The following is a 42,079-nucleotide window of genomic DNA, read 5'->3' as shown; positions in this document are numbered from 1 at the left end:
CCGTAACGCCAATCCGCTCGCCCAAGGCTGCCTCCAAAAGACAGCCTTGAATCAACGCCCGAGCCAACAGTCAAGCTTTGTCCACGAAACCTAGACGCCGATCACCCCGCTAACGGGGTCCCTTTTGCACGCCGGTCCCCATTTACCTTCTCACGTGACGGATCAAGACCGGAGTGGAGCTGCTCACGCGCCTTGTCGCGGCGGCGGCGTGCTTCGCTCAGGCTGATCTCGGGGTAGGTGCCAATTGCCAGCTTCTTCTCCTTGCCCAGCATGCGGTATTTGAGCCGCCACAGCTTGCTGCCGTTGGGCTGGACCTCGAGATAGAAGCCCGGAAAAACCCGCGATCTTGTAAGGCTTCTCGCGCGGCTTGGTATTGCGCACCGCGGCTTCGGAAAGCGGCATCGTGTCATCCTCGAATCAAGGAGCCCCCAGCGCATGGGGGCCTCACAACGGCGCCAGGGGCTCTGTCACTGCCAAGGCCCCAAAAGGTCCGGATTAAGGCAGATATGAGTGGCACCGAGCGGCCTGGTAAGGCGGAAAATATCCCGGATTTCTGCGCGTTACAACGATCTCGGTGGATGCCGGTGGACGGCCATGTGGAGCGGGTAGCGGGAATCGAACCCGCATAACTAGCTTGGAAGGCTAGGGCTTTACCACTAAGCTATACCCGCTTGCGCCGCGGGGCGTTTGCCCCATTCGCGTGGTGCCGTGCGCTTGCCACGCGATAGGCTGCTTCGTCAACCTTGCAGTTTCAACACCGGATGCATGCCTGTTGACACTCATGCAATAAGATATATCGTAGATGCAATAGAAATATCTCGAAAGGGTTCCAATGCCTTCCAGTCGTGCGATCGTGCCCACTGCTCATGCCAGCCGCTATCTCCAGCAGTTGTGCAAGCATTGGGGACACAAGTTTGCGGTCGAGTTTGATTCCGCCAGTGGCCGGGTCGCATTGCCGTTTGGCCCGCTAGACCTGAAAGCCACGGGAGAGGCGCTCGAACTGACTTGCCGGATCGAGGGCGAAGGCGATCTGGCGCGGATGCAGCAGGTCGTGGCCGACCATCTCAATCGCTTTGCCCATCGCGAAGGGGAGCTGCGCTTTGACTGGCACACCCTCGACTGAGTTTTCATTCATAGAATGAATGCCTGCCAATCAAAACCAGTTCTTTGCCGCAGGGTTCAGGCAAGGCTAAGCCGCGCAGACGCAATGCGCGGCAAACGGATGGGAGAAACAAATGCGGCTGGCAACATTGAACGATGGTTCGCGTGACGGGCGTCTGGTGGTGGTGGCCCCCGATGGGGCCACATGCGCAGGCGCTCCCTTCGCAACGCTCCAGCAGGCCATCGAGCAGTGGGAGACCGCCGCGCCCGCGCTTGCCGCCATCGATCACTTTCCCGAACCGCTTGACCCTGCGCAAGTTCTCGCGCCGCTTCCGCGTGCATGGCAATGGCTGGATGGCTCTGCATTCCAGAGCCACGGCGACCTGATGGATGCGGTGATCGGCATTGCCAAGCCGAAGGTTGATTTTCCCCTGATGTATCAGGGCATGTCGGACACCTTTCTTGCCCCGCTTGCTGATGCACGGTTCCCGTCTGAGGATCTGGGGATCGATTTCGAAGGCGAGTTCGGCGTGATCGTCGATGCCGTGCCGATGGGCACGAGCGCGGCCGATGCCTTGGCGCACATCAGGTTGATCGTACAGATCAACGACTGGTCGCTGCGCGCGCTTGCCGGGCCGGAGATGAAAACCGGGTTCGGCTGGGTAGGGGCAAAGCCTGCAAGTGCGATGGCGCCTTTTGCGGTGACGCCCGATGAACTGGGCGACGCCTGGGCTGACGGCCGGGTTTGCCTCGATCTGCTGGTCGACTGGAACGGCAAGCGGTTTGGCGCGGCCAATGGCCGGGCAATGGGCTATGGCTTCCATGAGCTGGTCGCCCATGCCGCCCGCACGCGCGATCTGGTTGCGGGAACGGTGATCGGTTCGGGCACCGTATCCAATGCGAACTTCCGCGAGATCGGTTCATCCTGCATTGCCGAGCGGCGGGGCATCGAAGTGCTGGACGAGGGCGAGGCGAAGACCGCCTTCATGGCATTTGGCGATACCGTGCGGATGGAAGCCGTCGATGCGAAGGGGAGGGCACCGTTTGGTGTCCTGAACCAACGGGTGGTGCGCGCCTGAAAGGGCATCCGGGCTTGCCGATCTTTCGATAATTGTTATAGCGCATAGCGAAATCGGAGGATCTCATGGCCGTTGAAACGAGTCTGCCGCAATCCACTCTGGCCCACACCGCGCTCGACCGGTTCCTGCGCCCGCAATCGGTCGCCGTGGTTGGCGCATCGGACAAACCCGGCGCTTTGGGGGCCACGATCCTCACCAATCTTGATCGCAACGGCTATGCCGGCGCGGTTTATCCGGTCAATCCGAAGCGCGACGAGATCATGGGGCGGCGGTGCCATGCCTCGGTCGATGACCTGCCCGAAGGGGTGGACGTGGCGGTTCTGGCTATCCCGCGCGGCGGCGTGCTTGATGCGGTAAAGGGGCTGGCAGCGCGCAAGTGCGGCGGCGTGGTGATCTTCTCGGCCGGGTTTGCAGAAGGCGGCGAGGATGGCCTTGCCGAACAGCGCGAAATCGCCCGCATCGCGCAGGAAGCGGGCATGGTGGTCGAAGGGCCGAACTGTCTGGGCCTTGTGAACTATGTCGATCGCATTCCGCTGACCTTTGTGGAAACGAATGCCGTGCCGCCGGGCGACCGGCGCGCCATCGGCATCGTCTCGCAATCGGGCGCAATGGCAGCCGTCCTCGGCACCATGCTGCTCAGCCGAGATTGCGGCGTCTCCTATTCCGTCTCCACCGGAAACGAGGCGGCGAGCGGCGTGGAAGACTATGTCGACTGGCTGGTTGATCAGGACGATACCCACGTCATAGCGATGATCGTGGAGCAGTTCCGCAAGCCGCAGGCATTTCTGGCTGCGGCGCGCCGTGCCCGCGCGGCGGGCAAGCCCGTCGTGCTGCTGCATCCCGGCAAGTCGAGTGCGGCACGCGAATCGGCGGCAACGCATACCGGTGCCATGGCGGGCGATTACAAGCTCATGCGCGCGATGGTGGCGCGTGCGGGTGTCATCTTTGCCGAGACGCTGGAAGAACTGGGCGACATCGCGGAAATCGCGGTGCGCTGTCCGGTGCTGCCGTCGGGCAGGACTGCGGTTCTGGGCGAATCGGGCGCTTTCAAGGCGTTGACGCTGGATCTGGCGGAGGAACTGGATCTGCCGCTGGCCGATCTGCGTGATGCCGATTCGCCGCTGCTGCGCGCGGCCTTGCCGCCGTTCGTGCCGGTTTCCAATCCGCTCGACATTACCGCGCAGGGCCTGTCCGAGCCTGCGATCTATACCCGCTGCATCGAAGCCCTGCTGGGGGATGACCGCGTGGGCACCGTGCTGGCCGGGATCATTCAGGCAGAGCCGATCACTTGCGCGATCAAGTTCCCGGCCATCCTTGCCGCAGTGGAAGGGAAAACATTGCCCAAGCCGGTGATCTTCGCCGGGCTTGATGAAGGCGCCGATGTTCCGGCTGAACGCATCGCTGCCCTGCGGGCGGCAGGCGTGCCGTGGTTCCCCACGACCGAACGCGCATTGCGCGCCATCACGCGGCTGACACACTGGGCGGCACAGGATCTTTCCGCCAATGATCTGCTACCCACGCCCCTGCCGGGACTGGCGCAGGTGCACGGGGTTATTCCCGAATACCGGGCGAAGGATCTGCTGGGGCCGCTTGGCGTGAACTTCCCCAAGGGCCGATTCGCTGCCAGCGCGGATGCTGCGGTCGCGGCGGCCGATGCCGTGGGCTACCCGGTGGCGATGAAGGCGCAGGCTGCTGCCCTCGGTCACAAAAGCGATGCGGGCGGGGTGATCCTGAACCTTGCCGATGCCGAGGCCGTGCGTGCCGCATGGGTGCGCATTCACGAGAGCGTTGCGGCCTATTCTGCCTCCATCCGGCTCGACGGCGTGCTGATCGAGGCGATGGGAAAGCGCGGTATGGAGATGATCGTCGGCGCCAAAAACGATCCCGAATGGGGGCCGGTGGTGCTCGCAGGCTTTGGCGGCGTGACGGCCGAAGTCCTTCAGGATGTGCGGCTGCTGACGGCTGACCTCACGCAGGCGGCGGTAGAGGCGGAACTGTTGAAGCTGAAAAGCGCCGCTTTGCTCACCGGCTATCGCGGCGCGCCCGCGCTCGATGTTCCGGCGCTTGCCGCGTTGATCGTCAAGGTCGGACAGGTCCTGCGCGCCGAACCTTCGATCCGTGAGATTGACCTCAACCCCGTGATCCTTCACCCCATGGGCGAAGGCGTTGTGGCGCTGGATGCGCTGATGCTGGTGGATTGACCAAGTCCGCCGGGACGCACTGAACCGGCGGCGACCGGTCGGGTCGGTCCTGAGTGCGTCAGTGCCCCGGAAAATCCATAAGCGAATCGACCGCAAGACCTGCATCACGCAGGCGCGCCGCACCATGCAGGTCGGGCAGATCAATCACGAACAGCGCATGAGTCACGCTGGCCCCTGCGCTGCGCAGGAGTTCTGTTGCGGCAAGCGCCGTCCCGCCCGTTGCAATCAGGTCATCGACGATCACGATGCGCTGGCCGGGATGAAGGGCGGACGGGTCGATCTCCAGCCGGTCGCGTCCGTATTCCAGTGCATAGTCGATGCCCAAGGTCGGCACGGGCAATTTGCCCGGTTTGCGCACCGGGATGAAGCCAAGCCCCATCCGGGCTGCCACTGCCGCACCGAAAATGAATCCGCGCGCCTCCATGCCCGCAATGGCCTGTGCGCCCGCACCGCTCGCTCTGTCGGCCAGATGGCCGATCGTGGCGGCAAGCCCTTCACCGTGCGCGATCAGCGTGGTGATATCGCGGAAAAGGATGCCGGGGGCGGGAAAGTCCGGCACGGTGCGGACAAGCTGCTTGAGATCATCGGGCGTCATGGCAGATGGGATGCTATCGCCGGATGCGAAAAAGGCCACCGTTTCCGGTGGCCTTTGTTCGTTTTGCCATTCTGGCGAAAGATGCCTCAGGCAGCCTTCTTGTCGGCCCAGACATTCTTCTTGGCAAGATAGGCCAGAACGGTTGCCGCCAGGAGGAAGCCCAGCACGGCCCAGCCGGTCTGCTTGCGCTTGTCCTGCTTGGGCTCTGCCGCCCAGATGAGGAACGCAGCCACGTCCTTCGACATCTGATCCACCGTTGCCTTGGTGCCATCGGCATAGGCGACCTGATCGTCGCTGGCGATGGGCTGCGGCATGGCAAGGTTCAGGTTGGCGAAGTAGGGGTTGTAGTAGAGGCCGTCGGGAGTCTTGGCGTCCGGGAACTTCTTCAGAAGTTCGGCGGGCTGCTCCTGATAGCCGGTCAGCAGCGAATAGACATAGGCACCGCCGTTGTGGCGCGCCTTGGTGATGAGCGAGAGATCCGGCGGCACACCCTGACCGGCGTAATAGACGACCGGGATGTAGTCGGACGGGATGTTGTCACGCTCGCCGCGCTCGCCGGTCTTCTCGTCGAAGGTCGGCTGCTTGGTGCCCCACTGCTTGGCAATGGCCTTCACTTCGGCCTCTGAATAGCCAAGCTCGGCAAGATCGCGGAAGGCCACGTGGCGCATCGAGTGGCAGGTGGAGCAGACTTCCTTGTAGACCTGGAAGCCGCGCTGGAGCTGCTGCTTGTCGAACTTGCCGAAGGGACCGTCGCTGGCGAACTTCACGTCCTTGGGGTGGAGGTGAAATTCGTGCTCGGCGGTCGCCGGGGCAGGTTCCTTGATCGCGGTGTAGGCGCCGTTGCCGAACGACCAGAGCAGCGCGACGGCGAAGAAAAGGCCGACAAGGGGGCCAAAAAGACGGACCATGAGGGTTCTCTTTCTCTTACGCTTCGTGGCTGTCAGGCAGCTGCAGGGTTGGCGTTGAGCACGGCGCTCTCGTCCTTGCCGAGGACGGCTTCGGTGATCGAGAACGGAAGCGGTTCCGGCTTCTCGATCGACGAGACGATCGGCAGGATGATGAGGAAGTGCGCGAAGTAATAGAGCGAGGCAAGCTGGCTCAGCATCACGTAGGGCTCCTGAGCCGGCGCGCCGCCGCAGTAGAACAGCACGGCCATCGCAGGGATCAGACCGAACCAGAAGAACTTGCGGAACAGCGGACGGTAGTGGCCCGAACGCACCGGCGAGGTATCCAGCCAGGGCAGGAAGAACCACACCAGGATCGCGCCGAACATGGCCAGCACGCCCATCAGCTTGGCGGGGATGAAGAAGAAGTCATACGTGAAGGCGCGCAGGATCGCGTAGAACGGCCAGAAATACCATTCCGGAACGATGTGCGCAGGCGTCGAAAGCGGGTTGGCCGGGATGTAATTGTCCGGATGACCCAGCGCGTTGGGCGCAAAGAACAGCACCGCGCAATAGATCAGCAGGAACACGCCGAGGCCGAAACCGTCCTTTGCGGTGTAGTAGGGATGGAACGGAACCGTGTCTGATTCCTGCTTCACTTCCACGCCGGTCGGGTTCGACGAGCCGGGAATGTGAAGCGCCCAGATGTGCAGGATGATGACACCCGCAATCACGAAGGGCAGGAGGAAGTGCAGGCTGAAGAAGCGGTTCAGCGCGGCGTTATCGGGCGCGAAGCCGCCCAGCAGCCACACCTGAAGCGGTTCGCCCACAACCGGGATCGCGCCGAACAGGCCGGTGATGACCTTGGCACCCCAGAACGACATCTGGCCCCAGGGCAGCACATAGCCCATGAAGGCGGTTGCCATCATCAGCAGGAAGATGACCACGCCCAGCAGCCAGATCATTTCGCGTGGCGCCTTGTACGAGGAGTAGAAGAAGCCGCGGAAGATGTGGAGATAGACGACCACGAAGAAGGCCGAAGCGCCGTTGGCATGCGCATAGCGCAGCATCCAGCCCCAGTTCACGTCGCGCATGATATGCTCGGTCGAATCGAAGGCCACCAGAGCATTGGGCGCATAGTGCATGGCCAGGATGACGCCGGTGACGATCTGGAGCACGAGGCAGAACCCGGCGAGCACGCCGAAGTTCCACATGTAGTTCAGATTGCGGGGAACCGGATAGCCGGCACCCACGGCATTGTAGACGAAACGGGGCAGGGGCAGCTTCTCGTCAAGCCACTGCATCAGGCCGTTCGACGGCTTGTATTCGTTTGCCCAGGCAAAGCTCATGTTTCCTGTCCTCAGCCGATCTTCACGACAGTGTCGGAAATGAATGCATATTCGGGCACCTCAAGGTTCTTGGGTGCCGGACCCTTGCGGATGCGGGCGGCGGTATCATAGTGCGAACCGTGGCAGGGGCAGAAATATCCGCCGAACTCGCCCTTCACTTCGCCTTCGCCCGCGCCCAGCGGCACACAGCCGAGGTGGGTGCACACGCCCATGGTGATGAGCCAGTTGGTCTTGCCGGCCTTGGTCCGCTCTTCCAGCGTCTGCGGATCGCGCAGCGAGGCAACATCGACCTTTTCGGCCGAGGCGATTTCTTCCGGCGTCAGGTTGCGGATGAACACCGGCTGCTTGCGGAACACTGCCTTGATCGCCTGGCCCGGCTGGATGGCCGAGATGTCGATTTCGGTCGAGCTCTGCGCCAGCACGTCTGCCGATGGCGCCATTTGACTCACCAGCGGGACCAGGACAGCAAGGCCGCCCACGCCCGCAAAACTCACCGCCGCGATATTGATGAAATCGCGTCGGCGCACGCCCTCTCCGGTCATGTCCGGAGTGTTGATGCTCGCCTGATCAGCCATTGATATTCCCTGCCTGATGCCGCCGCACACGCGGATCGCGCGCGGTCCGACTTGCCCTTTTTCGGTAATGCAAAGGATCGTATCAGCCGGTCCTTGCATCACCCCGGAGCCAGACACGCGCGCCTGCGCGGCACCAGCCCCCACTCGGCGCGCCTGATAGACGCAAAGCCACGGCTTTGCCAACAGGCATTTTGGTGTGGGAAACACCCCTTGTTTGCGCCTCTTTCAGCCCCGGTGGCGCAGATCGTCACGATCGGGACATGCCCTCGAAACCCGCGCCGTCGGGCCAGTCAGGTCCGGCGATTCCCATGACCTTGAACAGGGCGCCCATCTGTCCCTCGCCGGTCAGGCGTTCATGCGCCGCCGCGATGGCAGCGGCCTGATCGGGTGCATGTGCGCACAGTGCCCTTGCCCGCGCATCGATGCCCAGTGCCTTCAGCCAGCGTCCCTGCTCGACCGTCCCCAGCGAGTGCGCACCGCGGGCGCGGGCAATGGGCGCCAGCGCCGAAAAATCGACATGCGCGGTAAGGTCTGCTTCGCCCGGACTGGAAAAGACATCGACCTTGCGATGGGCGCGCACGGCCTGAAGGCTTGAGCCGAGACGCGGCTCGGCATGGCCATAGTCGATGAAAAGTGCCGCGCCGCCCTGCCGCGCCAGTCTGCCCGCCACTTCATTGACGACCGCTGCCGATGCAGGCGATGTTTCGATGATGGCGCCTTCTGGCGCCGTGGCAAGGCTGGCGGGCACGGCGGCTTCCATTGGCGCGGTTCCGGCAACGGCGGCGAGCCTGCCCTGATGGATTCCCACCATGCGTTCGCGCCAGCCGTGTGCGGTGCGGACGAGCTGGCGCACCGGCAGGGCATCGAGGAACTCGTTGGCCACGAGCAGGATCGGGCCATCGGTCGGCAGGGTCGAGAGATCATCATGCCAGACCGCATCGGGATGCCGTTCCAGTTGCAGCGCCTTCAGTGCCGTGCTGGTTTCGACAAAATGGGGCCGGGGATTGAGACCGTAGCGGCCTGCGGCGCGCAGTGCGTCCCGCGCGAGAGTTCCTCGGCCCGGCCCCAGTTCCACGTAATGCACACGCTCGTCCCGTCCGGCGCGGGTCCAGATGTCAGCCATCCACAGGCCGATCAGTTCGCCGAACATCTGGCTGATTTCAGGCGCGGTGATGAAATCGCCGGTCACGCCGAAAGGATCGCGGCTGGCGTAATAATGGGCGTTCGATTCCGCCATGTAGTGGGCAATGCTGATAGGGCCGGTATTGGCGATCAGCCGGAGGAAGGTATCGAGCAGCGGCGGCTTCACGCGGCGGCTGATCCTTGCGCGGAGAGCGGCTTGCGCAGCAGGGCGCGCAGCAGGAAGAACAGCCCCACCGCCATCATCGGCACGGTCAGCCACTGGCCCATGGAAAACCCCGTGCGCATGGCGAAATCGAGGAGCTGCGCGTCTGGTTCGCGGTAGAACTCCACCGTGAAGCGGGCCAGCGCATAGCCAAAGGTGAAGGTGCCCACCAGCAGCCCCGGCCGCCAGCGGGCCTTGGTTTTCCAGAACAGGAACAGCAGCACGATGAGCAGGACAAGCCCTTCGAGCGCGGCTTCATAAAGCTGGCTGGGATGGCGGGCGACCGGGCCGCCGCCGGGGAAGATCATGGCCCAGGGAACGCCCGACCCTGCCTCGCGCCCCCACAACTCGCCGTTCATGAAATTGGCCAGTCGCCCGAAAAGCAGGCCAGCGGGCACGCAGACCGCGATGTAATCGCACACCCGCACGAAATCGAGCCGCGCCCGCCACGAGACCCAGGCGATGGCCACCACCGTCCCGATCAGGCCGCCGTGGAAACTCATGCCGCCCTCCCACAGCTTCACGAGGTTCTGCGGCTCGGTCAGCAGTTCGGGGGCATAGAACACCGCATAGCCCAGTCGTCCGCCCAGAATGATGCCCAGCGTGGCGTAGAAGAACAGGTCGTCGGCGTGGCGCTGGGCCATGGGGGCGCCGGGTGCGCGCAACATTCTGGACAAATGCCAGTAACCCAGCACGATCCCCGCCAGATAGGCCAGTGAATACCACTTCAGAGCGAAGAAGCCGAGATCGAGCGCAATCGGTGAAACGCCCAGATCCACCCAGCGAATCGGGCCAGATGCCGCTGCCGATGCAGTGGACGTTACGGCAAGCGCGGTTGCCGTTGACACTAGTGACAGCAAGCGGTGAACTCCCTACAACTTCCTGAACGGACCCGTTTTCGTGCAGCCCTGCGGGCACTTTGCGCTATCGTAATGGCACGGGAAAAGGGACACAGGCAAACCCGAAAAGGCGCGCGTCACGATGTGCCTGCGGGTGAGGAGAAATGAAAGGGCAACATGAAGACCGAACTGGACCTTGCCATGGACAGCGCATTCAATGCGCTCACTGCCGAAGGCGCCATGTTCCACACGGTTCCGATCCACCGGTTCGGCCGGGATCTGCCGATGATCGCTGCCGCGCCGCCGCACCTGCCTGCCTATTTCGCCTATTTCTGCGCCACGCATGGCGACAAGACCTTCATCGTCGATGGCGACATACGCCTGAGCTTTGCCGACATCTACAAGGCGGCAAGGCATGTCGCGGGCGGACTGGTGGAAGGGCTTGCCCTGAACAAGGGCGACCGCGTGGGCATTGCCGCGCGCAATTCGTCGAACTGGGTCATTGCCTACATGGCCGTGCTGATGGCCGGAGGCTGCGCCACGCTCCTCAACGGCTGGTGGCAGGGCGAGGAACTGGCGGCAGGCATCGATCTGGTGGAATGCCGCTATGTCATTGCCGATGCGGCGCGCGCGGCGCGCCTTGAGGGCCATGCCCATGGCGCGCAGGTTCTGCCGATGCAGCACGACTGCGCATATACCGAAGGGCTTGCCGCACTTCTGGCCGGGGGCGGCGGCATGACCACGATCCTGCCCGAACTGACGGGGGATGATCTGGCCACGGTGCTCTTTACCTCAGGGTCCACCGGCATGGCCAAGGGCGCCTATTCCGACCATCGCGCAGTGGTTCAGGGCACGATGAACTACGTTGCGCAATCGGCCGCGATGCTGGCGATCCTGACCGCGCGGGGCGAGGCACCCGCACCGGATGTCCAGCCTACCACGCTGGTCAACGTGCCGCTGTTCCACGTGACCGGCGAAGTGCCGGTGTTCCTCCAGTCGTTCGCGCTGGGGCGCAAGCTGGTGCTCATGCCCAAGTGGGATGCGGTGGAGGCCATGCGCCTGATCGAGCGCGAGAAAGTGACCTACTTCGTCGGCGTGCCGCTGATGAGCTTCGAGATCGCTACCCATCCCGACCGGGACAAGTATGACCTTTCCACCTGCGTATCGTTTGCCGCTGGCGGCGCGCCGCGCCCGGTGGAGCACGTCGACCGCATCCGCAAGGCCCTGCCCCATGCCTTCCCGCTGCTGGGCTATGGCCTGACCGAGACGAACGGCGTGGGCTGCGGCAACCTCAACGAGAACTATCTGGCCAAGCCCGGAAGCACCGGCACCGCATCGCGGCCGCTGGTCGATCTGGCGATCCTTGATGATGCGGGCAATCCGCTGCCGCAGGGCGAGGTGGGCGAAGTCTCGATCCGGTCGATCGCCAATTTTCTGGGTTACTGGAACAACGAGAAGGCCACGCGCGAGGCGATCATGCCCGATGGCTACTTCCGCACGGGCGATCTGGGCTATCTTGACGCCGAAGGCTATCTGTTCATCGTCGATCGCAAGAAGGACATCATCATCCGCGGCGGCGAGAACATTTCCTGCATCGAGGTGGAAAGCGCGATCTACGCCCACCCCGCCATTGCCGAGGCCAGCGTGTTCGGCCTTCCCGACGAGAAGCTGGGCGAGGTGCCGGCCGCGGTCTATCTCGTCAAGGAAGGGCAGAGCGTGACGCCCGACGAGCTGACCGCCTTTCTCAAGGAGCACATCGCGCCGTTCAAGGTGCCGGTGCGGTTCTGGCAGGTGGACGAGGCCCTGCCGCGCCTTGGCACCGAAAAGGTGGACAAGCGCACCCTGCGCGATCGCTATACCAGGGAATGGCTGGCCGCCTGACCGGGCCTTGCCCCGAAGGTAATCTTGTTGGACGGCGCGAATGCAGGCTTTAAAGGGGGAGCATGATGCTCCCCCGGATTGCCAATCAGCGCGCCATAATCGATCGGCGCGCCCTTGCCGATGCAGTGGCCGCCGCCTTTGCCGAACAGGGCGAGAAATCCCGCTCCGCCGTCGTCGAACTGCTGCGCGAGGCGCTTGAGGCGGGGCGGACGGAAATTGCCCGCAGGCTTGAGGCAAGGCCTTCGGCGGGGACGGAATGCGCGCAGGCGCAGGCATTTCTGGTCGATCAGCTGGTGCGCGTGATCTACGATCATGTCGTTACCCGGCTCTACCGTGCCAGCAACCGTTCGATGGGCGAGCGGATCGCCGTGATTGCCGTCGGCGGCTACGGGCGCGGCGAGATGGCCCCGCATTCGGATGTGGACATTGCCTTTGTCACGCCGATCAAGCCCACCTCATGGTGCGAGCAGGTCATCGAGGCGGTTCTCTATTTTCTTTGGGATCTGGGCCTGAAGGTCGGCCATTCCAGCCGCTCGCTCGACGAGGTGGTGCGCATGGCGCGCAGCGACCTGACGATCCGCACCGCCATGCTCGAAGGTCGCTATGTCTGGGGCGACCGCGAGCTTTACGATATGGCGGCCGCGCGCTTCTGGGCCGAAGTGGTCAACGGCACCGAAAAGCAGTTCGTGGCCGAAAAGCTGCAGGAGCGCAACGAACGCCACAAGCGGCTGGGCGACAGCCGTTATGTGGTCGAACCGAACGTGAAGGAAGGCAAGGGCGGCCTGCGCGATCTGCACACGCTCTACTGGATCGGCAAGTACATCCACAAGGTGCGCGACGCCTCGGAACTGGTGGATGTCGGCCTGCTGACCGCGGAGGAATACCGCGCCTTCCGCAAGGCCGAGAACTTCTTCTGGGCCGTGCGCTGCCACCTTCACATGCTGACGAAGCGGGCTGAAGACCGCCTGACCTTCGATCTCCAGCGCGAGGTGGCCATGCGCATGAACTTTGCCGACCGCCCCGGCAAGAGCGCGGTCGAGCGGTTCATGCAGTATTTCTTCCTCCAGGCCAAACAGGTCGGTTCGCTGACCGGGGTGTTTCTTGCGCAGCTTGATGGCCAGTTTGCGAGGCAGAAGCGCGGGTTCTTTGCAGCCCTTCGCGCGCGTCCGCGCAGGATCGGGGCCTTCGTGCTGGAAGGCGGCAAGCTGGGCGTGCCCAACGACAGCGTGTTCCAGCAAGACCCGGTGCGCCTGCTGGAGATGTTCGCCATCGCCGCCGAGCAGAAGGTGGAGATCCATCCCGAAGCCATGCGCATCGCGCGCCGCGATGCCGGGCTGATCGACGCCGCCGTGCGCAAGGATCCCAAAGCCAACGCCCTGTTCATGGAAGTTCTCACCAGCCGCAACGATCCCGAAACGGTTCTGCGCTGGATGAACGAGGCAGGAGTGTTCGGGCGCTTCATTCCCGACTTCGGTCGGGTCGTCGCGCAGATGCAGTTCGACATGTATCATCACTACACGGTCGACGAGCATACGATCCGCGCCATCGGCCTGCTCGCCCGGATCGAGAAGGGCGAGGCGCGCGAAGATCATCCGCTGGCGAGCGAAGTGGTGGGCAAGGTCGCCTCGCGCCGGGTGCTCTATCTGGCAACGCTGCTCCACGACATCGCCAAGGGCCGCAAGGGCGATCATTCGGTCCTGGGCGCGGAAGTTGCGCTCAAGCTCTGCCCGCGCCTTGGCCTTTCGCCGGCCGAGACCGAGCTTGTGGCATGGTTGGTGCGCTGGCACCTGCTGATGAGCGCGACCGCCTTCAAGCGCGATCTGGCCGATTACAAGACCATCGCCGACTTCGTGAATCTGGTGCAGAGCCAGGAGCGCCTGCGCCTGCTGCTGGTGCTGACCGTGGTCGACATCCGCGCGGTGGGGCCGGGGGTCTGGAACTCGTGGAAGCGCCAGCTTCTCAGCGATCTGTTCATTTCCGCCGAAGAAATGCTGCGGCTGGGCCACAAGCAGCACGGCCGCGCCGAGCGCATCGCTGCCAAGAAGAAGGCCGTGGCCGCGCTTCTGAAGGAACGCGACGCGCTGATCGGCACGGTCGGCAAGCAGTTGGGCGATGCCTACTGGATTGCCGAGCCGGAAGACATCATCGCGCTCAACCTCCAGCAGATGGATGCGGCGCTGGGCGAGCCGCTCTCGGTCGAGGCTCACTGGTATCCGGCGCGGGGGGCAACGCTTGTCACCGTGCTGGCGGCGGACCATCCGGGGCTGTTCTATCGCATTGCGGGGGGCATACACCTTGCCGGCGGCAACATCATCGACGCACGAATCCATACCGCACGCAATGGCACGGCGGTCGACAACTTCCTTGTGCAGGATCCGCTGGGGCGCCCGCTCAACGAGGCCAGCCAGATCGCCCGGCTCAAGAATGCCATTGCCGATGCGCTGGCCAACCGCGTGAAGCTGGTGCCGCAGCTTGCGGCCCGCCCGCTCGCGCGGCCGCGCGCCGATGCGTTCGACGTGCGCCCCATCGTCATCTTCGACAACAAGGCTTCGAACCGCTTTACCGTGATCGAGGTCGGTGCGCGCGACCGGCCCGCGCTGCTCAACCGGCTGGCGCGGGCGCTGTTCGAGACGCGGCTGATCGTGCATTCGGCCCACATCGCCACCTACGGCGAGCGCGCGGTGGACACGTTCTACGTCACCGATGTGCTGGGCGAGAAGATCACCGAGACCAACCGGATGAAGACGATCGAGAAGAAGCTGCTGGAGGCCGCCGAGGACCGCAAGGTCAAGGCTGCGGCCTGATCAGGCGCCGGGTTGCCCTTGCTGCAATCCGGCGAACTGGTCGTAGGCCTCGACCGCCTGCGCCGCATACATGAGGCTTGGCCCGGCCCCCATGTAGAGCGCCATGCCCATGGTTTCCATCACTTCATCGCGTGATGCGCCCTGATCGAGCGCGGCCTTGGCGTGAAAGGCAATGCACCCATCGCAGCGGATGGCCACCGCAATCGCCAGCGCGATGAGTTCCTTGGTTCGGCCGTCCAGCGCGCCGGGCCTTGTTGCTGCCTGCGCCATGCTGGAAAAAGCCTTCATCACATCCGGAGAGCCGAGGCGCACCTGCTTGATGGCGCCCGAAAGCTCGGCTGCCATCTGCGGCCAGTCCTTGTGATGGTTTGCAGGGTGATTTGCAGCAGGCATCGCAGGGGTGTCCTTCAGGTCTTGAGGTGGGTGATCTGCCGCGCCACAAGCCAGCTTACCGGAAAGGCGAGCAGGAAGCCCGCAGCGGCGGCAAGCGCGATGGGCTGCATCCCGTCCAGTCCTGCGGCCAGCACGGCAGTGATGCCGGCCCCCATGAGCGTGGTGGCAATGACGGTGTGCAGGATCATCATCAGGCGAAACATGGCGCAGTCTTCCTTGCATGGAGCAGGGATCACGAGACCCTCTATAAAAGCATGTGCTAATATGAATTGACCCACGTCAATCGAGGCGAAGCTGGAACGCGCAAGCGCAGGATCCGCAAGGACGGGACTCGCAAGGATGGTGCGCAATCCCTATTTGACGGTGGATGCAGGATGCGGAGTATCTTTCGGGGCGGCTGCTGCTGGCGATGCCGGGCATGGCCGATGAGCGATTCGATCATGCGGTGATCGCGATGTGCGTGCACGACGAGCATGGCGCGCTGGGCATCGGCATAGGCCGGGTGCGCGACGGTCTGACGCTGCATGGCTTGCTTGAGGACGTGGGGATCGATCCGGGGCAGGCCCCCGATGTGCCGGTGCTCGATGGCGGGCCGGTGGAGACTGCGCGCGGGTTCGTGCTGCATACCGGAGACTGGGGCGGCGAAGGGACTGTCGTCGTCAATCCGCTGTGCAGCCTTTCGGCCTCGCTCGATGTGCTGCGGGCCATCGCCGAGGGGCGCGGGCCGAGCCGGTTCATCGTTGCGCTGGGCTATGCCGGCTGGGGCGCGGGCCAGCTTGAAGGGGAAATGCGCCAGCACGGCTGGTATGCGGCCAAGGGCGATCCCGAAATCCTATTCGCCACGCCCACCGGGCGGCGCTGGACGCAGACATGGAAGCGCGAGGGAATAGACCCCGCGCACCTTGCGGCGCAGACCGGAAGCGCCTGAGCGCGTGGCTGTTTGCAGGCTGCGGTTGTCCTGCCTCTTTCTGTATCCGGCAGGTCTGGCCGCCCCGTTGCAAACATGCCGCGCGCGTTCTAAATGAAAGGCAACATCGAGAGTTGGGGTGACGCTCCAACGCCAACCTGCCGATCCGGGCAAGGTGGCACCCGCTTCAGGACACTGGAAAGGGGATGTGGCCGATCCGGCAACCAAACGGACACGGACACTGCGGCAGCGTCATCTCTCTCAGCTTGAAAGAGAGACGCCAAGACAGTGCCGATCAGGATTGCCGACAATCTGCCTGCCCGCCGCACCCTCGAAGCCGAGGGCGTGATCGTGATGGCTGAAACCGAGGCCGCCCGGCAGGACATCCGCCCGATGCGGATCGCTCTGCTCAATCTCATGCCCGACAAGATCACCACTGAAACCCAGATCGCAAGGCTGCTGGGCGCAACGCCCTTGCAGGTGGAACTGGAACTGGTGCGTATCTCCGATCATGTCAGCAAGAACACCTCTGCCGGGCACATCTCCGCGTTCTACCGGCCGTGGGAGGAAGTGCGGCAGGAAAAGTTCGATGGGCTGATCGTTACCGGCGCACCGGTCGAGACGATCCCTTTCGAGGAGGTGAGCTACTGGGACGAGCTGCGCCGCATCTTCGACTGGTCGCAGACCCATGTGCATCGCACGCTTTCCATCTGCTGGGGCGCAATGGCCGCACTGCATCATTTTCATGGCGTGGAGAAGCACGCGCTGGAGGCCAAGGCATCGGGCGTTTTCCGCCATGTCAACCGTGCGCCGGCCAGCCCGTGGATGCGGGGCCTGCCCGACGCCTTCGATGTCCCCGTATCACGCTGGAGCGAAGTGCGCCGCGAGGACTTGCCGGAGGGACATGGCCTTGCGGTGCTGGCCGACAGCGAGGAAACCGGGCTGTGCCTCATTGATGATCCGGCCATGCGCACCCTGCACATGTTCAATCATCTGGAATACGATACGCTGACCCTTGCAGGCGAATATGCGCGCGACGAGGGGCGCTATCTGCCCCGGCACTATTTCCCCGGTGATGATCCGCATGCCCGCCCGGTCAATTCGTGGCGCGGCCATGGCCATCTGCTCTACGGCAACTGGGTGAACGAGACCTATCAGACCACGCCCTATGATTTGGCCGACATAGGGCGCTGATCGGGGCAACAGAAAGGGGGCTGGCGGGCGGCGCTGCCGTGCACCCTTGCCTTTGTGCGCCGCTTCGCCTAACGGCCCCAGCTTCAACCGACACGGATTCGATGATCGGCCTGGCCACAAGGGCTGCCAAGGCAGATCGGACGCGTCGCATTACAGGAGACGAAAATGCCCAAGCTCAAGACCAAGAGCGGCGTGAAGAAGCGCTTCAAGCTCACGGCCTCCGGCAAGGTGAAGCACGGCGTTGCCGGAAAGCGCCACCGCCTGATCAGCCACAACGCCAAGTATATCCGTCAGAACCGCGGCACTGAAGTGATCTCCGACGCCGATGCGAAGGTGATCAAGAAGTGGGCGCCCTACGGGCTGAACTGAGGAGCGCTGACCAATGAGCCGTATCAAGCGTGGTGTAACCACCCGTGCAAAGCACAAGCGGATTCTGGAACAGGCGAAGGGCTTCCGCGGCCGTCGCAAGAATACCATCCGCGTTGCCCGTCAGGCCGTCGAAAAGGCCGGCCAGTATGCCTATCGTGACCGCAAGGTTAAGAAGCGCAACTTCCGCGCCCTGTGGATCCAGCGCATCAACGCCGCCGTGCGCGCCGAAGGGCTGACCTACTCGCAGTTCATCCACGGCGCGAAGCTCGCCGGGATCGAACTCGATCGCAAGGCCATGGCCGATCTGGCCATGAATGAAGGCGCGATCTTCAACGCGGTCATCGCACAGGCCAAGGCGGCGCTGCCCGCCTGAGGCGACGGCGCGCTTTGCACCTGTTGAAAGGGGCGGATTTCTTCGGAAGTCCGCCCTTTTTCGTTGCGGATCGCGCGGCCGCGATGCAAGCTGGCCTGAAGCAGCAAGCACAACGGGACGGGGCGCACACTTCTTGACAGCGAGGGACTGTTCTGTCCGGGTTCGCTTCCACCGGCCTCCCGCGCCGCTCGCCCGCTATTTCACAACCTTCTATTTGACCGAAATCCATGTCGGGTCCGGCGGGCGCGTCACGGACCATCTTCACCCGGAATGGGCCAGTCTGCGCGTCTTTCAGGGCGACTTTCCCGATTCCCGGCTGCCGGGGCAGCCCCTGCTTGCCGGGGCCGGCGCCAATTTCACCGGTCCGACGAGCACGACCCTGAGGTTCACGATCGGCACGGCGCGTTCATGGGGCATCGGGTTTCTGCCCCTGGGCTGGGCGCGGTTCATCGGGCAACCGGCCAGCCTTCATGCCGACCGCGTCTATAACCTCAAGGACCAGCCTTTCCTTCAGGCCTTCGTGCCGCTTGCAGAAGCACTGTTCGGCACGGATGCGGATGAGGACGCCGAACTGGCGCGGATCAGTGCCTTCTTCACACAGGCCCTCGCGGCGGGCGAACATGAGGACGATCCGCGCATAATGGCCTGCCATGCCGCGCTGGTCGATCCGGAAATAGCCACAGTGGGCGCCATGGCCGAGGCTGCGTGCCTGCCAGCGCACACGCTGGAGCGCCTTTGCCGCCGCCATTTCGGCTTTGCGCCGCGGCTGCTGCTGCGGCGCCAGCGGTTTATGCGCAGCCTGGTGCAGTATCTTCTCGATCCCTCGCTCAAGTGGATCGGGGCCATTGACAGTCACTATCACGATCAGGCGCAGTTCGTGCGCGATTTCCACCGGTTCATGGGGATGAGCCCGCGCGAATATGCGGCGTGCGCCAAACCCGTCGTCGGTGAAGTGATGCGTGCAAGGCAGGCGTTCGTGGGCAATGCTGTCCAGGCGCTGCATTCCCCCTCGTCGCGATAACTCCACACTTTGATTCCTGCGCATTTGCGGCTAGCGGCTGCGCGCATGGAAAACCTCGATCAACATCAGGCTGAAACGCTTGCCGCCATCGCCGAGGCTGCGACGGTGCAGGCCATCGAAGCGATCCGCGTATCGGCGCTGGGCAAGCAGGGCTGGGTCAGCGCGCTGCTGAAGTCTCTTGGCGGGATGACGCGGGAGCAGCGCCACAGCGAAGGCCCGAAGATCCACGCCGCGCGCGAAGCCGTGACGGCCGCGCTGAGCGAGCGCAAGGCCGCGCTTGAACATGCCGCGCTTGAAGCGCGCCTTGCTGCCGAAACGGTGGACCTTTCGCTTCCCGCATCCGAAACGCCGCGAGGTTCGGTCCATCCGGTCAGCCAGGTCATGGACGAACTGGCGGAAATCTTCGCCGACATGGGCTTTGCCGTGGCAAGCGGCCCTGAAATCGAAGACGACTGGCACAATTTCACCGCGCTGAACATGCCGGAAACGCATCCTGCGCGCGCCATGCACGATACCTTCTATTTCCCGGACAGGGACGCGGAAGGCCGTTCGATGCTGCTGCGCACGCATACCTCGCCGGTGCAGATCCGGGCCATGCTGGACCAGGGTGCGCCCTTGCGCGTGATCGCGCCGGGGCGGGTCTATCGCTCGGACAGCGATGCCACGCACACGCCGATGTTCCACCAGATCGAAGGGCTGGTGATCGACAAGGGCATTCACCTCGGCCACCTGAAGTGGACGCTCGAAACTTTCCTGAAGGCGTTTTTCGAACGCGACGATATCGTCCTGCGCCTGCGCCCCAGCTATTTCCCCTTCACCGAACCTTCGGTCGAGGTCGATGTCGGCTATACGCTGGTGGGCGGCAAGCGCGTGGTCGGCGGCAGCGGCGATGCGCCGGATGGCGGCTGGATGGAAGTCCTTGGATCAGGCATGGTCAACCGCAAGGTCATCGCGTTCGGCGGGCTTGATCCGGACGAATGGCAGGGTTTTGCCTTCGGCACCGGTGTGGACCGTCTGGCCATGCTGAAATACGGCATGGACGACTTGCGCGCCTTCTTCGACGGCGATGCGCGGTGGCTGGGCCATTACGGCTTTGGCGCATTGGACGTTCCGACCCTTTCAGGCGGTGTGGGAGTGCGCGCATGAAGTTCTCGCTCTCTTGGCTCAAGTCGGTCCTCGATACCAAGGCCGATGCCCGGCAGATTGCCGAAAAGCTGACCTCGCTTGGTCTGGAAATCGAAAGCGTCGAGGATGCTTCGGCGGCGCTGACGAAGTTTCGCATTGCCCGCGTGCTGACCGCGGAAAAGCACCCGCAGGCCGACAAGCTGCAAGTCCTCTCGGTCGATCTGGGAGACGGTTCGCCGCTTCAGGTCGTGTGCGGTGCGCCCAATGCGCGTGCGGGCCTTGTCGGCGTGCTCGGCCTGCCGGGCGCGGTGGTTCCCGCCAACGGCATGGAACTGCGCAAGTCCGCCATTCGCGGTGTCGAATCCAACGGCATGATGTGCTCCACGCGCGAGCTGTGCCTTGGCGAGGACCATGACGGGATCATCGAACTGCCGGCCGATGCGCCGGTGGGCACGAGCTTTGCCGACTATCTCGGTTCCGATCCGGTGTTCGATGTGGCGATCACGCCCAACCGCCCCGATTGCATGGGGGTTTACGGCATCGCCCGCGATCTGGCGGCGGCGGGTCTGGGCGTATTGAAGCCGATCACGGCGGTGCCGGTTGCTGGCAGCTTTGCCTGTCCGGTCGAAGTGCGCACCGATGATCCCGAAGGCTGCCCGGCGTTCTACGGCCGCGTCATCCGCGGGGTGAAGAACGGCCCCAGCCCGCAGTGGTTGCAGGACTTTCTGAAAAGTGCGGGCCAGCGCCCGATCTCGGCTCTGGTGGACATCACCAATTTCGTGATGCTCGGCTATGGCCGTCCGGCCCATGCCTATGACCTTGCCCGGCTGACCGGCGCGGTCGTGGCCCGCAAGGCGCGCGAGGGTGAAACCTGCCTTGCGCTGAACGGCAAGGAATACGCGCTCCAGCCCTTCATGACGGTGATTGCCGATGATTCCGGCGTGCATGACATTGCCGGGATCATGGGTGGCGAACATTCGGGCTGCACCGAGGAGACACGCGACGTTCTGCTGGAAGTGGCCTATTTCGATCCGCCCTCGATCGCCCGCACAGGGCAGGCGCTGGCGCTGGCTTCGGACGCGCGCGGGCGGTTCGAGCGGGGCGTCGATCCGGCGTTCCTCGATACCGGCATGGACCTGCTCACCAGCCTGATCCTTGACATCTGCGGCGGCGAGGCGAGCGAAGTGGTGCGTGCGGGGCAGCCACCGCTGACGCGCCGGACCGTTGCCTATGATCCGGCGCTTGCGGGAACGCTGGGCGGCGTCGATGTGGGTGCGGGCGAGCAGAAGCGCATCCTTGCAGCGCTGGGCTTTGCCGTGGCCGAGGACTGGACGGTCACGGTCCCGACATGGCGGCCCGATGTGGACGGCGCGCCCGACATCGTGGAAGAGGTAATCCGCGTGCACGGGCTTGATGCGGTGCCCTCCACCCCGCTGCCCCGCGCCGATGGCGTGGCGCGCCCCACGGCAACGGCTGCGCAAATGACCGAGCGGCGCCTGCGCCGTGCGGCGGCTGCGCGGGGTCTGCATGAAGCGGTGACTTGGTCGTTCCTGCCGGAGCGCGAGGCGGCCCACTTTGCCGATGGCCAGCCCTTGTGGACCCTGGCCAATCCGATTTCGGAAGATCTCAAGGTCATGCGGCCTTCGCTGCTGCCGGGACTGCTTGTGGCGGCGCAGCGCAATCTGCATCGCGGTGCCAGCGCCGTGCGCCTGTTCGAGATCGGCCGCCGCTATCTGCGCGGGGAGGGCGGCGCGAGCGACGAGAAGCCGAGCCTCGCCGTGGTGCTGGCAGGCGATGCCGTGCCGCGCGGCTGGGATGCCAGAGTGAACGGCGGCAAGGCGCGTGCCTTCGATGCGTTCGACGCCAAGGCCGAGACGCTTGCGCTGCTGGCGGAAGCGGGCGCGCCTGTGGACAACCTGCAAGTGATGGGCGAGGCCGGGGCGCAGTTCCATCCCGGCCAGTCGGCAACGCTGCGCTTGGGGCCGAAGCAGGTTCTGGCGCGTTTCGGCATGCTTCATCCCGCCACCGCAAAGGCGTTCGATCTGGATGGGCCGGTGGCCGTGGCGGAACTGTTCCTTGATCGCATTCCGGCAAGGAAGGGCGCGGGCACCTTTGCCCGTTCGCACTTTGCGCCGCCCGCGTTGCAGGCGGTGAAGCGCGATTTTGCCTTCCTTGTCGATGCCGGGGTTCCGGCCGCCGATCTTCTGCGCGCGGTGAGAGGTGCGGACAAGCAGGCCATCGTCGGTGCGCGCGTGTTCGACGATTTCCGCGGCGCGGGCGTGCCCGAAGGGCAGAAGAGCCTTGCCATCGAGATCACGCTCCAGCCGGTCGAGAAATCGTTCGACGAAGCTGCGCTTAAGGCGCTTTCGGACAAGGTCGTGGCGGCGGCTGCCAAGTTGGGAGGCGTTCTGCGGGGATGAGCGAGGCGCTTGTCACCATCGGCGAAACCAGCGCCTCTGGGGGGCTGACCGCGCGGATCAATCCGCTGGGTGCCGAGCTGTGGTCGCTGACCGATGGTGAAGGCCGCGAATACATGACCGATGCAGACCCCGCGTTCTGGTCGGGCCATGCGCCGCTGCTCTTTCCGATCATCGGAGCGCTGGCGGAGAACACCTTGCGGCTTGACGGGCACGCCTTCACCATGGCCAAGCACGGATTTGCCCGGCGCAGCATGTTCGCGCCGGTTCAGGTCGAAGCCGCAGCAGCCCGCTTCCGGCTGACCGATTCGCCTGAAACGCGGGCGGTCTATCCTTTCGGTTTCGTGCTGGAAGCGGCCTATCGCATCGCGGGGATGACGCTGCACACCTGCGTAAGTGTATTCAATCCCAACGCGAAGGTCCTGCCGTTCAGTTTCGGTTTCCATCCCGCATTCGCGTGGCCGCTGCCGGGTGGTGCCGAAAAGCACGCCCACAAGCTGGTGTTTGCCGCCGAGGAGGCAGCGCAGCTTCGGCAGGTTGCCCCCGGAACCGGCGTTCTCCTTCCCCGCACGGTTCCCAGCCCCGCACAGGGGCGCGAACTGGTGCTGCATGAAGACCTGTTCCGCGCCGATGCGCTGATCTGGGAAAAGGTGGCCAGCCGGTCGCTGTCCTATGGCGCAGAAGGCGGGGCATGGCTGGACATTGCCTTTCCGGACATGCCATCGCTGGGCGTGTGGCAGGTTCCCGGCGCGCGCTATGTCTGCATCGAACCGTGGGCGGGCCATGCCGACCCTGAGGGCTTTGCCGGAGATTTCCGGGAAAAGCCCGGCATCGTCCTGCTTGCGCCGGGCGAAACCCGCAGCTTCTGCATGGACGTAACCGTCCGCCCGCGCTAACCGCGCGAGCCATGTCCAATCGCCGCACCTTCGCCATCATTTCCCACCCCGACGCGGGCAAGACCACGCTGACCGAGAAACTCCTGCTGCAAGGCGGGGCGATCCATCTGGCGGGCGAAGTCAAGGCGCGCGGCGCGGCCCGGCGTGCCAGATCGGACTGGATGAAGATCGAGCAGCAGCGCGGGATCTCGGTCACGTCCTCGGTCATGACGTTCCAGAAGGACGGCATCGTCTTCAACCTGCTGGATACGCCGGGCCACGAGGACTTTTCCGAAGATACCTACCGCACGCTGACTGCGGTCGATTCGGCGATCATGGTGATCGATGCTGCCAAGGGCATCGAGCCGCAGACGCGCAAGCTCTTTGAGGTCTGCCGGATGCGCTCGGTGCCGATCATCACCTTTGTCAACAAGGTGGACCGCGAAGGCCGCAGCGTGTTCGAGACGCTCGACGAAGTGGCCGATGCGCTGGCGCTGGACGTGGTGCCGATGTCATGGCCGATCGGCATGGGCGGCGTGTTTCAGGGCGTCATGAACTTTGCCGACGAGACCATCGCCCGGCCCGAAGGCGACAGCCGCGAGTTTCTTGGCAAGCGCGAGCCCGCCACGGACATACCGGAGGACATTGCCGAGGAAATCGAACTGGCCCGCGCCGGCTATCCCCAGTTCGATATCGAGGCCTATCGCCACGGCGATCTGACACCCGTCTATTTCGGATCGGCGCTGAAGAACTTCGGCGTGGCCGAACTGATCGATGCGATTGCGAAATACGCGCCTCCACCGCGTCCGCAGTCTTCGGACAGCGGCGTGGTGGATCCTGCCCGGCCCGACGTGACCGGGTTCATCTTCAAGGTGCAGGCCAACATGGACCCCCAGCACCGCGACCGCATTGCCTTCATGCGCATGGTTTCGGGCACATTCCGGCGGGGGATGAAGCTGACGCCTTCGGGCCTCGGCAAGCCGATTGCCGTGCATTCGCCGATCCTGTTCTTCGCGCAGGACCGCGAGATTGCCGATACGGCCGAGGCTGGCGACATCATCGGCATTCCCAACCACGGCACCTTGCGTGTGGGCGATACGCTATCGGAGAAGAACGACCTGCGCTTTACCGGCCTGCCCAACTTCGCCCCGGAAATCCTGCGCCGCGTGGTGCTGAAAGACCCGACCAAGACCAAGCAGTTGCGCAAGGCGCTGGACGATCTTTCTGAAGAGGGCGTGATCCAGGTGTTCTACCCGGAGATCGGTTCGCAATGGATCGTGGGCGTGGTCGGCCAGCTTCAGCTTGATGTGCTCGTCTCGCGGCTTGAGGCGGAATACAAGGTCGAGGCCGTGCTGGAGCCATCGCCGTTCGATACCGCGCGCTGGGTGCGGGGCAGCGACATGGCGCTGAAGGCCTTCGCCGATTTCAACATGGCGAACCTTGCCAAGGACCGTGATGGCGATCCGGTATTCATGGCGCGTTCGGCGTGGGACGTGGGCTATCAGCAGGAGCGCAATCCCGATCTGGTCTTTTCGGCCACGAAGGAACGGTGATTGCAGCTATCGCTTTGGGGGAGTGAAGCGGTGAGGGGTTGAAACCGGAAGGCATCGGGCGCAGTTAGCCTGCCATGCAACTTCTCGGCCCGACCTCGAACACTTTCATCTCGCAGCGCCTGCGGCTTCACTATGTGGATTGGGGCAATGCGGACAAGCCGCCGCTGCTTCTGGTCCACGGCGGGCGTGACCACTGTCGTTCGTGGGACTGGACCGCCGAGGCGCTGCGCGAGGACTGGCACATCATCGCCATGGATCATCGCGGCCATGGCGACAGCGAATGGACATCGGACGGCAACTACCGCACGATGGATCTGGTCTATGACGTGGCCCAGCTTGTCCATCAGCTCGATCTGGCGCCGGTGACGATCGTGGCGCATTCGTGGGGGGCCAATACCAGCCTGCGCTATGCCGGGCTGTTCCCGGAGAACGTGCGCAAGGTCGTGGCGATCGAGGGCCTGTTTCCCACGCCTGAGCGCGAGGCGCTGATCAAGAACGTGCCCTTTGCCCGGCGCGTGCGCGAGTTCATCGGCGAGAAGCGCAAGGCCGCAGGGCGTCTGCCGCGCCGCTATCCCACGCTTGAAGATGCCTATGCGCGCATGAAGAGCGAGAACCCCTATCTCACCGATGCGCAGGCCCGGCACCTGACCCTGCACGGCATCAACCGCAACGAGGATGGCACCTTCAGCTGGAAGTTCGATCCGCACCTCAATGTCGATGGCGCGCCCTATGACATCAGCATCGAGCAGCGCAACGAACTGTGGAGCGCCATCACCTGTCCGACGCTGCTGCTGAACGGCGCGGATTCCTGGGCAGGCAATCCCGAACGCAACGGTATGGCCGCCTATTTCCGCAATGCCGAGGTGGTCGAGTTCGAGAATGCGGGCCACTGGCTGCACCACGACCAGTTCGACCGGTTCATCGCCAAGCTCAAGGACTTCCTCTGAACGGCCCGCGCGCAGGATTGCGGTGAAGCTCAAGGTCGCCAGCTACAACATCCACAAGGGGGTCGGTCTTGACCGGCAGCGCGACCCTGACCGGATCCTCACGGTGCTGCGCGAGATGGATGCCGACGTGATCGCCTTGCAGGAGGCCGATCTGCGCTTTGGACAGCGCGAGGCGGTTATTCCGCGCGCGATGCTGGACGATCACAGCCCGTGGATGGCGGTCGAAACCGGTCACTACGATCGCGCCCGCACGGCCGCGAGCATGGGCTGGCATGGCAATGCCCTGCTGGTGAGGCGCGGGATCGAGGTTGTCGACGCCAGTCCTGTCGTCCTGCCGACGATCGAGCCGCGCGGCGCCCTTTCGGCAACGCTGCGCCTTGGCAGCGAACTCGTCCACGTGGTGGGGATGCATCTCGACCTGTCCGGGCTTCGCCGCCGCCAGCAGGTGCGGGCGGTTTGCCGCCATGTCGAAGCCTTGCAGGATGATGCTCATGTCGTGATGATGGGCGATCTCAACGAATGGTCGGCTTCGCGCGGCGCGCTCGGCGCCTTTCCGGCCGCAATGCGCGTTCTGGCGCCGGGCCGCAGCTTTCCTGCACGGCGCCCGATTGCCCAGCTTGATCGCATCGTCATCAGCAGCGGCCTGCATGTGGAAGCGGCAGGCGTGCACCACAGCCCGCTAGCTGCGGTCGGTTCGGACCACCTGCCGGTCTGGGCGGAGCTGGAACTGCCCTTAAAAAACGCAAAGCCGACTGCCTAAAAAACAGGCACGCCGCGTGCGTTGCACAAGTTTCAGGCGCGTCCGGCACATCCCACGACATTTGCGAACCCGCAAAAGCCCGAATCCGGCAAATTACGGATCTGGCACGCCCCTTGCTTAACCTTTGATGCCGGCGGGTCGCCCGGCGTGAGGGCAACGAAAAGGGGGCATGAATGAAGTTCATCATCGCCATCATCAAGCCGTTCAAGCTCGACGAGGTGCGCGAAGCGCTGTCGGCCTTGGGCGTTGCCGGGATGACGGTGTCCGAGGTGAAGGGCTTCGGACGGCAGAAGGGCCAGACCGAAATCTATCGCGGTGCTGAATACTCGACCAACATGCTGCCGAAGGTGAAGATCGAGATCGCCGCAAGCGACGATCTCGCGCCGCAGATCGTCGAGACGATCCAGCAGGCCGCCAGCACCGAGGCCATCGGGGACGGCAAGGTGTTCGTGCTCGATCTGGCATCGGCCACGCGCATCCGCACCGGCGAAACCGGGGACACCGCGCTGTGACGGCGTTTTCCAAATCCGACTTCAGGGGGACAGACATGCTCCGCAAATTGATCGGTGGCCTGGCGGGAACAGGTGCCACTTTGCTTGCGGCTTCGGCCGCCCATGCGCAGGAAGCTGCCGCAGCAACCGTCGACAAGGGCGATACGGCCTGGATGATGGTTTCGACCGTGCTCGTGCTGATGATGATCCTGCCGGGCCTTGCGCTCTTCTATGGCGGCCTGACGCGGTCCAAGAACATGCTTTCCACGATGACCCAGATCGGCGCGGTGACATGCCTTGCCATGCTGATGTGGGTCATGTTCGGCTATGGCCTTGCCTTCGGGCCTGAAGGCAACGCCTTCATCAGCTGGGGCAAGTTCTTCCTCTCCGGCGTCGATGCATCGAGCCAGGCGGCGACCTTCACCGACGGCGTCGAGATCCCTGAATACGTGTTCATCTGCTTCCAGATGACTTTCGCTGCCATCACGGTCGCGCTGGTGCTCGGATCGGTGGTCGAACGCATGAAGTTTTCCGCCACCATGGCCTTTGCGGCAGTGTGGCTGACGATCGTCTATTTCCCGATTGCCCACATGGTCTGGGCGGGCGGCGGCCTGTTCTTCGAAATGGGTGCGCTCGATTTCGCCGGCGGCACCGTGGTGCACATCAACGCAGGCGTTTCGGCGCTGGTTGCCTGCCTTATCCTGGGCAAGCGCATCGGCTATCAGAAGGATATCATGGCCCCGCACTCGCTGACCCTGACTGGCGTCGGCACGGGTCTGCTGTGGGTGGGCTGGTTCGGGTTCAACGCCGGTTCGGCGCTTGAAGCCAACGGTTCGGCAGCGCTTGCCATGATCAACACCTTTGTCGCCACGGCGTCTGCCGGTCTGTTCTGGATGCTGGCCGAGCGCATGTCCGGCCACAAGGGTTCGGCGCTGGGCTTCTGTTCTGGCATCATCGCCGGTCTGGTCGCGGTGACGCCTGCTGCCGGCAACTCCGGTCCGTTCGGTGCCATCGTTCTGGGCGCCATCGCCTCGCTGGTCTGCTTCTACCTCGTCACGGTGGTCAAGCCGAAGCTTGGTTATGACGACGCGCTCGACGCCTTCGGCATCCACGGTGTTGGCGGGATGATCGGCGCGATCGGCACCGGCATCGTCTATTCGCCCTCGCTCGGCGGCCCTGGCGGCGCAGATTTCGACATGGGCGCCCAGCTCGTGACCCAGATCAGCGCGACCGTGGCCACCATCGTGTGGGCCGCCATCGGCACCACGATCGCCATGTATGTCGCCAAGGCGCTGACCGGCCTGCGTGTGAGCGAAGAGGTCGAGCGTGAAGGTCTCGATCTCGGCGAACACGGCGAGCGTGCCTACAACATGTAAGTTTTGTCCGAATTGGCGGGGCGGGGGGGCCAGATCCTCTCCCTCTCATCCTCCCACCCCGCCAAACCTTGTTCCTCCTGCGAACAGACTAAGGCCGGAAGCGCTAGCCCGCTTCCGGCCCTTTTTTCGTTCCGGCCGGGGCGGCTTTTTTGGCGGCATCGCCTTGCCCGCAGGTTCGGCAAACTCTAAGGCGCGGCCATGGCAGACGCACCGCTTCCCCCTGCTCCCCGGCCAAAGGACTGGATCCTCGGCATTCACGCCTATGTCCCCGGCAAATCGACCGGCAAGGACGGGCAGGTGCTGACCAAGCTTTCGGCAAATGAAAACCCGCTGGGGACGAGCGCGGCAGCGCTGGAGGCGCGCCTTGCTGCTGGCGATCCGGCGCGCTATCCCGACCCTGACAGCAAGGAACTGCGCGCGGCCATCGGTGCGGTCCACGGGATTGATCCGGCGCGCATCGTCATGGGCACCGGTTCCGACGAACTGCTCAACCTCGCCGCGCAGGCTTATGCCGGACCGGGCGATGAAGTCCTTTACGTGCGCTATGGCTTTTCGGTCTATGATATTGCCGCGCGCCGTTGCGGGGCCACTCCGATCATCGCGCCCGATGCCGATTACGGCACCGATGTGGATGCGCTGCTGGCCTGCGTTACCGGGCAGACGCGCGTGGTGTTTCTTGCCAATCCCAACAATCCGACGGGAAGCTGGCTGCCGCGCGCCGAGATTGCCCGGCTTCATGCCGGCTTGCGGCCGGACATCCTGCTCGTGCTCGACGGTGCCTATGCCGAATATCTCGATCCCGAAGAGGATGACGGCGCGCTGGCCCTTTCGCAGAGCGCGGGCAATGTGCTCGTTACGCGCACCTTCTCGAAGATCTATGGCCTTGCCGGTGAGCGCATTGGCTGGGGCACTGCCGATCCTGCCATCGTCGACATGCTCAACCGCATTCGCGGACCCTTCAATATCTCGTTGACGGGGCAGGCAGCCGGAGTTGCGGCTATGCGCGATCAGGCTTTCGTCGAGGCATCGCGCCGCCACAATCGCGCGGTGCGCGAACGCTTTGTTGGCAAGCTTGAAGCGCTGGGCAACCACGGTGTGCGTCCACTGCCAAGCCGGGCGAACTTCGTGCTGATCCTGTTCGAAGGCGCGCTGAGCGCGGAGCAGGTTTATACGGGACTGATGGACCACGGTTACATCACGCGCTGGCTGCCGGGGCAGGGCCTGCCGCAGGCGCTGCGCATCACCATCGGCACCGAGGCGCAGATGGACGAGATTGCCGAGGCCATCCGGCAGATGTGCGAGGCGGCAAAGTGAGTGACGCGCCCTTCCGGCAGATCACCATAGTCGGGCTGGGCCTGCTTGGCGGCTCGATCGGCCTTGCCGTTCAGGCATTTCTGCCGGGCGCAAGGGTAGTTGGATATGATGCCGATCCTGTGGTGCGAAGCGCGGCAAAGGCGCGGGGGCTGGCGCACCGGATTGCCGATGATGCGCATGGAGCTGCACAGGGATCGGACCTTGTCATCTTCTGCGTTCCGGTTGGCGCGATGGGAGCAGCGGCCCGCGCGATTGCACCGGGGCTGTCGTCCGAAGCGCTGGTCAGCGATGTCGGATCATCCAAGGCAACCGTTGCTGCGGCGCTGGCTGAGGCTCTGCCAGGGCATCACATCATCCCCGCGCACCCCGTAGCCGGGACCGAGCGCAGCGGCCCCGATGCAGGCTTTGCCGCGCTGTTCCGCAATCGCTGGTGCATTGTGACGCCCCCGGCCGATGCGGATCCCGGCCTGTGTGCGCGCCTGATCGCCTTCTGGGAGGGGCTAGGTGCGCGGGTCGAGACGATGGACGCCGACCATCACGACAAGGTGCTGGCCGTGACCAGCCACTTGCCGCACCTGATTGCCTACACCATCGTTGGCACTGCATCCGATCTTGAACAGGTGACGCAAAGTGAAGTCATCAAGTATTCGGCTGGGGGCTTTCGCGATTTCACGCGCATTGCCGCATCCGATCCGACGATGTGGCGCGATGTCTTTCTTTCGAACCGCGATGCGGTGCTGGAAATGCTCCAGCGTTTCACCGAGGATCTGACCGAATTGCAGAAGGCCATCCGCAAGGGCGATGGTGCGTTCCTGTTCGATCACTTCACGCGCACCCGTGCGATCCGGCGGGGCATCATCGAGATGGGGCAGGACGACGCGCGGCCCGACTTCGGCCGTTCCGATCATCAACCCGAAGGCTGATCCGCCGCTTCAGCCGTTTGGCGCGCTGCCATCTAGCGCCTTGCCGTTGAGCGCATTGATCGCGGCTTCGACGCGGGCTTCGATTTCCTCTCTGGGCAGGCCCGGCGGGATTTCCTCGGCAAAGCGGTAGCGCACGGTGCCCGGCCGCTTCCACGTGCGGTGGTAGAGCGGCCCGCTGTCGACCGCCACCGGGATCACCGGCAGGCCGAGCAGCTTGTAGAGACCCGCAAACCCTGATTGCAGGGCGCGTCGCTGGCCATGCGGCACGCGCGTTCCTTCGGGAAAGATGATGAGCGGGCGCCCTTCGGCCATGAGCCGCCGCGCTTCGGCCAGCATGGTGCGCAAGGCTCTGGCCCCGGCATCGCGCTCTACCGCGATCAGGCCGTAGTTGCGTCCGGCAAGACCCCAGCCGGGGATTGCCATGAGTTCGGCCTTGGCGAAGACCACGGGCAGGCGGAAAAGCCAGGGCAGGTCGATGGCCTCGAAGAAGGCTTCGTGGCGGATGGCATAGAGCACGCCCGGCTTGAATGCCGGGTTTTCGAGTTCCACCCGGATGCCAAGAAGCACGCGGCAACACAGCCGGTGCCAGCCGCCCCAGCCGCGCACGATCGCGCGGAAGACCGGCCGCGAGATTGACATGGTCAGCAGCGAGCCGAGCACGAACAGCACCGAACCGCCATAGAAGGCAGCATAGAAGGCAAGACTGCGCACGACAGAGAAAAGGCCGCCCATCGTTACCAGCCGATCATCCACGCGACGAGCCGCGCAACCAGTTTGTTGTATTCCATGAACAGGATCTTGAAGGTGGGGCGGGAGGCAACGGCATCGCGCACGATGACAAGGCTGGAAGGCGCTTCTGCCGCCAGATCGAAGGCGGCGCGGCGCATGTGCCAGTCGGTTGTGACGAGGCGGATAGAGCGCAGGTTGTTCTGCCTGATCCAGCGTGCTGTTTCGATTGCATTGGTGCGGGTGTCGACCGCGTCATAGCCAAGCGTGATGCAGCAGGCCATGAGGCGGTCCGGAACGTCGTATTCGGCGGCGAATTCGCGCGGGCGCACTTCGCGGTCAACCCCTGAGACAAGCAGTTTGCCCGCGTAGCCCTTTTCGATCACGGCAAGCGCGCGGGGAATGCGGCCGCTGCCCCCGGTAAGCGCGACCACGCCATCGCTGCGCACCGGTTCGATCACCGGCCGCGGCAGGAAGATGGCAAACCAGCAGAAGCCGAGCGCCCAGGCGATCAGCAGCAGCGACAGGAGCCGCCGAAAGATGCCGCGGCGTGTCACAGCATTCGTCTCAGTGCCGCAAGGACAGAGAAACGCGCGGTCAGCACCGCAAGGAGGACGCCCGCCAGCGGAATGCAGGCAATCGCCAGCCAGTCGCCCCAGCCAAGCCCTCCCAGCGACATCAGACCGGAGCCGAGTGCGGCAAACTGGCGTCCCAGCAGAAGCGTGGTGACCGTGCCAAGCAGCAGGCCGCCGATCCCGCCCGCAGCGGCATCCACCGCCATCGAGCGCTGAAAGATCCGCGCGATCTGGGCATCGGTGCCGCCCAGCATATGGACGATCTCGATGGTGGCGCGATGGTTGCCCAGTGCATTGCGCGAGGCGAGCAGCACGGTTGCCACGGTAGCGAAGGCCAGCAGGGCAATGAGGCCGCCAGTGAGCCATTGCAGCGCGCTGATCGCCTCGAAGACCGGGCCGAGCCATGCCGCCTGCGCATCGACCCGTGCCGCGGGTGCACGGGCGACAACCGCGTCGCGCAAAGCCCTGATCCGTGCAGCACTTGCTTTTTCGGCAAGGCGCACGTCGATGAGCGCAGGCACCGGCAGGGCATTCACATCATCGCCTGCCGCCGTGCCGAGCCATGGTTCGACCAGTGCGTCGAGTTCGTGCTGCGGCACCAGCCGCGCCGAGACGACGCCTGGCACCTCGCGGATCGCGGCGAGTGCGGCCCGTGCCTGCCGGTCGCGCTCGCTGGGGGCGCCGTGGACAATCTGCACCGTGACGCCGCCCGCCACGTCGGCGCTGGCGATGCGCGCGGTATTGCGCAGGGCAAGGCCGCAGGCAGTGGCAACCACGGTAAGCCCGATCATGATGGCAATGACCCATGGCATCGGACCGGAAAGCCTGCCTTGCGGAAGCAGGCGGTTCTCGGCGCGCAGGGCTTCGCGCCAGTCGCTTTTGCGCCCGGCGTGCAGGAACCCTTCGAGCAGGGGAGGCGGGCCTTTGCGCCAGATCATGCGCGGGGCAGCCCCGTGGCTTGTCCGGCGGGGCTGCGATCAAGGCCCTGCACGGGCACGGTGCGCCGGGGTGGATAGCGCAGCGCGCCAGTCGGATCGGCAAGGCGCCCCTTGTCGAGCCGCATGATCAGCGAATCGGGCACCTTGCGGATGAGGTGAGCGTCGTGGGTGGCCACGACGACGGTGGTGCCAAGCCGGTTCAGAGCTTCGAACAGACGCAGCAGTTTCAGGGCCATTTCGGGATCGACGTTGCCGGTGGGTTCGTCGGCCACCAGCATGTCGGGCCGCCCGATTACGGCGCGGGCGATGGCGACGCGCTGCTGTTCTCCGCCCGAAAGCGTTGCCGGGCGCGCGTGGCTTCGATCCCCCAGTTCGACCCATTCGAGCATATCGCTGACGGGGCGAACGATCTCGCTTTCCGGCAGGCCCGCGACCCGCAGCGGCAGGGCGACATTGTCGAATGCCGACAGATGCGGCACCAGCCGGAAATCCTGAAAGACCACGCCCAGCCTGCGGCGCAGGTCGGGCAGGCGTTCGCGCGGCAGGGTGATGGCATCGGTGCCGAACATGCGGATCAGCCCGCGCGAAGGCCGCTGGGCCAGATAGAGGAGCTTGAGCAGGCTGGTCTTGCCGGCGCCCGATGCGCCGGTGAGAAAATAGAAGCGGCCCGAAAACAGGGTGAAACTGATATCGGTCAGCACTTCCTTGCCGGTGCCATAGCGCAGCCCGACATTGTCGAAGTGGACAATCTCTGCATCATCGGTGTTGCTCATCAGACAGAGACTGTACCTGTTTGCCGCATGGTGTTGGTTATGCCCGATCGGCTATACGCGGCAATCCATGTGGAAAAAAGGCCGCTGGCGCGTTTCTGCCGGGTCGAAGCTATTGTTTCGACAGGCATGACCATGCTTTACCGCAAGCATGATTATTGCGTGCCCCGCCTGTTCGACGCGCTATGTCGTTCCTGACAGCGCCATTGGCGTAGATGGCCGGACGGTGCGTTGCGCCAAATGTCGGCATTCCTGGTTCCAGCACGGCCCGGAAATGCCCGAAGCGGCGGTGGCAGCGGCCGCTGAACCCGCCGCCGCAGCACCTGCCGAAAGCACCGCGACGGCTCAGCAGGCACCGGAACCCGCATCAGTATCCCCACCTGAGGCCGCCACAGAGCCGCCCATGCCGCCCGCGCGGCCCGAACCGGCGGTGCAGGCCCGCTATCGCACCGCGGCCGATGCCGTGCCCGACCTGCCGCATTCTCCCTTCGAGCATGAGCCGCCCTTTCGCCCGCGACGCAATCCCGCGAAAATGTGGACCATCGGCGCGGTAGCCTTTGCACTGACGGTGACGGGGCTGAGCGCGGCGGTCTATACCTATGGCGTGCCGCAATGGCTTCCGGGCACGGGCCAGACGTTTGGCGCGGACCGGCCTGATCTGAAGCTTTCTTTCCCGGCAGAGAAGCAGGACCGCCGCAAGTTGCCGAACGGCACGGAATACTTCGGCGCCAGCGGGACGGTGACGAATACCGGAAAGCAGGTCCGCGCGCTCCCGCAGATTCTCATCGTGCTGCGCGATTCGCGCGACAAGGTGGTCAAGACCTGGGAGGTTCCGCCCCCGCAGGACGAGCTGGCCCCCGGTGAAAGCGTCACGATCAACGCCGCCGTAACCGACGTGCCGCGCTCGGCCAAGTTTGCCGAAATCGGCTGGAAACCCGATTGACCGGCGATTTGCCAACGCGGTTGCCGAAAAAAGTCGGCAAGCATGTTGCGCGGGCCAAACTCCTTTGCTAGGGGCGCGCTCCTACCCCACCACGGGGCGCCGGGCAGAGCCTGAGCATCCCGTCTGATTTTGCGGTCGTGGCGGAATTGGTAGACGCGCAACGTTGAGGTCGTTGTGGGCGAAAGCCCGTGGAAGTTCGAGTCTTCTCGACCGCACCATCATCCCTTGAAGCGGTGATCCTTGCCTTCGGGCGCCCGGAATGATCCGGGCGCTCCGGGCATCGTGTGGCGTCAGGCCATTGCCATCAGGCTGGCATTGCCGCCTGCGGCTGTGGTGTTGATCGAAAGGGAAACTTCGGCCAGCAGCATGGCATCATCATCTGCCGGGGCAAGCAACGGCACGATCGGGCCATCGAGCGCGGCCAGCGCCTGCTGGAAGGCAAGGGTGAAGGCCGCGTCGCCATCAACCAGCGCGCGGGCATAGGGGGCAAGGGCCTGCCAGCCGGGTTCGGCCACGACCGGCGTTCCGCCAAGCCGGGTGACGCGCGCCTCAAGCGCCTTGAGGCGCGCCGCATCCTGCGCGGCGATCAGCACTTTGCCGACCGGGCGCAGGGCGTGGACGTTGCGTTCGCCCACTGGGCCTGCCAGTTCGCGTTCGCCCGGCAGCAGCGCAGGCGCCGCAGCGGCCGAAGCAACGAGGCGGCGCAGATAAAGCGGGCCGCCGGCCTTGGGCCCGGTGCCGGACAGGCCATGCCCGCCAAAGGGCTGCACGCCCACGACCGCGCCGATCACATTGCGATTGACGTAGATGTTCCCCGCGTGGGCACGGGCAGTGATGCGGGCCACGGTTTCATCCAGGCGAGTGTGCAGGCCGAAGGTGAGACCATAACCCCAGCCGTTGATCGTATCGACGAGCGCGTCCATATTCTCGCGCCGGAAGCGGATCACGTGCAGCACGGGGCCGAAGACCTCGCCGGTCAGCAGTGCCGGATCCGCCAGTTCAATGATCGTCGGGGCAACGAAGGTGCCACGCGCCGTTTCAGGGCCAGGCGGCAGACGATGGACCGGGCAGCCCGCCGCCTGCATCCGCGCGACATGGGCTTCAATGCTGGCGCGGGCATCGGCGGTGATGACCGGGCCGATATCGGACGAAAGGCGATCGGTCGGGCCGACCGACAGTTCGTTCATCGCCCCGCGGAGCATGGCAAGGACATGATCGGCGACATCTTCTTGCAGGCACAGCACGCGCAGCGCCGAACAGCGCTGGCCCGCGCTGTCGAAGGCCGAGGCGATGACATCGGCCACGACCTGTTCGGCAAGGGCCGAACTGTCGACGATCATCGCGTTCTGGCCCCCCGTTTCGGCAATGAGCGGAATGGGCCGCCCTGTGGCGGACAGTCTTCCGGCAAGCTGGCGCTGGATCAGCCGGCCGACCTCGGTTGAGCCGGTGAAGAGCACGGCTGCGGTTTCGGGCGCGGCCACCAGCGCGGCCCCGATGGTGCCATCGCCCGGCAGCAGGATCAGTGCATTTTCGGGCACGCCTGATTCGTGCAACAACCGCACGGCCTCTGCCGCGATCAGCGGGGTTTCCTCGGCAGGCTTGGCGAGCACGGCATTGCCCGCCATCAGGGCCGCGGCAACTTGGCCGGTGAAGATCGCCAGCGGGAAGTTCCACGGGCTGATGCACACGGCAGCACCAAGCGGTGCGGCCCCCGCGAGCATGGGTGCCTGCGCGGCATAGTAGCGCAGGAAATCGACCGCCTCGCGCACTTCGGCCACGGCATTGGCAACCGATTTTCCTGCCTCGCGCACGAGCAGCGCGATCAGTTCGGGCATCATGGCCTGCATCCGGTCGGCGGCACGTTCAAGCACGATGGCGCGCGCAGCGGGCGGGGTGGCGGACCAGCGCGAAGCGGCGGCAAGGCGCGCTGCGGCGGCGGCCGCCTGCGGCAGGGCCTCGCGCACGGTTCCGACGCGATCGGCATGGTTGGCGGGGTTTAGGACAGGGCGCGCATCTGCCGAAGGGAGATCGGCCCCCGGCACTGCATGGCGCGGGATACGTGCGGCGGCGGCAAAACGCTCTGCCAGATGGCGAAGCGTTGCCTCGTCCGAAAGATCAAGCCCGGCGCTGTTGCGCCGATCGGGATAGAGCGCGCGGGGCAGCGCGATCAGTGGATGGGGCGCACCTTGCTCTGCCATGGCGCAGACTTCGGCTACCGGATCGGCAATGATGGCTTCCACTGGAATATCGGGATTGGCGATGCGGTTGACGAAGGACGAGTTAGCTCCGTTTTCCAGCAGGCGGCGGACGAGGTAGGCGAGCAGCGTTTCATGCGTTCCGACGGGCGCATAGATACGGCACGGGCGGTTCAGTTTCTCCGGGCCGACGACTTCGTCATAAAGCGCCTCGCCCATGCCGTGCAGGCACTGGAACTCGTAATCGCCGGTGCGAAATCCGGTTCCGAGTATTTCGTCGGCCATGGTCTTGATGGTGGCAAGGGTCTGCGCGTTGTGCGTGGCGAACTGCGGAAACACAGCATCCCTCGCACCAAGCAGGCGCCGGGCGCATGCGATATAGGCAACGTCGGTATGGATCTTGCGGGTATAGACCGGGAAATCGGCCTGCCCATCAACCTGCGCGCGCTTGATCTCGGCATCCCAGTAGGCCCCCTTGACGAGGCGGACCATGATGCGTCGGCCGGTGCGGCGGGCAAGATCGATGATCCAGTCGATCACGAAGGGGCAACGCTTGCCATAAGCCTGCACCACGAAGCCCAGCCCGTTCCAGCCTGCAAGCGCAGGATCGGCGGCAAGCGCTTCAAGCAGATCGAGCGAGAGTTCCAGCCGGTCGGCCTCTTCCGCATCGATATTGAGACCGATGTCGTAATGCAGCGCGAGGCTGCACAGAGCCTTCACGCGCGGCAGCAGCTCGGCCATGACGCGTTCCTGCTGCGCGCGGGCATAGCGCGGGTGCAGCGCGGACAGCTTGATCGATATGCCCGGTCCATCGTGAATGCCGCGCCCGGCACAGGCGGCGCCGATGGCGTGGATCGCAGCTTCATAATCTGCGTAATAGCGTGCGGCATCGGCGGCCGTCATCGCCGCTTCGCCCAGCATGTCGTAGCTGTAGCGGAACCCGCGCGCTTCCATTGGCCGGGCGCGATCGAGCGCTTCGGCGATGGTCTCGCCGGTGACGAACTGTTCGCCCATCATGCGCATGGCCAGATCAACCCCGCGCCGGATGACCGGTTCGCCAGCGCGGGCGATGAGGCGCGTGAGCGCGGCGCCAAGGCCGGTGTCGTCGACGCTGCCGGTCTGCAAGGTTTCGGTCAGTTTGCCGGTGATGACGAGGCCCCATGTTGCGGCATTGACGAACAGCGAACGGTCCGCTCCCAGATGGGCAAGCCAGTCTCCGCCAGCGATCTTGTCGCGGATAAGATCATCGCGCGTATCATTGTCGGGGATGCGCAGCAGCGCTTCGGCAAGACACATCAGGGCGATGCCTTCCTGTGTGGAAAGCGCGTATTCCTGAACCAGCTGATCGACCCCGTGCCCGCGTGGGCGAGCGCGCAGCGCCTCGACCAGCGAGCGGGCAAGCGTCTGGGCAGAGGCGCGCAGCGCATCGGGCAGGAGCGCTTCGGGCAGCAGCGCGGCCATGCATTCGTGCTCGGACCTGCGGGTGGCTGCCGTGATCGCGGCTCGCAAGGGCGTGTGGGCATCGGCAAGGACGGGGGCGAACTTCGAGAAAGGCCCATCGGAAAAAGGAGCGTGGGAGAAAGGGCCGTGGGAGAAGGGGGCGTGGATCGTCATGCCCGCCAGAATATCATGTGCCGATGCGCCGTTCTGCCCAATGAGATGGCATAGAGCAGGCAATATGCCTATAATTTTCGCCAGAATGATAATGGAGAAGGACAATGAGCGCAGCAGAAAGGCAACTTGACCAGTTTGATCGCAGGATCATTGATCTGCTGGTGCGCGATGGGCGAATGGCGGTGACGGAACTGGCCGAAAAGGTCGGTCTTTCGAAGACGCCATGTCAGGTGCGGCTGAAGCGGCTGATCGATGATGGCGTGATCCGGGGCTTTCGCGCCGTGGTGGACATGGCGCGGCTGGGGCTGGAGCATGTGGCCTTTACCGAGGTGAAGCTTTCGGACACGCGCGAGCAGGCGCTGGCAGAGTTCAACCGCGGCGTGATGGCCATTCCGGAAATCGAGGAAGCCCACATGATCGCGGGCAACTTCGATTACCTGCTGAAAGTGCGCACGGCCGACATTCGCCGGTTCCGCATGGTTCTGGGGGAGAAGATATCAACCCTGCCCCATGTGGCGAACACCAGCACTTTCGTGGTGATGGAGCCGGTCAAGGAACAGTCGGCGCGGGCGTGACGGCGGGTGCGGCAGCGGGCTTCAGGAAACCTTTGACTTCGAGCCAGCGCAGCATGAGGGCGGGCCACTGCGAGGTGGTGCTGGCCGGGCTGCCCAGACCATAACCGTGACCGCCGGATTCGAAGAGGTGAAACTCGATGGACTTGCCCGCCTTGCGGTAGCTGTCGATGAGCGCTGTCTGACCCCCGGCCATGGGGATCAGAAAATCGTCGGCGGCAATGGCCACGAACATCGGTGGGGCATTTTCGGGCACATTCATGCTGTGCATTCCGGGGTAGATCGGCGCGGCGAAGGCAGGCATGTCTGCCCCGGCCTTTTCCACCACGGTGCGGGTGAGAAATCCGCCGGCCGAAAAGCCCATGAAGCCGATGCGAGCCGGATCGATGCCGTAGCTGGCCGCATTTGCGCGGACATGACGTAGTGCAGCAAGGCCATCGGCAAGCGCATCGGGCGGTGTGTCGGCGGGCGGGGAGAAGGGGGTCTTCTCTCCGCGCATCACACGGCCAATGATGTCGACGAACTCGGCCTGCGAGGGCGGTGTCGGCAGGGTGCGATATTTCAGGACAAAGGTGGCAATACCCCTGTTGGCAAACCAGCGGGCGACGTCCCAGCCTTCCTTTTCGATGGCCAGCCCCAAAAAGCCGCCGCCCGGCGCGATGATCACCGCAGCGCCGGTTCCGGGGCCGACCGGCAGAACCGGCGTGAGCGTGGGCCGGGTGACATTGCGCACGGCAACCTTGCCACCTTCCAGATGCCACACTTCGCGTTGGGGCGTGGATGTCGGCACCGGAAGCGCAATCGCACCGGTCTGGTTCGGGGTGGCAATGGTCTCGCGGCTGAGAGCAGGGCCATCCTGCCCCGATGCAGGCTGTGCGATCAGCGCAAGCGACAGGGCGAGAGTGGCCATCAGGGCGACTGGCTTCATGGCGCGGCGTGTTCCGGCATTCTGGCTGAACATCAGGCTTGTCCCGGTTCAGGCTGCTGCGGCGTGACGATGAACCAGGTGATGAGGGCAACAGCCATGCCGATCGCCCCGGCGATCACGAACGCGCCCTGCATCGTGCCACTGATCGTGCGGGCAAGGCTGACGAGCAGGGGCGAGGCGAACTGGCCGAGGAAGAATGCGGATGTCCAAACGCCCATCCCGCGCCCCCGGTGTTCGAAGGGCAGATAGCTTTGCGCCCAGGCGATCAGCGTGGGCACGGCCATGCCTGCGCCGGTCTGCTGCAGGGCCATGCCTGCAACCATGCCCTTCCAGTCAGTCGCCATGCCAATCACGCCCAGGCCCGATCCGAGAAGAAGCAGGAATACCGCAAGCTGAACGCGCGGTCCGAAGCGGGTGGTGGCCCAGAAGATCACTGCCCCGACGATGACGAACATGCTGGGGATGGTGGTGAGGCGGCCGATTTCAGCCGGATCGGATACGCCCAGTTCCTTCCACACCATCCCGCCGTTGATGATGAAGACGTAGTACAGAATGCCGCCCAGCAGCGTGACCGTGCCGAACAGAAGTACGCCTGCCCATGGGAAGGGGGTGCTGGCGCTGGCCCCGATGCCGAGCATCTTGCGCGCGGTCTCATCGTTTTCCGGCTCGTAGATGAAGGCGAGCATGGCGGCGAAGACGGCAAAACCTACCGCATAGATCAGGAAAACCGCGTTCCAGCTTATCGCGGCGAGATAGCCAGAGGTGAAGATGACCGCGCTGCCGAAGAACGGGCCGAGCACGCCCTGAAGCGTCAGCCAACGGCGGCGTCCGGCCTCGTTCCAGTAATCGCCGATCAGGGTGTTGACCGTGGTGAGGATGGCCGCCTCTGCCACGCCCAGCAGGAGCCGCGAGGCGTAGATCTGGTCAAGGTCATCGAGGAACATCGGCATCAGGCCGACAAAGCCGTAGAGCGCGGTGGAGGCGAGCAGCAGTTTGCGCCGGCCAAAGCGATCGACCATCAAGCCTGCAAACAGCGCAAGGATTGCCACGGTCAATCCCGGCGCGGAAACCATGGCGGGAACCTTGGTCAGGGCCGAAGGATCATCGGCAAAATGCGCGATCATGGCGGGAACGGCCGGGAACATCGAGACGATGGCAATGATCGGCAGGAAGCCCGTGAGGACGATTGTGAGGCCCTGCGCAACGCCCGGCTGGCGCCCTGATCCGGCAGAGACGATGGCGGAATCAGTCATGGAAACTCTCCCCGCGTGCCCTGACACAGGCAGTTCACGCGCCCATTATTAGAACCAACATTCTTAATTGGTATCAAGCGCCGGGCAAGCTGAGTCAAGCTAATCCGTTGCATGGCCCATCATCAATTTTGCAAATGAAAGGGCATAAAAATTACTTGCTTGGTGAATTGAAGGTGCGAACGTAAGCATCACCAGCGAAAATCAACCTTGTACGAGAGGGCTTGCCAACCGTTGCGGCGGTGGCGGAGCATTGCCATGAAGAAACTGGATATCCTGATCATCGGTGCTGGCATCGGCGGGCTTTCGGCGGCCATCGCGTTGTGCCGCAAGGGGTTTGCCGTTACCGCGATAGAGCGCGATCCGACCTGGTCGGTCTATGGTGTGGGCATCATTCAGCAGTCGAACGTGCTGCGCGCGATGGACCAGCTTTGCGTGCTGGACAGCTTCATGGATGCAGCCTGCGGCTTCGACGCGGTAGAGATTTTCACCCCTGATGGCACCAAGGTGGCGCGGGTTCCCTCGCCGCGACTGGTGGAGGGGCGTCCGGCCAACGTCGGCATAGGTCGCCGGGCCTTGCAGAAGGTGCTGGGCGATAATGCCAAAGCCCTGGGCACCGAACTGCGGCTGGGCGTGACGGCCGAGGCCATCGAGGACGATGGCGCGAAGGTCCATGTGCGCTTTTCCGACGGGTCGAGCGGCAGCTATGATCTGGTGATCGGCGCTGACGGGGTCTATTCGCAGACGCGCGAAATGATCCTGCCGGAGGCTGGAAAGCCGCAGTTTACCGGCCAATCGGTGTGGCGCTACAACTTCCCGCGCGCCGAAGGGCTGGATGCGCTTCAGGTCTATAACGGGCCGACCGGTGTTGGCCTCG

39 protein-coding genes, 2 tRNA genes and 1 riboswitch (1 of these 42 only partly in view) are annotated in these 42,079 nt (G+C 64.4%); of the genes, 24 read left to right on the top strand and 17 right to left on the bottom strand.

Going from position 1 to position 42,079, the window contains the following annotated elements; translation table 11 throughout:
- Window positions 1-101: 101 nt before the first annotated feature.
- Complete coding sequence (locus tag DKM43_RS03270) at window positions 102-410, bottom strand: Arm DNA-binding domain-containing protein (protein WP_236632355.1); 309 nt, start codon at window positions 408-410, stop codon at window positions 102-104.
- A gap of 187 nt (window positions 411-597) precedes the next feature.
- Window positions 598-671, bottom strand: a tRNA-Gly gene (locus tag DKM43_RS03265).
- Window positions 672-832: 161 nt separating this feature from the next.
- On the opposite strand from DKM43_RS03265, the gene DKM43_RS03260 reads away from it, so the two are divergent.
- From DKM43_RS03260 to DKM43_RS03250, 3 genes are all read left to right on the top strand, one after another.
- Window positions 833-1,123: a DUF2218 domain-containing protein gene (locus DKM43_RS03260; protein ID WP_109796999.1), complete on the top strand. Its 291-nt coding sequence runs from the start codon at window positions 833-835 to the stop codon at window positions 1,121-1,123.
- Between the two features lie 112 nt (window positions 1,124-1,235).
- Entirely contained in the window at window positions 1,236-2,180 is a 945-nt protein-coding gene (locus DKM43_RS03255) for a fumarylacetoacetate hydrolase family protein (RefSeq protein WP_109796998.1), read from the top strand.
- Between the two features lie 65 nt (window positions 2,181-2,245).
- Window positions 2,246-4,381 (top strand): acetate--CoA ligase family protein, encoded by a 2,136-nt coding sequence (locus DKM43_RS03250; protein ID WP_109796997.1) that lies wholly within the window; start codon window positions 2,246-2,248, stop codon window positions 4,379-4,381.
- A 58-nt stretch (window positions 4,382-4,439) separates the two neighbouring features.
- Here the strand turns inward: DKM43_RS03250 and DKM43_RS03245 are convergent, their stop codons facing one another.
- From DKM43_RS03245 to lgt, 6 genes are all read right to left on the bottom strand, one after another.
- Window positions 4,440-4,976, bottom strand: a complete 537-nt coding sequence (locus tag DKM43_RS03245) for an adenine phosphoribosyltransferase (RefSeq protein WP_109796996.1) — start codon at window positions 4,974-4,976, stop codon at window positions 4,440-4,442.
- A gap of 86 nt (window positions 4,977-5,062) precedes the next feature.
- The gene (locus tag DKM43_RS03240; RefSeq protein ID WP_109796995.1) at window positions 5,063-5,884 is read right to left on the bottom strand and encodes a cytochrome c1; all 822 of its coding nucleotides are present in this window, start codon (window positions 5,882-5,884) and stop codon (window positions 5,063-5,065) included.
- Window positions 5,885-5,916: 32 nt separating this feature from the next.
- A complete protein-coding gene (locus DKM43_RS03235; RefSeq protein ID WP_109796994.1) occupies window positions 5,917-7,209 on the bottom strand; it encodes a cytochrome b in 1,293 nt (430 codons plus the stop codon).
- 11 nt (window positions 7,210-7,220) lie between these two features.
- A complete protein-coding gene (gene petA / locus DKM43_RS03230) occupies window positions 7,221-7,784 on the bottom strand; it encodes a ubiquinol-cytochrome c reductase iron-sulfur subunit (RefSeq protein WP_109797078.1) in 564 nt (187 codons plus the stop codon).
- 247 nt (window positions 7,785-8,031) lie between these two features.
- Window positions 8,032-9,093: a class I SAM-dependent methyltransferase gene (locus DKM43_RS03225; protein WP_236632348.1), complete on the bottom strand. Its 1,062-nt coding sequence runs from the start codon at window positions 9,091-9,093 to the stop codon at window positions 8,032-8,034.
- Entirely contained in the window at window positions 9,090-9,977 is an 888-nt protein-coding gene (gene lgt, locus DKM43_RS03220) for a prolipoprotein diacylglyceryl transferase (RefSeq protein ID WP_236632347.1), read from the bottom strand. Before lgt ends, DKM43_RS03225 begins: the two co-directional genes overlap by 4 nt.
- Window positions 9,978-10,145: 168 nt before the next feature.
- Here lgt and DKM43_RS03215 point away from each other — a divergent pair, with 168 nt between their 5' ends.
- Complete coding sequence (locus tag DKM43_RS03215; RefSeq protein ID WP_109796992.1) at window positions 10,146-11,849, top strand: class I adenylate-forming enzyme family protein; 1,704 nt, start codon at window positions 10,146-10,148, stop codon at window positions 11,847-11,849.
- Between the two features lie 62 nt (window positions 11,850-11,911).
- On the top strand, window positions 11,912-14,653 hold the full coding sequence (locus tag DKM43_RS03210; protein WP_109796991.1) for a [protein-PII] uridylyltransferase: 2,742 nt from the start codon (window positions 11,912-11,914) through the stop codon (window positions 14,651-14,653).
- Here the strand turns inward: DKM43_RS03210 and DKM43_RS03205 are convergent, their stop codons facing one another.
- Together DKM43_RS03205 and DKM43_RS03200 are read right to left on the bottom strand one after the other, a co-directional pair.
- Window positions 14,654-14,998, bottom strand: a complete 345-nt coding sequence (locus DKM43_RS03205; protein WP_201739756.1) for a carboxymuconolactone decarboxylase family protein — start codon at window positions 14,996-14,998, stop codon at window positions 14,654-14,656.
- 62 nt (window positions 14,999-15,060) lie between these two features.
- A complete protein-coding gene (locus DKM43_RS03200; protein WP_109796989.1) occupies window positions 15,061-15,249 on the bottom strand; it encodes a hypothetical protein in 189 nt (62 codons plus the stop codon).
- A 164-nt stretch (window positions 15,250-15,413) separates the two neighbouring features.
- Between DKM43_RS03200 and DKM43_RS03195 the strand changes: the two genes are divergently transcribed.
- The 15 genes from DKM43_RS03195 (at window position 15,414) to DKM43_RS03125 (ending at window position 30,691) form a co-directional block, all read left to right on the top strand.
- Window positions 15,414-15,974: a YqgE/AlgH family protein gene (locus DKM43_RS03195; RefSeq protein ID WP_109796988.1), complete on the top strand. Its 561-nt coding sequence runs from the start codon at window positions 15,414-15,416 to the stop codon at window positions 15,972-15,974.
- Between the two features lie 98 nt (window positions 15,975-16,072).
- Window positions 16,073-16,191: riboswitch (SAM-I-IV-variant riboswitch) on the top strand.
- 50 nt (window positions 16,192-16,241) lie between these two features.
- Window positions 16,242-17,147 carry a homoserine O-succinyltransferase gene (locus tag DKM43_RS03190; RefSeq protein WP_109796987.1) on the top strand — a complete coding sequence of 302 codons (906 nt, stop codon included), beginning with the start codon at window positions 16,242-16,244 and terminating at the stop codon, window positions 17,145-17,147.
- Between the two features lie 165 nt (window positions 17,148-17,312).
- On the top strand, window positions 17,313-17,516 hold the full coding sequence (gene rpmI, locus DKM43_RS03185; RefSeq protein ID WP_011444346.1) for a 50S ribosomal protein L35: 204 nt from the start codon (window positions 17,313-17,315) through the stop codon (window positions 17,514-17,516).
- A 13-nt stretch (window positions 17,517-17,529) separates the two neighbouring features.
- The gene (gene rplT, locus DKM43_RS03180; protein ID WP_109796986.1) at window positions 17,530-17,889 is read left to right on the top strand and encodes a 50S ribosomal protein L20; all 360 of its coding nucleotides are present in this window, start codon (window positions 17,530-17,532) and stop codon (window positions 17,887-17,889) included.
- A gap of 214 nt (window positions 17,890-18,103) precedes the next feature.
- Entirely contained in the window at window positions 18,104-18,910 is an 807-nt protein-coding gene (locus tag DKM43_RS03175) for a helix-turn-helix domain-containing protein (RefSeq protein ID WP_161554025.1), read from the top strand.
- Window positions 18,911-18,955: 45 nt separating this feature from the next.
- A complete protein-coding gene (gene pheS, locus DKM43_RS03170; protein WP_109796984.1) occupies window positions 18,956-20,056 on the top strand; it encodes a phenylalanine--tRNA ligase subunit alpha in 1,101 nt (366 codons plus the stop codon).
- Window positions 20,053-22,455 (top strand): phenylalanine--tRNA ligase subunit beta, encoded by a 2,403-nt coding sequence (gene pheT, locus DKM43_RS03165; RefSeq protein WP_109796983.1) that lies wholly within the window; start codon window positions 20,053-20,055, stop codon window positions 22,453-22,455. Before pheS ends, pheT begins: the two co-directional genes overlap by 4 nt.
- The gene (locus DKM43_RS03160) at window positions 22,452-23,348 is read left to right on the top strand and encodes an aldose 1-epimerase family protein (RefSeq protein ID WP_109796982.1); all 897 of its coding nucleotides are present in this window, start codon (window positions 22,452-22,454) and stop codon (window positions 23,346-23,348) included. Before pheT ends, DKM43_RS03160 begins: the two co-directional genes overlap by 4 nt.
- An 11-nt stretch (window positions 23,349-23,359) precedes the next feature.
- Window positions 23,360-24,880: a peptide chain release factor 3 gene (locus DKM43_RS03155; protein WP_109796981.1), complete on the top strand. Its 1,521-nt coding sequence runs from the start codon at window positions 23,360-23,362 to the stop codon at window positions 24,878-24,880.
- A 74-nt stretch (window positions 24,881-24,954) separates the two neighbouring features.
- The gene (locus DKM43_RS03150; protein WP_109796980.1) at window positions 24,955-25,827 is read left to right on the top strand and encodes an alpha/beta fold hydrolase; all 873 of its coding nucleotides are present in this window, start codon (window positions 24,955-24,957) and stop codon (window positions 25,825-25,827) included.
- 22 nt (window positions 25,828-25,849) lie between these two features.
- Complete coding sequence (locus tag DKM43_RS03145) at window positions 25,850-26,587, top strand: endonuclease/exonuclease/phosphatase family protein (RefSeq protein ID WP_109796979.1); 738 nt, start codon at window positions 25,850-25,852, stop codon at window positions 26,585-26,587.
- Window positions 26,588-26,760: 173 nt separating this feature from the next.
- Window positions 26,761-27,099, top strand: coding sequence for a P-II family nitrogen regulator (locus tag DKM43_RS03140; protein WP_054107869.1), 339 nt, complete (start codon window positions 26,761-26,763; stop codon window positions 27,097-27,099).
- 35 nt (window positions 27,100-27,134) lie between these two features.
- The gene (locus DKM43_RS03135; protein WP_109796978.1) at window positions 27,135-28,454 is read left to right on the top strand and encodes an ammonium transporter; all 1,320 of its coding nucleotides are present in this window, start codon (window positions 27,135-27,137) and stop codon (window positions 28,452-28,454) included.
- 198 nt (window positions 28,455-28,652) lie between these two features.
- Window positions 28,653-29,768 carry a pyridoxal phosphate-dependent aminotransferase gene (locus DKM43_RS03130; RefSeq protein ID WP_109796977.1) on the top strand — a complete coding sequence of 372 codons (1,116 nt, stop codon included), beginning with the start codon at window positions 28,653-28,655 and terminating at the stop codon, window positions 29,766-29,768.
- Window positions 29,765-30,691 (top strand): prephenate/arogenate dehydrogenase family protein, encoded by a 927-nt coding sequence (locus tag DKM43_RS03125; RefSeq protein ID WP_109796976.1) that lies wholly within the window; start codon window positions 29,765-29,767, stop codon window positions 30,689-30,691. The genes DKM43_RS03130 and DKM43_RS03125 overlap by 4 nt, the downstream gene beginning before the upstream one ends.
- Window positions 30,692-30,700: 9 nt before the next feature.
- Here DKM43_RS03125 and DKM43_RS03120 read toward each other — a convergent pair whose 3' ends face one another.
- Genes DKM43_RS03120 through ftsE form a run of 4 tightly spaced genes read right to left on the bottom strand, consistent with a single transcriptional unit; the run spans window position 30,701 to window position 33,703 of the window.
- Window positions 30,701-31,423: a lysophospholipid acyltransferase family protein gene (locus DKM43_RS03120; protein ID WP_109796975.1), complete on the bottom strand. Its 723-nt coding sequence runs from the start codon at window positions 31,421-31,423 to the stop codon at window positions 30,701-30,703.
- A 2-nt stretch (window positions 31,424-31,425) separates the two neighbouring features.
- Window positions 31,426-31,974, bottom strand: coding sequence for a YdcF family protein (locus DKM43_RS03115; protein WP_407938476.1), 549 nt, complete (start codon window positions 31,972-31,974; stop codon window positions 31,426-31,428).
- Window positions 31,971-32,930 (bottom strand): cell division protein FtsX, encoded by a 960-nt coding sequence (locus DKM43_RS03110; RefSeq protein ID WP_236632346.1) that lies wholly within the window; start codon window positions 32,928-32,930, stop codon window positions 31,971-31,973. Before DKM43_RS03110 ends, DKM43_RS03115 begins: the two co-directional genes overlap by 4 nt.
- Window positions 32,927-33,703 (bottom strand): cell division ATP-binding protein FtsE, encoded by a 777-nt coding sequence (gene ftsE, locus DKM43_RS03105; protein ID WP_236632345.1) that lies wholly within the window; start codon window positions 33,701-33,703, stop codon window positions 32,927-32,929. The genes DKM43_RS03110 and ftsE overlap by 4 nt, the downstream gene beginning before the upstream one ends.
- Before the next feature lie 148 nt (window positions 33,704-33,851).
- On the opposite strand from ftsE, the gene DKM43_RS03100 reads away from it, so the two are divergent.
- Window positions 33,852-34,643, top strand: a complete 792-nt coding sequence (locus DKM43_RS03100; RefSeq protein WP_109796974.1) for an MJ0042-type zinc finger domain-containing protein — start codon at window positions 33,852-33,854, stop codon at window positions 34,641-34,643.
- Between the two features lie 131 nt (window positions 34,644-34,774).
- Window positions 34,775-34,861 (top strand) — tRNA-Leu (locus DKM43_RS03095).
- 72 nt (window positions 34,862-34,933) lie between these two features.
- On the opposite strand, the gene putA is transcribed toward DKM43_RS03095, so the two are convergent.
- Window positions 34,934-38,452: a bifunctional proline dehydrogenase/L-glutamate gamma-semialdehyde dehydrogenase PutA gene (gene putA / locus DKM43_RS03090; RefSeq protein WP_109796973.1), complete on the bottom strand. Its 3,519-nt coding sequence runs from the start codon at window positions 38,450-38,452 to the stop codon at window positions 34,934-34,936.
- A gap of 104 nt (window positions 38,453-38,556) precedes the next feature.
- On the opposite strand from putA, the gene DKM43_RS03085 reads away from it, so the two are divergent.
- On the top strand, window positions 38,557-39,027 hold the full coding sequence (locus DKM43_RS03085; RefSeq protein ID WP_109796972.1) for an Lrp/AsnC family transcriptional regulator: 471 nt from the start codon (window positions 38,557-38,559) through the stop codon (window positions 39,025-39,027).
- Here DKM43_RS03085 and DKM43_RS03080 read toward each other — a convergent pair.
- Both DKM43_RS03080 and DKM43_RS03075 read right to left on the bottom strand, forming a co-directional pair.
- Window positions 39,002-39,934 carry an alpha/beta hydrolase gene (locus DKM43_RS03080; RefSeq protein WP_109797074.1) on the bottom strand — a complete coding sequence of 311 codons (933 nt, stop codon included), beginning with the start codon at window positions 39,932-39,934 and terminating at the stop codon, window positions 39,002-39,004. The genes DKM43_RS03085 and DKM43_RS03080 overlap by 26 nt on opposite strands.
- Before the next feature lie 50 nt (window positions 39,935-39,984).
- The gene (locus DKM43_RS03075) at window positions 39,985-41,205 is read right to left on the bottom strand and encodes an MFS transporter (RefSeq protein ID WP_109796971.1); all 1,221 of its coding nucleotides are present in this window, start codon (window positions 41,203-41,205) and stop codon (window positions 39,985-39,987) included.
- Between the two features lie 255 nt (window positions 41,206-41,460).
- Here DKM43_RS03075 and DKM43_RS03070 point away from each other — a divergent pair, with 255 nt between their 5' ends.
- Window positions 41,461-42,079, top strand: partial view of an FAD-dependent oxidoreductase gene (locus DKM43_RS03070; protein WP_109796970.1) — the 5' portion only. It continues 497 nt past the right edge of the window; 619 of the gene's 1,116 nt are visible here — the first part of the coding sequence; its start codon is at window positions 41,461-41,463; the stop codon falls past the right edge of the window.

The sequence above is a fragment of the Novosphingobium meiothermophilum genome (genome assembly GCF_003171715.1).
Taxonomy (GTDB): Bacteria; Pseudomonadota; Alphaproteobacteria; order Sphingomonadales; family Sphingomonadaceae; genus Novosphingobium; species Novosphingobium meiothermophilum.
This window is presented reverse-complemented; position numbering and strand designations above follow the sequence as displayed.

Coding starts and splice junctions, on each gene's coding strand:
- DKM43_RS03270 (WP_236632355.1), bottom strand. CDS start 410: ATGACACGATGCCGCTTTCCGAAGCCGCGGTGCGCAATACCAAGCCGC.
- pheT (WP_109796983.1), top strand. CDS start 20,053: ATGAAGTTCTCGCTCTCTTGGCTCAAGTCGGTCCTCGATACCAAGGCC.
- DKM43_RS03210 (WP_109796991.1), top strand. CDS start 11,912: ATGATGCTCCCCCGGATTGCCAATCAGCGCGCCATAATCGATCGGCGC.
- rpmI (WP_011444346.1), top strand. CDS start 17,313: ATGCCCAAGCTCAAGACCAAGAGCGGCGTGAAGAAGCGCTTCAAGCTC.
- DKM43_RS03085 (WP_109796972.1), top strand. CDS start 38,557: ATGAGCGCAGCAGAAAGGCAACTTGACCAGTTTGATCGCAGGATCATT.
- DKM43_RS03160 (WP_109796982.1), top strand. CDS start 22,452: ATGAGCGAGGCGCTTGTCACCATCGGCGAAACCAGCGCCTCTGGGGGG.
- DKM43_RS03140 (WP_054107869.1), top strand. CDS start 26,761: ATGAAGTTCATCATCGCCATCATCAAGCCGTTCAAGCTCGACGAGGTG.
- DKM43_RS03240 (WP_109796995.1), bottom strand. CDS start 5,884: ATGGTCCGTCTTTTTGGCCCCCTTGTCGGCCTTTTCTTCGCCGTCGCG.
- DKM43_RS03150 (WP_109796980.1), top strand. CDS start 24,955: ATGCAACTTCTCGGCCCGACCTCGAACACTTTCATCTCGCAGCGCCTG.
- pheS (WP_109796984.1), top strand. CDS start 18,956: ATGGAAAACCTCGATCAACATCAGGCTGAAACGCTTGCCGCCATCGCC.
- DKM43_RS03075 (WP_109796971.1), bottom strand. CDS start 41,205: ATGACTGATTCCGCCATCGTCTCTGCCGGATCAGGGCGCCAGCCGGGC.
- DKM43_RS03155 (WP_109796981.1), top strand. CDS start 23,360: ATGTCCAATCGCCGCACCTTCGCCATCATTTCCCACCCCGACGCGGGC.
- DKM43_RS03100 (WP_109796974.1), top strand. CDS start 33,852: ATGATTATTGCGTGCCCCGCCTGTTCGACGCGCTATGTCGTTCCTGAC.
- DKM43_RS03130 (WP_109796977.1), top strand. CDS start 28,653: ATGGCAGACGCACCGCTTCCCCCTGCTCCCCGGCCAAAGGACTGGATC.
- DKM43_RS03135 (WP_109796978.1), top strand. CDS start 27,135: ATGCTCCGCAAATTGATCGGTGGCCTGGCGGGAACAGGTGCCACTTTG.
- DKM43_RS03195 (WP_109796988.1), top strand. CDS start 15,414: ATGCAGGATGCGGAGTATCTTTCGGGGCGGCTGCTGCTGGCGATGCCG.
- DKM43_RS03080 (WP_109797074.1), bottom strand. CDS start 39,934: ATGGCCACTCTCGCCCTGTCGCTTGCGCTGATCGCACAGCCTGCATCG.
- DKM43_RS03255 (WP_109796998.1), top strand. CDS start 1,236: ATGCGGCTGGCAACATTGAACGATGGTTCGCGTGACGGGCGTCTGGTG.
- DKM43_RS03245 (WP_109796996.1), bottom strand. CDS start 4,976: ATGACGCCCGATGATCTCAAGCAGCTTGTCCGCACCGTGCCGGACTTT.
- ftsE (WP_236632345.1), bottom strand. CDS start 33,703: ATGAGCAACACCGATGATGCAGAGATTGTCCACTTCGACAATGTCGGG.
- DKM43_RS03205 (WP_201739756.1), bottom strand. CDS start 14,998: ATGGCAGCCGAGCTTTCGGGCGCCATCAAGCAGGTGCGCCTCGGCTCT.
- rplT (WP_109796986.1), top strand. CDS start 17,530: ATGAGCCGTATCAAGCGTGGTGTAACCACCCGTGCAAAGCACAAGCGG.
- DKM43_RS03250 (WP_109796997.1), top strand. CDS start 2,246: ATGGCCGTTGAAACGAGTCTGCCGCAATCCACTCTGGCCCACACCGCG.
- DKM43_RS03200 (WP_109796989.1), bottom strand. CDS start 15,249: ATGTTTCGCCTGATGATGATCCTGCACACCGTCATTGCCACCACGCTC.
- DKM43_RS03110 (WP_236632346.1), bottom strand. CDS start 32,930: ATGATCTGGCGCAAAGGCCCGCCTCCCCTGCTCGAAGGGTTCCTGCAC.
- putA (WP_109796973.1), bottom strand. CDS start 38,452: ATGACGATCCACGCCCCCTTCTCCCACGGCCCTTTCTCCCACGCTCCT.
- DKM43_RS03235 (WP_109796994.1), bottom strand. CDS start 7,209: ATGAGCTTTGCCTGGGCAAACGAATACAAGCCGTCGAACGGCCTGATG.
- DKM43_RS03215 (WP_109796992.1), top strand. CDS start 10,146: ATGAAGACCGAACTGGACCTTGCCATGGACAGCGCATTCAATGCGCTC.
- DKM43_RS03260 (WP_109796999.1), top strand. CDS start 833: ATGCCTTCCAGTCGTGCGATCGTGCCCACTGCTCATGCCAGCCGCTAT.
- petA (WP_109797078.1), bottom strand. CDS start 7,784: ATGGCTGATCAGGCGAGCATCAACACTCCGGACATGACCGGAGAGGGC.
- DKM43_RS03120 (WP_109796975.1), bottom strand. CDS start 31,423: ATGGGCGGCCTTTTCTCTGTCGTGCGCAGTCTTGCCTTCTATGCTGCC.